General features: G+C 38.3%; 30 protein-coding genes and 1 pseudogene. 14 read left to right on the top strand and 17 right to left on the bottom strand.

The genetic code is table 11. The features are described from left to right. The 5 genes from XEN7305_RS14255 to XEN7305_RS14235 all read right to left on the bottom strand — a co-directional run. Positions 1-392 (bottom strand): sugar phosphate nucleotidyltransferase (locus tag XEN7305_RS14255; RefSeq protein ID WP_006510159.1); only part of this gene is annotated, 392 nt, incomplete at its 3' end. 189 nt (positions 393-581) lie between these two features. Then, positions 582-1,571, bottom strand: a complete 990-nt coding sequence (locus XEN7305_RS14250) for a hypothetical protein (protein WP_006510158.1) — start codon at positions 1,569-1,571, stop codon at positions 582-584. Positions 1,572-1,690: 119 nt separating this feature from the next. Further along, complete coding sequence (locus XEN7305_RS14245) at positions 1,691-3,118, bottom strand: Stf0 family sulfotransferase (protein WP_006510157.1); 1,428 nt, start codon at positions 3,116-3,118, stop codon at positions 1,691-1,693. A 113-nt stretch (positions 3,119-3,231) separates the two neighbouring features. Continuing rightward, positions 3,232-7,152: a glycosyltransferase gene (locus tag XEN7305_RS14240; protein WP_006510156.1), complete on the bottom strand. Its 3,921-nt coding sequence runs from the start codon at positions 7,150-7,152 to the stop codon at positions 3,232-3,234. Positions 7,153-7,195: 43 nt separating this feature from the next. Continuing rightward, the gene (locus tag XEN7305_RS14235) at positions 7,196-11,290 is read right to left on the bottom strand and encodes a tetratricopeptide repeat protein (protein WP_006510155.1); all 4,095 of its coding nucleotides are present in this window, start codon (positions 11,288-11,290) and stop codon (positions 7,196-7,198) included. A 646-nt stretch (positions 11,291-11,936) separates the two neighbouring features. Here XEN7305_RS14235 and XEN7305_RS14230 point away from each other — a divergent pair. Both XEN7305_RS14230 and XEN7305_RS14225 read left to right on the top strand, forming a co-directional pair. Beyond that, a complete protein-coding gene (locus XEN7305_RS14230) occupies positions 11,937-13,043 on the top strand; it encodes a substrate-binding domain-containing protein (protein ID WP_158500400.1) in 1,107 nt (368 codons plus the stop codon). A 78-nt stretch (positions 13,044-13,121) separates the two neighbouring features. Further along, positions 13,122-13,596: pseudogene (locus XEN7305_RS14225) on the top strand (DUF29 domain-containing protein). On the opposite strand, the gene XEN7305_RS14220 reads toward XEN7305_RS14225, so the two are convergent. Both XEN7305_RS14220 and XEN7305_RS14215 read right to left on the bottom strand, forming a co-directional pair. Further along, positions 13,582-14,454, bottom strand: a complete 873-nt coding sequence (locus XEN7305_RS14220; protein WP_006510152.1) for a metal ABC transporter permease — start codon at positions 14,452-14,454, stop codon at positions 13,582-13,584. The pseudogene XEN7305_RS14225 and the gene XEN7305_RS14220 sit on opposite strands and share 15 nt — an antisense overlap. Positions 14,455-14,473: 19 nt before the next feature. Further along, a complete protein-coding gene (locus XEN7305_RS14215) occupies positions 14,474-15,268 on the bottom strand; it encodes a biotin transporter BioY (protein WP_006510151.1) in 795 nt (264 codons plus the stop codon). A gap of 233 nt (positions 15,269-15,501) precedes the next feature. Between XEN7305_RS14215 and XEN7305_RS14210 the strand changes: the two genes are divergently transcribed. From XEN7305_RS14210 to XEN7305_RS14200, 3 genes are all read left to right on the top strand, one after another. Then, positions 15,502-17,673 (top strand): glutamine synthetase III, encoded by a 2,172-nt coding sequence (locus XEN7305_RS14210; protein WP_006510150.1) that lies wholly within the window; start codon positions 15,502-15,504, stop codon positions 17,671-17,673. A gap of 221 nt (positions 17,674-17,894) precedes the next feature. Then, positions 17,895-19,103, top strand: a complete 1,209-nt coding sequence (locus tag XEN7305_RS14205) for an HhoA/HhoB/HtrA family serine endopeptidase (RefSeq protein WP_006510149.1) — start codon at positions 17,895-17,897, stop codon at positions 19,101-19,103. A 116-nt stretch (positions 19,104-19,219) separates the two neighbouring features. Then, positions 19,220-20,749, top strand: coding sequence for a helicase C-terminal domain-containing protein (locus XEN7305_RS14200; protein ID WP_006510148.1), 1,530 nt, complete (start codon positions 19,220-19,222; stop codon positions 20,747-20,749). Positions 20,750-20,762: 13 nt separating this feature from the next. Here the strand turns inward: XEN7305_RS14200 and XEN7305_RS14195 are convergent, their stop codons facing one another. From XEN7305_RS14195 to XEN7305_RS26705, 4 genes are all read right to left on the bottom strand, one after another. Then, complete coding sequence (locus XEN7305_RS14195; RefSeq protein WP_006510147.1) at positions 20,763-21,068, bottom strand: DUF3007 family protein; 306 nt, start codon at positions 21,066-21,068, stop codon at positions 20,763-20,765. Positions 21,069-21,079: 11 nt separating this feature from the next. Next, a complete protein-coding gene (ndhL, locus tag XEN7305_RS14190; RefSeq protein WP_006510146.1) occupies positions 21,080-21,310 on the bottom strand; it encodes an NAD(P)H-quinone oxidoreductase subunit L in 231 nt (76 codons plus the stop codon). A gap of 432 nt (positions 21,311-21,742) precedes the next feature. Further along, the gene (locus tag XEN7305_RS14185; RefSeq protein WP_040897897.1) at positions 21,743-22,249 is read right to left on the bottom strand and encodes an SH3 domain-containing protein; all 507 of its coding nucleotides are present in this window, start codon (positions 22,247-22,249) and stop codon (positions 21,743-21,745) included. A gap of 154 nt (positions 22,250-22,403) precedes the next feature. Then, on the bottom strand, positions 22,404-24,920 hold the full coding sequence (locus XEN7305_RS26705; RefSeq protein ID WP_006510143.1) for a peroxidase family protein: 2,517 nt from the start codon (positions 24,918-24,920) through the stop codon (positions 22,404-22,406). A 426-nt stretch (positions 24,921-25,346) separates the two neighbouring features. Here XEN7305_RS26705 and tpiA point away from each other — a divergent pair, with 426 nt between their 5' ends. Continuing rightward, positions 25,347-26,093 (top strand): triose-phosphate isomerase, encoded by a 747-nt coding sequence (gene tpiA, locus XEN7305_RS14175; protein WP_006510142.1) that lies wholly within the window; start codon positions 25,347-25,349, stop codon positions 26,091-26,093. Positions 26,094-26,232: 139 nt separating this feature from the next. Here tpiA and XEN7305_RS14170 read toward each other — a convergent pair whose 3' ends face one another. From XEN7305_RS14170 to XEN7305_RS14160, 3 genes are all read right to left on the bottom strand, one after another. Beyond that, positions 26,233-26,583, bottom strand: coding sequence for a DUF1257 domain-containing protein (locus tag XEN7305_RS14170; protein WP_006510141.1), 351 nt, complete (start codon positions 26,581-26,583; stop codon positions 26,233-26,235). A 150-nt stretch (positions 26,584-26,733) separates the two neighbouring features. Continuing rightward, positions 26,734-28,245: an AAA family ATPase gene (locus XEN7305_RS14165; protein WP_006510140.1), complete on the bottom strand. Its 1,512-nt coding sequence runs from the start codon at positions 28,243-28,245 to the stop codon at positions 26,734-26,736. Between the two features lie 63 nt (positions 28,246-28,308). Beyond that, positions 28,309-28,653: a hypothetical protein gene (locus XEN7305_RS14160; RefSeq protein ID WP_006510139.1), complete on the bottom strand. Its 345-nt coding sequence runs from the start codon at positions 28,651-28,653 to the stop codon at positions 28,309-28,311. 226 nt (positions 28,654-28,879) lie between these two features. Between XEN7305_RS14160 and XEN7305_RS14155 the strand changes: the two genes are divergently transcribed. Further along, a complete protein-coding gene (locus XEN7305_RS14155; RefSeq protein ID WP_006510138.1) occupies positions 28,880-30,073 on the top strand; it encodes a glycosyltransferase in 1,194 nt (397 codons plus the stop codon). An 87-nt stretch (positions 30,074-30,160) separates the two neighbouring features. Here XEN7305_RS14155 and accD read toward each other — a convergent pair whose 3' ends face one another. Next, the gene (gene accD, locus XEN7305_RS14150; RefSeq protein WP_006510137.1) at positions 30,161-31,114 is read right to left on the bottom strand and encodes an acetyl-CoA carboxylase, carboxyltransferase subunit beta; all 954 of its coding nucleotides are present in this window, start codon (positions 31,112-31,114) and stop codon (positions 30,161-30,163) included. A 265-nt stretch (positions 31,115-31,379) separates the two neighbouring features. On the opposite strand from accD, the gene XEN7305_RS27685 reads away from it, so the two are divergent. The 7 genes from XEN7305_RS27685 (at position 31,380) to XEN7305_RS26700 (ending at position 40,919) form a co-directional block, all read left to right on the top strand. Continuing rightward, on the top strand, positions 31,380-32,546 hold the full coding sequence (locus XEN7305_RS27685) for a response regulator (RefSeq protein WP_006510135.1): 1,167 nt from the start codon (positions 31,380-31,382) through the stop codon (positions 32,544-32,546). 36 nt (positions 32,547-32,582) lie between these two features. Beyond that, positions 32,583-33,665, top strand: a complete 1,083-nt coding sequence (locus XEN7305_RS14140; protein ID WP_006510134.1) for a chemotaxis protein CheW — start codon at positions 32,583-32,585, stop codon at positions 33,663-33,665. Positions 33,666-33,740: 75 nt separating this feature from the next. Beyond that, entirely contained in the window at positions 33,741-35,192 is a 1,452-nt protein-coding gene (locus XEN7305_RS14135) for a methyl-accepting chemotaxis protein (protein WP_006510133.1), read from the top strand. A gap of 67 nt (positions 35,193-35,259) precedes the next feature. Beyond that, positions 35,260-37,602, top strand: a complete 2,343-nt coding sequence (locus XEN7305_RS14130; RefSeq protein ID WP_006510132.1) for a hybrid sensor histidine kinase/response regulator — start codon at positions 35,260-35,262, stop codon at positions 37,600-37,602. Positions 37,603-37,604: 2 nt separating this feature from the next. Then, a complete protein-coding gene (locus XEN7305_RS14125; RefSeq protein ID WP_006510131.1) occupies positions 37,605-38,021 on the top strand; it encodes a response regulator in 417 nt (138 codons plus the stop codon). Positions 38,022-38,147: 126 nt separating this feature from the next. Beyond that, complete coding sequence (gene cheB / locus XEN7305_RS14120) at positions 38,148-39,269, top strand: chemotaxis-specific protein-glutamate methyltransferase CheB (RefSeq protein ID WP_006510130.1); 1,122 nt, start codon at positions 38,148-38,150, stop codon at positions 39,267-39,269. A 30-nt stretch (positions 39,270-39,299) separates the two neighbouring features. Then, on the top strand, positions 39,300-40,919 hold the full coding sequence (locus XEN7305_RS26700; RefSeq protein WP_006510129.1) for a protein-glutamate O-methyltransferase CheR: 1,620 nt from the start codon (positions 39,300-39,302) through the stop codon (positions 40,917-40,919). A gap of 60 nt (positions 40,920-40,979) precedes the next feature. On the opposite strand, the gene XEN7305_RS14110 is transcribed toward XEN7305_RS26700, so the two are convergent. Further along, positions 40,980-42,143 carry a response regulator gene (locus XEN7305_RS14110; RefSeq protein WP_006510128.1) on the bottom strand — a complete coding sequence of 388 codons (1,164 nt, stop codon included), beginning with the start codon at positions 42,141-42,143 and terminating at the stop codon, positions 40,980-40,982. 141 nt (positions 42,144-42,284) lie between these two features. Continuing rightward, the gene (gene dnaA, locus XEN7305_RS14105) at positions 42,285-43,658 is read right to left on the bottom strand and encodes a chromosomal replication initiator protein DnaA (RefSeq protein ID WP_006510127.1); all 1,374 of its coding nucleotides are present in this window, start codon (positions 43,656-43,658) and stop codon (positions 42,285-42,287) included. Positions 43,659-43,941: the final 283 nt, after the last annotated feature.

Raw genomic sequence — 43,941 nt, 5'->3', positions numbered from 1 at the left:
GTTAAAGCGTCGAGCTGCTGAGTTTTAAATTTATCAATGAATAAATCTAACTGACTTTCAACCAAGTTATCTCCCAAATACATCACAAAGGTCGCATCACCAAGAAAAGGCTGGGCGATTTTGACAGCATGGGCAAGACCTAAGGGCTCTTCTTGCAAAATGTAGGTGATATTAGCGCCAAATCTGCTTCCATCTCCAGTTTTGGCCTTAACTTCTCCTCCTGTTTCTGGACTAATAATAATTCCAATATCAACAATACCTGCTGCAACAATAGATTCGATCCCATACCAAAGAATTGGTTTATTCGCGACGGGAACCAGTTGTTTGGCTCCTGTATAAGTTAACGGTCGTAAACGAGTTCCTTTTCCGCCAGAGAGAATTAATGCTTTCATTTTGGGCAATAGTTAATGGATATTGATTTAACCTTAAAATAGCAACTGCTTACTTCCTAACTTTTGATAGGTAGTGTTTGCCATTTTTTTAGCATTTTTTAAAGATATTCATAACAAATGTACTAAACTATCGATAACTTCCCGTTCTATCCAATGAAGCACCTACATAGTTCAAATGTTCTTACAAAACTAACTTGCTCCCCGTTCAGTACCGATAATCACCTGAATCAAACCTAATAATTCCTCTTGACTCAAATCTTTAACATCAAAATTATAATTTTTATAGGATTCTAATTGTTCATAGAATAAAACACCATCTTTTCTCTCAAGATATTCTTGTGCAACAGCTAGATTAGATTGTTTATACCAATTCAGTATTTTAGATGCGTCTAAATAAGAAAGTAATCGATAGCTAATTTTTTTTTCTTCAGACCAATACTTTTCAGCTAAGTTAACAATTATTCTCAAACATTCTTTTTTTTTCTGTGGTTGACTTTCATAGATTTTACTGATGATCTTTAATGCTGATAATGCTTTTATTCCTGGTTTGACATTTTTATTTTCAACATTATTAAAATGACTAAAATCATTTACTCCAACTATTTTCAATAGATCATAATGAGTGCTTGGTATTTGAAATTTTTCCAATGGTCTAACAATAATATTACTAATTCCAAATTCTTGTTTCCACGGCTCTAGTAATTTATAGTAATCATATTTAACTTTATTTTTTTTTATAAAAAACAAGATGTCATCTAAATCACTTTTCGGGAGTATTCCCATTTTAAGATGCTGGATATATTGAGATTCCAATATTCTATCTTGTCTTCTAAGATATACTATGATTTTTACATCATAAAATTTCAATTCTGATTTTAGAATCTTTATTGCTTTACGATTTGCCAATCCAAAGGATTCTGCACTGATAATGATATTATCGAGACTTGAATTGTCTATTTCTTCATGAACTTCTTTCCAAGTTCCAAAAGCAGGATTAGCTTTTTTTGAATTTATCGTTAGCCAACCTAAGTTATGCTGAGCTGCTAATTTACCTGGAATTCCTATTTGAGGATATAAATAACCCGAATTACGAAGATTACTTCTATTTCTGAGTAAAAATCTTTGAAGCGTTGTAGTACCTGTTTTATGGAGTCCAATATGAAGAAATAATTTTTTCATGGTTTCCAAAATAAATCGTAAATTTATAATATTTTGGCTGCTTATAGATTGATCACAAAGCTAACAAAATACTTATTTCGTTACTTTCTTCTGCTTAGCAATACCTAGCAGAAAATATTTTAAATATATTTAATTTCTAAAATATTTTTTGTGTTTCTAAATTGCTTACAAGATTCAATAAAATCCTTATTTTCTCGTTGAAATTGTTCATACATTTCCTCGCTTTTGTTGTTAGAGAGCTTTTGGTGTTCAGTTTGAACGGGAAGATTGAATTCAGCTTGCTTTACTTCAATATGAGATAAAATGTTTTTCACCCATAATTCAGAATTTTTAACCAGTTTTTCGTATGTAATTCTTAGTGGCTTAATTCTATTTTCTTTAAACAATTGTTCCCAGAAAAATTCCTGATGCAATATATGCAAAATCCAGTATTTTATTTTACTACTATCATAGTCAACATTTTTGACTTTTTCTATGTTTTGACTGGTATGGTAATAAGTAGAAGCAACCGCTTTATATAGCGATATGCCCTGCTTAATGAAATCATCTCTAGTTAGATAAATAGACTTAAAATTAGGACAAAATATTTGTTCCAAAGACATTGTTTCTAACACTGGCTTCAGTTGAAAAAAACTAGCTTCTAACCCAAAAACATTATTACTTGTAGAGTGGGATATCTTAATACATTTTAGATAATCATGAATGCTTTTACATGGATACAGATCTAAAATGCCATCTAAATTTTCTTGATTAAACCATTCTTCAGGATTACCAGCTAATTGTGTCTTATAAATTAATTCTGTTAACCAAGAACTACCAGATCTAGGAGTAATAGCAATTAAATAAGAGTTAAGCTTATGCTTTTTCTCAGCATATTGATACCTATAGTTATTCACCATTGTCTTGTCTTCTAAAACCAAGGAAAATTTTTCGTAAAATGGATTCATTTTAACACCTGCTTGATTATCAAGGGGATTGATCGGCTTATAAGTATATTTATCAGCAGAAATGAGCCTCCCACTTTCTGCCAATAATCTCTTTAAAAGCATTGCTCTACTATACTTAGAAATATAATCAAAGAAATAGCTTGCATTTCTTAGACAATACTCTTCTTTTATGCTCAAATTAGTTTTATTTTTGACAGTTATAGCAATTAAATAATCGTAAATATTAATGATTTCGTCTATTAAAATATGGCGTTTTTTATTTAATTCCGAAGCTTTATTGTTATAAACATATTTGCTGTATATATTAGCAATATGAAGATTTGCCCAGTAATTTCTTGGATCAATATCTAAAGCTTTTTTATAATAGAGAATTGCTTTTTGATAATATTGATTCCCGTTACAAAAGTCTCCTAGAATATTAAAGAATTTAGGGTTTTTGACAAAATTGGTAAAATCAGCATATTCCTGATTCAACCCCTGTTTCTCAAATAAAGACTGAAGATAAATCTTCAATTTACCTGTGTCCTCTTGAGAAAACTCATTTATTATTGATAGGCGATCTGAAAAACAAGTTTCGTAGTTTTTTTTCTCTGTTTTCATTTTTAGTACCAAAAGTTTACTAATAGTTGACTAATAGCTTTTGCTTACGAAGCACAATGATTAATTAAATTGGACATTCTTGTTATTAATAAATCAATCAAGACTAAATAGGATTATTCATTGGTAATAACTGATAATTTAGTTTTATTTAGTTGATAGTAATCATCTATTATACTTTTATAATTGTAGCTTTCTTTGGAATTGCAAATTAATCTATTCTTTCGAGCAAACTGGCACAATTCAATCATCTTAATGACAATTTTTTTAGGTGGTAAATATGGTTGCAAAACAACTCCGCCAGGTATATTCTTGATTCTTTCCCCAATAGCTCCTATATTCAATCCCATAGGAATTAAACTTAGTGATAAAGCTTCACTTAGAGTATAAGAATAAGTTTCTGGCCAAATACTCAGAAAAGCTACGATATCACAAGGATAAGTGCTCAATTTTTCTTTTAAATCATCTAAATTTTTAAAGATCCCCATAATATGGATATTTGGGTATTCTTCAAGTAGTAAAGCATCATCCTTTGTATAACCAAAAACTACAAATTCAAGAGGAATATTGAAATTTATTGCATAGGACGCACATTCTTGTAAAATCTGATACCCTTTGATATCGGAAATTGCTCCAATCAATGCTACACGAAAAGGCAAAGAACTTTTACTTTGCGAATTATAACTTTGCAATGTAAATTCTGTATCCAACTCTGGATGGTATTTCACGTCAATTTTTACCTCAGGAAAATAGCGAATAATTCTCTCTTTTACGTCATAAGTAGGAGCAAAAACTTTACGAGCTTTTTTGATTTTCTCTAGATAATAATTGCGCCATTGAGCTACTGAACCCAGTTCACGATAAAGATTACTTAAACTTGGATCATTGTATGTATTGTTTTTAGTAATGCATAGATCACAAGCTTCTGCTGATGGTTCCCCACAGTATTTATTTAGAACAGTTGTTAGATTAATTCTGGGACAAATAAATTGATAGTCATGAATGGTAACATCAAAAGCTAAACTGAGTTTTTCTGGTATTTGCCATAGGATACTTTCCTGATTAAAACCAATAGTGCTGTTGATATGTACGTGAACTACGTTTATAGATTTGAGGTCTTTAATTAAAGCATTAAAATCAGATTGATCTCTTAACTTATACCTAGAGTGAAATTGAATTCCTTTTAGTGAAAATAGCTTAGTCCAATTACGTTGATCTGGTGCCAAGCAAATAGTTTGATAACCTTCTTCTGCTAGACGACTACTCAAGTCAGCGAGATATTTTTTAGTTCCGCCACCAAAGTCATGCGAGATAAACAAGAAGTATTTAGGAGCTCTTTTTTTAAGCCTTGCCATATCAATTCTTCTCCGATATGGAGCTAAAGAATCATTAGTAACAAAGTCTTGAATCTCTGCATCATATTCTGGATAGTCGGAAGAAAGGATTTTTTGGGCCCTGGCGATCGCGTTATGTTTACGTTCGGTAAAAGATTGACTACCGACATGATGGACAAATATTCCTGGCGCAGCTACATGCTTCCAACCAAGCAACATAGCTCTTCGAGACCAATCAACCTCCTCTCCATAACCCTTCTCCCATTTTTGTTCATCAAACAAGCCAACCTCACTCAATGCGCGTTGCTTCAAATAACAGCAAAAACCATGAACAGAAGGAACCTCCACTTGTACTCCCTGATTAATGGCTTTACAAAATCCGTCTAGCTCCTCTAAAGATGTATCATTGGGCAATTCTCCTATTTCTCTCGCAAAAAATGGATAACTAAAAATGGAAGCATGATTGCTAATTGGAGTAACTGAAGCAATGTTTTCTTGAGAATAAGACAAGTCCCTAAGTCTATCTATCCAGTTTCCGTTAACAATCGCATCAGAATTGAGGAGTATCACGTCACGATCTGAATTCATTTTCATCCCCTTGTTGACACTACGGACAAAACCTAGATTATCTTGATTAATTAACAATTGAATTAAGCCTTGTTGAGCAATGTCTTTCAGGTAAATGCTAATTTGCGGATCTGGACTGCAATCATCTATGACATGAATGTTAAAGGGTATTTTGTTTTCTTTTCTAGATTTAATGATACTTTCTAGGCAGAGCTTAGTAACTTGATAGTTTTTGTATACAGGCACAACTACATTTACTATCTTGTCTGTTTTAACTAACTGTTGATAAATTGAAAAAACTTGATTTAGGGGATAGTTGACGATAGCCTGATCACTGGATTTAGATGCAACCCTAAACTGCGCAATAAGTTTTGGGATCAGTTGATAGTTTACCCATTGTTTTTCTTGTTCACTGAAATTAATTAAATTATTTTTAGTGGCTTGATTAAGCTTGTGTAATATATTTATGCTACCAATAGCAGTAATTACCTGCTTGGGAGTATCTAAGATAGGGATTTTAGAATTCTTAAGAGTCAACTCTACCTGCTGTCCGGAATAAATGGCACTCGGAAAATGAATGTCAAATCCACAACGCAGTCCAAAATTAACATCGTTACGTTCTATGTCTGCAAAAAAAGATTGTTTTTTTGTTCCATCTATATATAAATCCAATTCTAGTGAATAATCTTGATTGTCATCAGTAATCCAGCCAGCAATTCGATCATTGCTTAGTAAGTCAATATTTCCTTGTGCCGATAAAAAATAATTATCTATATCAGCTAATATGGTATTGTCAGGGCAGAGTATTTGAATATGATGTAATCCGTCATTATTTAAAATAATATCGGGAATTTGCAGGCAAAAAAAGCAATGTTTATTGGAATTTATTTTTATATTTTTAATATATTTTTCTTTGAAGTGCTTTTTAGATAAATTAGCTTGACAACTATTGATCTCTAGGCCATTAATCAGCAGTTTAACAGTAATATTTTTTTTGGCAAAATTTTCATCAGCAATCCAGCCTATAATTTGATTTCCAGATATACAAAGTATTTCCCCAAAAAATGTATCACTCACATCATTATAATCGCCAAAATTATTTTCAGTATATCCGCATAATAAGTTTTCTTGTTCGTCTAATTCTTTATCTATTTCTTCTGTCTGGTCTAAATTAATAACTTGAGCTAAATTATCACTTGACTGAATCGAATGATAGCTTTTCAATGAAACGACCTCATTTAACTTATTTTTTACATCATCTGAATCTGGGTTTAAACAACGAGTATCCTTGAATACCTTAAGCGCTTGATCCAGATCTCCCTGTTTGATAAAAGCTTCACCTAAGCAATAATACAAAATATAACTTTTAGGATGTTGATGTATTCCAGCTTGAATTACTTTGAGAGCTTGGCTAACTTTAGAACATTCCATCAATTGATTAGCTAAATTACAATATAGCCAATCAGGTTGCTGAGGATTCAAGCGAATAGCTGTTTGATAATGTTCAACAGATTTAGATTCATTATCTTGACCTTTATAAACTAATCCTAGAGATCTATGTATTTCATCAGAATCAGGATACATCTTTAAAGCTTTGCCTCCTAATTCCAAGCCTTTATCTATAAGCTTAAGTTGGCAGAGTAAGGTAATCGCATTGCTATATATCCAAGAAAATTGATTCTCATCTAATTCAATTAATTTCAAATAAATCTCGATCGCTTCTTCTATTTTTCCTGCTTTATGTTTTACTACTGCTTGAGTATGTAAATCATCTATTTTTTCTTTATTTTCTTGACCATTAATGTTTGCAGACAAATTCTGTTGTTTCTCATAAATAACTTCGATAGTTTGATGAATCCGATCAGATTTAGGGTGGATTATTAATGCTTGCTCCCCCAAGTGCAAACCTTTATCTATCTCATTAACCTTTTCTAGTAAAATAATAGCGTTTTCATAAACCAAAGCAGGTTGATTTTTATCTAATTCAATAGCTTCTAAGTAAAATGCGATCGCCTCTTCTATTTTACCCTCTTTTTCTTGAATATTTGCCTGACTTATCAACCAATCTGTACGATAAAGATTGTCTTTTTCCCCAGATTTGGTAATTGCAATTTTCTTTCTTTCTGATGATATCATTGTTTTATAATAGTTAGTAAGCTGTATAAAATACTAGATACTTTTACTTTCCAATCAATCGTTTGAGAATGTCATTTAACTTCTGCTTAATTACTTGCGGGTCATAAGGCTTGATCGCTTGTTTACTATTAATAGCCAATTGATGCCATAACTCTTCTTCCTGATAAAGCCGAATAATTTGTGTTGCAAACTCTGCTGCTTGATTCGCCTCTAAAACATGGGTTTCATGGTTTAAATTCATGCCTTCGATACCAATACTAGTAGCCACAATCGGCAATCCATATTCCAAACTATGTCCAATTTTGCCTTTCATCCCTGCACCATATCTAAGAGGTGCCACAAACACCCGATGGGTTAGAAAATAAGGTGTCACATCCACGAGATGACCAGGTACGGTCACTCTAGGGTCACGAGCTAAAGCAGTGACTTCTTCCGTGGGATTAGTGCCTAGTAGAGTTACAGTTAATTCTGGTAATTTTTCCCAGACTAAAGGCATAATCTCTTGAGATAACCAGACTACAGCATCAATGTTTGGCGGATGATTATAACTGCCGATAAAGAGCAAACCTTTCCTTTCTGGGAAACCAGGTATTTCACCAGTATAGGGAAGATGCACATTAGGAATAACTGCTAAATCACCCACCTGTTGTTGTTGCAAAATGTCTTGTTCTACTGTGGAAATAGTGACTGTCAAATCAGCTTCATGAGCGGCTTGCAATTCCCGCGACTGCATTCTGATCCATTGCCTGATATCCTCAATACTGGGCGAGTCGGATAACAGTTTTTGAGCTCGTTTTAGTCTTAGGTAATGTAAGTCAATAGTGTCGTAGACAAGTTTAATCTGGTCATGCTGGCGAATCAGAGATGCGTATTTTTCGTAATTCTCAGGATGAGCGATCCAGGCAATATCGACAAAGGATAATCTTTCTGCTATTTGTTCCTCAATGGGAGTACCATAACCTTCCTGGGTATAGATCAGCTCAATCTGTAAATTTTGCAATAAGCTTACATAGGGCTCTTCTTTGAACCCATTCTCCGCAGCAAAAATCACGTGATAATTTAACTCTTTGAAGATTTTTAGCAATCCGAATAGTCTACGAGAGCCAGAGTCCTTGTCATAGCATGGCACATAGCTATCTATTACTAAAATTGTTTTTTGTCCTTGATATTTTCTGGCTGCCCCAGGGATATTGGCAATTCCCCGATTGGGTAAATATTGTTTAGTTTCGAGAACCGACTGCCATTTTAGATGGAATTTTTTGGAGTTAACTATTTGATATTGCTTAACCCCACTATCGGTAGAATTTCCTGAGCTAATACCTTCGTGGTGAATAACTTCCGACTTGGGTTGGTAAAGAACTTTTAAGCCTAAATTATGGCGAATCCTAAAGCAAAGATCGGTGTCTTCATAGTAGGCAGGGGCAAATTCGGAATCAAACCCACCTAAGGACTCAAAAATTTCTTTTTTAACCATTAGGCTAGCTCCCGAGCAGTAATCTACTTCTCGCAGATAATTATATTGAGGGTCAAAAGGATTTTGCTTTCTGCCATAATTCCAGCCCGCAGCATCCTGCCAAATAATCCCGCCTGCTTCTTGGAGCGAACCTTTAGGATAAATGAGTTTGGAGCCGACGGCTCCCACTTTTGGATCCGCTTGAAGCACTTCTAGCAAACTTTCGAGCGCTTTGGGTCGAATTTCCGTATCATTATTCAGGAAGTAGAGATATTCTCCCTTAGCAATCTTGGCTGCTTTGTTACAAGAATGGATAAAACCGAGGTTTTGAGCGTTGTTGATTAAAGTTAGACCTGTTAACTGCTCTAGGGTTGCTTGAGTATGGTCCCCAGAGCAATCGTTGATGGCAATCACTTCAACTAGAGTATCTTGGTGAATATGCTTTACTAACGAAGAGAGACATTGCAGAGTATAGTCTAGTTTATTGTAGACAGGGATAATAATTGATATTGTAGGGCGATCACTATGAGGAAGATTTAAAATCGCAGAAATCTTTGGGCGATCGGCAATTGTTGTGGTGGTCACTTTTGCTGTAGGCTCTTTTTCCGTAGTAACGGTGGCTATTCCTGGAGAAGTGAGGAAACGTTCCACTATTTTGTTAACATCCGTCTCTGGATATTTCGCCATTAGAGCATTAGTTAAGCGAATTGTGGCTTCGACATTTTTCGGCTCTAGTTGCACTGCTTTTTGATAAGCTGCGATCGCCTCATCGGGTTTTTCCGCCGCCATCAGAGCATTTGCTAATCCTAAGTAAAGTTCTGGATTGTTCTTATCAATCTCTAAAGCCTGATAATAATTGGTAATATTTTTGGGCGATCTCTTGATTTCTTGAAGAATATTATCCAAAGCTGTCTGTCTATATTCTTCACTTTGGCGGAACAAAGCATGGGCTATTTTCTTTGACAAACCAGGTAAATTAGGTTTTATTTTTGCCGCCGACTGATATGCTGTGATCGCTTTTCGCCATTGACCAATTTGCACACAAGCATCCCCAAAATTACAATATGCTTCAGGAAAATCAGACCTGAGGGCAATGGCTTTTTTGAACATAGATATCGCTTCTTCTGGCTTGTCGCTTCGCAGCAACATGATACCCAAATCATTGTAGGATAAGGGATGATCCGGTTTTAGTCTGATCGCTTGGCGATAGACAGTAATCGCTTCCGACCAAAGTTCTTGATAACCCAAAACACTTCCTAAATTATGCAGAGCTTCCCAGTAACCAGGGTTGAGCTGAAGCGCTTGTCGATAACAGTCAGTTGCTTGTTGCCAATTACTCTGTTGGGTAAAGCTAATTCCTAGGTTGAAATATAATTCGTAACTTCGGGGATTATGCTGAATTCCGTCTTGGTAGCAACGCAAAGCCTGTTGTCGTTCTCCTGCGTTCTTTAAAACCTTTCCTAATTTCAGATAAACAACTTCTGATTTGGGATTTAGATCCAAGGCCTTTTGATAGTAAACAATCGCTTCTTGCCATTGCTGGTTTTTGGCACAAGAATCACCTTGAGTTACTTGCTCCTCGGCCCCATTAGTTACCGGCGCCGCTTCTGGAGTCGCGATTTTCTCAGAACTATTTATTTCCGAATTTATGTTCGAATCAGCAGCAGATTTTGCAGAATGTCCTCTGAGAAATAATTGCTTTCTCGCTGGTAGGAGGGGGGTGTTTATTGACGAGTCTTCAAGCTGGAGTAGTTTTCGATAGTAAGTGGTGGATTCCTGCCATAGCCCCATTGATTCGGTAATTGTGGCGAGTCTTTGATAAGCCTGACGAGAGTTGGGATTAATTTGAACTACCTGTTGATAATATTGCAAAGCCTGAGGAAATTTTCCTTGTTGATAAGCTTGCTCTCCTAAAATTAACAATTGCTGAGAAGAGGTTTGAGGCGCAAGTTGTTCCAACCTTGGGGAGTCTGTTGATTCTTGGCGCAAGTTTTGGCGTACTAAAGATAATTGTTTATATACCCAAGGAGAATCGGGCTTGAGCGCGATCGCTTGTTGATAATAGTTATGGGCTTGTTGCCAATTACTTTGTTGAGCATAAAGATCTGCGAGATTGGCATAGGCTTCAGAAAAATCTGGCTTCATGGCGATCGCCTGTTCATAATAACTAACCGCGATCGCAAACTTCTCTAGTTTTTGACAAATATCACCTAATACTTTGTAGACCTCAACTAGTTTCGGATCAATCCTCAGCGCCGCGTCACAAGCTTGAACAGCTTCTGGATATTTTTGCTCTTCCCGATAAATTATTGCCTGTTCGAGATAAATTCTCGCAACATTAGCCCCAGTTTTCTGAGAGGATAATTTCTTGGTAACTCGATCTGCAGAGGCCAATATTCCCGACATTACAATATTGGAAAATCTACCGAAACGCCCCAAAATCTCTTGCCAAGAAACATTCGGCTTGATGTTCTCTGAGTCAATCTGAAGTTCTGCTTCCCCTACCTGTAAGGCATTTATCCATTTTAAATTTTTTTTGTAAGCAAATGCTTGCTCAAAATGAACTTCTTCTGCTTCCACCTCCTCTGCATCAGAAGAAGACAAGTCTTCTGAGCCTGTTAATTTCTGTCTATCGCTCTTCTTCTGGCCTGATACTTCTCGATAATAAATATTGGATTCTGTCATTTGTATAACTTTTTTGTAAGAGTTATAGGATTAAATACTTGTCTAAGCGAAAAAGATTGATATATTTATGTGGAAAAAATTGTTAAATATTCTACATTTTGAATATGGTTTAGATAACGACTATTTGTTGTAATTGTTGTGCAGTAACCTTATATAATATAAACAATTCTCTGTCCTTTTATTAATTTCCTAACTTGTTCTTTATATTTTAAATACGGGTAAATAGCAATGGGGAAAATACTTACGTATTTTCTCTTAAGGAACCATGTAAATACTCTTAAGGTCTGAGTGTATATGCTAGCGCCTTACTTAGGTAGATACCCCGAAAAAACGCTTCTGTAATTAAAAACACTAATGATAAATAGTGAGAAAATAGTGTCTATTAATACCATTTAGGATTGAATCTCACTTGATGCTTATGTCAGAAAAAGATTGAGATTCTATATGTGTAAGATTAAATTTTGAAGAGGATAGTCTAAATATTCTTTTATTTACTTGTTGGAGAAATAAAGATCGTGTATAACAAAATAATATATAACTATTACATTTTAAATTAATAGCTATAATATTAAAAATAAAAACTGAGGAAAAATTTAGGATGAATAGTCTGCGACTGAAATTTCATACAAAAATCTTATTTTTATTAATGTCTCTGATTTCTCTGCCGGTACAAGCTCAATCGGTGACTGTCCCCGAAATTACCACGAAACCTATTGTTTTAGGGCAAAAAACTCTTCAATGGCCTCGAGAAGGTGGTATGGATGAGATACCAGAACGTCCCTTTGACTATCCAGACCTGACTGGTCAAGCAAACATCCTGGAAGATTGGCATATGCAAACAAGTTCTGATGATTGGGACTTACTCTTTTCCACCTCAGGCAATTTTTATCGGTTTCTCAATGTTTTCTTTCGTCAAACCTATCTCCCAAATAATCCCGTTGTTGAGCAGGGTCAATGGGGTTATTCTACGTCCCCACCAGTTTCTCTTCCCCAACTAAAAAATGGTGGTCGCCTCAGCATTGGCAACATGGAAATTCTTGGTATGCCGATGGTTGTCATGGGCCCAAAATCAATCATGAATGGGGTAGTAAAAGGTGGTTATAATGATGGAGAACCAGCGAAGATCCTCAGTAATTTTGGTAATGTGTTGCTAGTTCCCTCGGGCAATCCGCAGAAGATTAATAATATTTGGGATCTCGGGCGAGAAAATATTCGCGTTGCGACTTCCAACCCAGAAACGGAAGCTGGCAGTTTCGACAACTATAGCTCTAGCGTTTTTCATATGGCTTTTCGTGAGGTTGAAGCCGACACAGGTGATATAAACATCGCCAATAGAAAAGCTACCAACTTATTTAACCAAATCTTCAATCCCAAGAACAATGAGCGAAGGAGAAAATGGGTAGTTGGCGATCGCATTCACCATCGGGATGTTCCTCAGGCATTAGCTGACGGTGAAGCCGATGTGGGATTAATGTTTTATCATTTAGCCCAAACTGCGGTTAATGCCCATCCTGGATTATTTGAGATTGTTCCCTTGGGTGGAACCGTAGAAAATCCCGAACCATTACTAGGTAACCGAGTCGCGACGATGCAGGCCATTAGAATTGCTGGGAATTGGACTCCTCAACAAACAGTTAATCGTGATAACTTCTTCTCGGCAATTACAGATCCGGTTGCCAACTCTGCTCTTTTGACTCAATATTGGGTCAGAGAACCAGTTACAACCGGAAATAATCAGCCACCGTTGCCTTAGCTCCTAGCTATTAGGTAGTGAAAAAAGCGCAATTTGTTAGAAATCACGCTTTTTTTGATTGTATAATGAAAAATAAAAATGGTTTCTAAAATAAGACAATCCCAAAAGACCTTGTATGACATTGACTATAATCTTTGGCTAGAAGAGACTGTGGCACAATTACAGGCAAAAAACTTTAGTTCTCTTGATTGGGAAAGTTTAATTGAGGAGATAGCCAGTTTGGGAAGGAGTGAAAAAAGAAGAATAGAAAGTTTACTAACAAGGTTATTCGAGCATTTACTCAAATTAGCATATTGGGAACAAGAAAGAGATTATAATCAAAATCATTGGAAAAGAGAAATTCGCAATTTTCGTAAGCAAATCAAGAAGGAATTAAAAACTAGTCCTAGTCTAAAATGTTACCTAATAAAAGTATTCGACGAATGTTATTCAGGATTCTCGGGAGTTGGTGGCTGATATTTCTGAATTGCCCCTCGATACATTTCCGATATCTCCTATTGGGAATTTAGAGCAGCTATTGGATGAAAATTGGCTTCCTTTAATTTTTTCTTAACTTCAAAAGACTTGTCAATCTTTGGCGATTGTCAGGGGTATTAATAATTCCTTGAGTCGGACTAAATAAGAAAGATAAACTAAAAAAAACAAAGACCAGCATCACGATCGCAGCTCCCGAAGGCAAATCAAAATAATAACTAACATACATCCCGCCAATAGTCGAAACTACGCCGATTATTGCCCCGAAAAACATCATTTGGGCTAAGGATTCAATCCATAAATAAGCAGTGATTGCAGGCCCTACGAGCAAAGACATTACTAGTAAAACCCCTACTGTCTGCATACTGGCGACAATATTGAGGGTGATAGCACAGAGCAGACCAAAGTATAATAAATTGACTGGTAAGCCACAGGCTTTAGCTCCAATAGGGTCAAAAGTGTAAAATTCTAACTCTTTATAAAATAATTTTGTTAAAAGAATAATAACTACTGTAATGGTTGCTGTTTGCCAAACATCTTGTTTTGTGACGCCTAAAATATCTCCAAACAACAAACTACTTAAATCTATTTGATTAGTTTCTAAGACATTAATTAAAATAATGCCTAAAGCCAAAAAGCTTGTCAGAGCAAGAGTCATAGCCGCATCCACCTTCACCCGCGATCGCGTATTAATAACCATCACGACAAGGGCACTCAGTATACCTGCGATAAAGGCCCCAATAGCTAAATTAATTTCTAAAAAAAACGCGATCGAAATCCCTGGTAACACAGCATGGGAAATGACACCACTCATCATGCCCATTTGTTGCAAAATCAAATAACTGCCCACTACTGCACTGAGAATCCCCAAGAAAAAACCCACCGCGATCGCCTGACGCATAAATACAAAATTTAGGGGTTCAATTAACCACAGCATATATTCTATTAAAAATCAATTAGCAAAACATTAGCTTGCGCAACATATAAGAAATAGTCACCGTGGCACAAATTACCGCCAATTGTCCTGGCAACAGAGCTAGAGAATAGAGAGAGATCCCTTCGATGAGGGAATTAATCCCTGTTCCTAAACCTTGAATATAATAGAGAATCGTTAAATACAATATCCCTGTAGCATGAATTACCAATAGACCAGCACCACAACTTACAATCAAACCATCCAAGTAAACTAATCTTTTAAATGCCAAATGGCCACATAACCAAGCCCCAAAAACAAATCCGACCAAGTAACCAAAATTAGGTTCGGACAGATAATGCCAACCACCACCACTCTCAAAAATTGGCACTCCGCAAAGACCCAAAATTACATAGGTTAGTTGAGACAACAAAGCAGCATGTCTTCCTGCAACACAACCAATGAATAAAACAGCCCCAATTTGATAACTAACTCCTAAAGTGGGAATTGCCAACTCCTGATTATTCCACAACCAAGGAAAATTGACAGTATGAGCCTCAATAAAAGTACAACCCACCGTCAAAATCAAACCGATAATTGCCCAAAGTATAATCTCTGGTAATGAAGGGAGTATGGGATTGTAGGTGCGTTCAATACGGGAATCTAATTGTTTACGCAGCCACTGATTTTCATCGTCTATGTAGTCTAAATTCTCTTGTTTTTGACTAAGAAGTTGCTGCAAACTATCAAATAATATCTTGACCCGATAGGGAGTAACATCCCATTCGTAATCAGTTATTTCAGGATTAGGCTTCGGAAGCGGTCTGGCGTTGGACATGGAAAACGATCAGCTCATGACATAATGGCATCTATCAGTTTAGCTGTCGATATTTAATTCGGCATGGGTTCAGCGGAAAATTTTTGGGGAAAATTTTAATTTATGAAGATTATATAAACGATGTCAGGCTAAGCATCTTTACATATTCAACTCGGTTACATATGCTACATTTGTCCCGATCGCATCCTTGTAAGATTCGTAAGATCTAGATGTATAACAAGGAAGTAATTATTATGGGATATGAGCCACGGACTCAAGCTATCTATCAAATTACACATCGCAAACCCATTCCAGTTCCACCTCCAGAGTCATTAGAAGACATCTGGGCAGCCGATGTGTTTAGTTTGAGCAAGATGCAAGCTTGTCTTCCTAAAGGTGTATTTAAATCTCTAAAGAAAACTATAGTATCTGATGCTAAGCTAGATCCTTCAGTGGCGGATATCGTAGCTTCAGCGATGAAAGACTGGGCGATCTCCAAAGGGGCACTTTACTATGCCCATGTATTTTACCCAATGACCAATGCTACAGCAGAAAAGCATGATGGTTTTATTTCAGTGCAAAATGATGGCACAGTGATTTCCGAGTTTTCCGGGAAAACTTTAATTAAAGGTGAACCTGATGGCTCTTCTTTCCCCAATGGCGGCATTCGCTCCACCTTTGAAGCCAGGGGTTATACCGCTTGGGATGTCACCAGCCCAGCCTATGTTATGGAAACTGACAATGGTGTAACGCTTTGCATTCCCACAGTCTTTGTTTCTTGGACAGGAGAAGCCCTCGACAAGAAAATTCCTCTCTTGCGCTCTATTGGAGCGATGAATGAGTCTGCCACGAAAGTTCTCAAGCTTTTAGGAAATGAAGATGTAGCTCGGGTTAATTCCAGCTGTGGTGCAGAACAAGAATATTTTTTGGTAGATGCGGCCTTTGCCAACAGTCGTCCTGATTTATTGTTGGCGGGCAGAACCTTATTTGGCAAGACTCCAGCTAAAGGTCAGCAATTTGATGACCATTACTTTGGTGCAATTCCTGAAAGAGTTCAAGTTTTTATGCAGGAAGTAGAAAGAAGAATGTATCGTTTGGGGATTCCTGCGAAAACCCGACATAATGAAGTGGCTCCTGGTCAGTTTGAAATTGCACCTTATTTTGAATCGGCAGATGCGGCCACAGATCACCAACAATTGACGATGACTATTCTGCGGAATACTGCCAAAAAACACGGTTTCGCTTGCTTGCTTCATGAAAAACCCTTCGCTGGTATTAATGGTTCTGGTAAGCATGTAAATTGGTCTGTTAGTAATGCTACTCAGGGGAACTTGCTCGATCCTGGCGATACACCCCATGATAATATCCAGTTTTTGACCTTCTGCGGTGCGGTAATTCGTGGAGTTCATAAGTACGGGCCATTATTGCGCGCTGTGATTGCCACGGCCAGCAATGATCATAGATTGGGTGCTAATGAAGCTCCTCCGGCCATAATGTCTGTTTATTTGGGCAGTCAGTTAGAAGATGTCTATGAGCAAATTCAAAAAGGCGCGATTATTGGCAGTCAACCTGGCGGCATTATGGATCTAGGGGTAGAAACCTTGCCCACATTTATGAAGGATTCTGGCGATCGCAACAGAACTTCACCCTTCGCTTTTACTGGTAACCGTTTTGAATTCAGAGCTGTGGGCTCTCACCAATCTGTTGCGGGGCCTTTAATTGCTATGAATACAATTTTGGCGGATTCTTTGGATTGGATAGCCAATAAGTTGGAAAGTGAGTTGTCAGCAGGAACCGAACTCAACACAGCGATTTTTGCCATCCTTAAAGAGATTATGGATGAACATGGTGCAGTCGTCTTTGGTGGAGATGGTTATTCTGCGGACTGGCACAAAACGGCTGTGGAAGAGCGGGGTTTGCCTAATCTACCTACAACAGCTGATGCCCTACCAGTTTTGACAGAAGGTTATATTGAGGAATTGTTTGATAAAACTGGAGTTCTTTCTCCTAGAGAACTAGAAAGTCGCTTTGAAGTCTATTCAGAACAATATATACTTTCGATCGAAGTTGAAGCCAAGCTAGTTATCGATATTGCCAAAACTAAGATCTATCCCGCAGCAGTAGCATATTTATCTAACCTCTCAACAACTATTGCTAGTCTTAAAGAATCAGGCATTGACTTCGATACTGAAATTTTGAACAAAGTTGCGAGTTTAACCAGTAGTATGATGGGCGCAACCAGCAAATTAGGAATAGCTTTAGAGAAAGAAGATTTTTCTTCTATGAAGGAACATATGCAGTATTCCGCAAAAACTATTCGTCCCCTAATGGATGAGGTGCGGGAATATGCCGATGGTTTAGAAGGTGAAATCGCAGACGATCTATGGCCTTTACCTAAGTACCAAGAAATGTTGTTTATCAAATAAACAATTTCCTAAAAGTTTAAATATTATTTATTTAAAAGGTCGTTACATTAAAACGACCTTTCTTTTTTGTCTTTATTTTGCTGCTACATAGATCGAAACAGCATCTATTGAATGGGCAAGGAGACTATGATTGCAAAAAGGATAAGAATCGTAAAAAACAGGAAAGTGGATTCTCTGTAATAATTGGAACAAGGGCAGACCTGAAACATGGGCAATGAATCATGAATTTATTTTTTCGAAAACTGAGTGTTTATGTGGGAATATTAGCGGTGGGTTGTGGCGCTGGGTTTTGGGGGAGCCGCTATCTTGGCGACTCAAAGACTGTGATTGAAAGTCAAAAAGTTTACCCCACAGTAGTCCCGACCTTGTCGAAGAATTTACCTAGTTTAAACGCCGCCGCAAATCAGAACTTTAACTTCATAGCCCAAGCTGTACAAAAAGTGGGGCCCGCTGTGGTTCGGATTGATGCTGCCCGGCAAGTAGAAACCTCTGGGGGAGATAATAGATTTTCGCAACCTTTTTTCCGCCGCTTTTTTGGCGACGAGAGTTCCCCAATCCCAGATCAAGTAGAAAGAGGTACAGGTTCAGGTTTTATTTTGAGTTCTGATGGTCGCCTAATTACCAATGCCCATGTTGTTGAAGGTTCTAAAACGGTTCAGGTAACCTTGAAAGATGGTCAAGTTTATGAAGGTGAAGTTTTAGGTGTTGATCCGATTACTGATGTTGCAGTCTTGAAGATTGAGGCGACAGATCTGCCCACCGTAACTTTAGGAAATGCCGAACAATTGAATCCTGGAGAATGGGCGATCGCGATCGGGAATCCTTTAGGCTTTGATAATACGGTCACTGTTGGTATTATTAGCGCTATAGATCGTTCTAGTTCTCAAGTAGGAGTGCCTGATAAACGGGTACGATTTATTCAAACTGATGCCGCGATTAATCCTGGAAATTCCGGGGGACCCTTACTCAACGCGCAGGGGGAGGTCATTGGAATCAATACCGCGATTCGTGCTGATGCCCAAGGATTAGGTTTTGCCATCCCCATCGAAACAGCACGAAGGATTGCTAATCAATTATTCGATCAAGGAAAGGCTGATCACCCCTATTTGGGGATTCATATGGTTAATCTGACCCCTGAAACTAAAGAACAAATTAATCAACAACAAGATTTGGATGTCAATATCACAGCGGATCAAGGAGTTTTAATTGTTAAAGTCGTGCCAAATTCTCCCGCCGCCAAAGCTGGATTGCAAGCAGGAGATACAATTCTCAAGGTTGGCGATCGCGATATTCAAAACTCTTTACAAGTACAAGATAGAGTGGAAAATAGCGAAATTGGCGAATCTTTGCCCCTAGAAATCCTGAGAAACGGTAAACTAAGAACAATTGCCGTTAAACCTGGAGTTTTTCCCCAAGAAGAATCTAGCTAGTCTCTAATATTATCAACTATTCTCAACATCTCACTCCGAAACCACTAAACCTAAAACCTAAAACCTAAAACCTAAAACCTAAAACCTAAAACCTAAAACCTAATTAAACCCTTGAAGTGATAGAAGTAGAAGTCCATTCTTCCCTCAAAGATTTTTTGCGAGAACAAGGAAATAGAGATTGGCCTCATCATTTGACTATGGCGCGCTTGGTTGCGAGAACCCTACGTTTGGGTCGTTCTGCTTTAATGCAAACAGGGAGTAGTAGCAAGCGATATTGCACTAGTTATTTAATGCCAGTGCTCTTGGGGGACTGGTCGGTAATCATTGTGATTCCTGAACTCAAACAAGCCCATCTAATCAACCAAGAAATCCCTAATCTGCAAAAATGGTTAGGTATCAATAAACAAGTCAGAATTGGTACGAAATGGCAAACAGGGGACCAATTGCTCATAACAAGTCCTCAAAACTGGATTCGCGATCGCGTATATCAAGAAAATAAATTTCCTAAGCAAATTCCTACTATTATCGATCGCGCGGATCATCTTGAAGAATGGGCAATCCAGCAATTAACCATCTCTCTTGAAGTGTCTGATTGGGATAATTTATTGCAAACTAATCCTCAAGATGCTGAATTGATTCGCAATAGCCGAGTCAAATTGACGAAAGCCATTTTTAATCATCCTGTCAATCCCTATCAATGCTATGTATTAGAACAACCAGAACGGGATATTTTGGTTTACATCCTGCAAATTTTGGCCAAGAAGCAAGCTTTAACTCCTAAGTTTGCCCAATTTTGGCATCTATTTAATTCTCCTCATCATCCTTTTCGCCTCAACTCTCAGCCCAGTCCCTTGCTATGGGTATCTCGGGAAACCAGTACCGGATTTTTCTCTTTGCATATTGCGCCTGCGGAAGTGGCGATCGCTTTAAATCCCATTTGGCGTCAACAACCTGTAGTTTTTATTGGCAGCTTTTTAGACCGCGAGTCCCAAGCTCCTGTATATCGCGAAAAGTTTGGCTTACCAGAAATGCTCTGTTTACAATATTCTCCCAATCGGCAACAAGAATGTCTCAGATTATATTTGCCTGATCGCTTTCCTCTTCCAAATAATCCTCAGTTTCGGTCGGCCTTTATCGAGCAAGCTCGTATTTTAGTGGGTTTTAGTCGAAATAATCAGCAACCAGCCGTGATTTTAATCGAAGATGTGCCCCTGAGAGCTCAAGTAGCAGCAGCTCTAGCGGCTCAAATAGGCTCACAAGTACAAGTAGACAGCACCGAAGTTACCGACACAGGAATTTTAGTCACTGGTTGGCAGTTCTGGAAACAACATCAAGACCAATTACCTACTCCCAAATTATTAATTATTGCGACTTTGCCTTTGCCATCATTGGAAAATCCTTTGGTTGCTAGTCGAGTTGCCCATCTTAAACGCGGACGCAAAGATTGGTTTCGCCTTTACCTATTGCCAACGGCTTTAAATATAATTCAACAGACCATAATTCCCGTGAGAGAATCCCAAGGTATTATTGCTCTGCTAGATAATAGAGTTAATTCTCGAAGTTATGGCAAGGCCATCTTATCGGCTCTAGAGCCTTGTGCCCGGATTAATTATATTGATCCAACTTGGTTTTTCAATGATGATTAAAGTTATTTGGCAATTAAGACTGTTTTTCTTGGCCAACTTCTTCTTGTAATTTTGCTAGTTCTTCGGGGGACATTTCTTCAAAGCGCTTTTGGATTACTGCTTCTTCGTAGTCTTTCAACTGCTGATTATAGGTCATATTCTTGGTTAAGACCCGAAACAAATAGGTCATAGACCAGCCAATCACCCCGGCAATTAAGACAACTTGACTCCAAATTCCCGCAGAGATACTGTCTAACCCGACAAAATTAAAAAACAAAAAAATGATTCCCCCGGCGACAAAAACACCAAAAGAAATCGCGATCGCATCTATTCTACGCATATCTAACCAACTCAAGCCTTAATTTTACTGGGTTTGGGACGAAAGTTCAGAAATGGACTCAGCAGTAACATTCCAGGGAAAGACAAGAAGACAAATAAATACATCAATAATCTTTCTACTGAGCTAGCAGTATACCAACGATTTTTGAGGTAAAAATAGACTAATGCAGGCAAAACTACGAGATAGGTTCCACTGAGTACTAAATACAATAAGGCAACTAATTGAGTTTCCGTTACTGGCATAACTTCCTTTGAGCTTTTGTAATAAAGATATCTTGTCTTAATATAGCAAGTCTTCTACTCGCGAGTCGCACTAAGTTACACTTCATAGCGCAACTTTTAATCAAGTCGATTGGGGAGATGGGAAATTTTAGGGATTTGGGGATATAACGGAAAACTTGGGCTGATATATTGAAGACCCAAAGCCTATTAGCCGCCTTTGGCAAAGGTAGACATAATCAAAACCGAAAGCAACATTCCAGGACTAAGTAAGATAGCTAAAGTAAGTAATTCGTGAGAGGTCATAGAATTTTATAAAATCGGAAAACATCTTAACCTTTATAACTTAACGTCCAAAATTCAAACCTAGAGGAAAAATACATAATTTATTTATCTATTTTTTTCTAACAATTGTCATTTGAGTCACAAATATTTTAAACATGTGACCTACATACTCTATTCTTTCTCCACATTCCCAGCCTTAACCCAAGCTTCTCTCTGGCTCTCAGGAATGCGAATTCTCTGCCATTTCTTATCCGAACTATCTTCGAGAATGATAATCCGAGCATTGTAACCAATTCCCCCTACCCGCTCAGCATCCAAGGATGGTTCAGCTCGCAAACTTAAGCCTTGAGGCCAAGTAACTCTGGCAAAATAAGCATTTGCTGGTAATTCAGGTTCCGGTTCTGGAATGGGTTCCGGTTCTGGAGTTGGTTCAGGTTGGGCTGCCGTTTCTGATGTGGGAGCTGAATCGGATTTTGCGATCGCGTCTTGTTCTGGCAAGGGTAGCGGTTCAGCTTCTTCAAATGCAGGCTTAGTCGGAGTGTGAGAAGACATTTTTGTAAAATAAAAATAGGCCGCACCAGCACCAATACCAGCGATCAGGGCCACTCCCAGTACAAAACCTAGAATAAATTGAAAAATACTGGAGATCGTACTAACCCAAGTTTGTTGTTTTGTCATCGGAGGAAATTTCGTAGGTCTTAAGCTCATGAGCTAATGATCAGTCGATTATTTGGTGAATCTCAAATCATAATATTCGATTGCTGACGATCTTAGCTTCAGCGAAAAATCTATTAAGGTTTTCAACTTGTTTTATTAATCTTCTAAGCTTACCTTAGGACACTATAAAATCACTGCTGTCTAATATGTTGATTTCAATCCCAATGACAGTTGCTAATAATTGGTTAGTATCTTCGACCCTAATTTGACTAGCATTTTGTCCAGACGTAAATTTTAGATCGGGAAAAGTTAAACCATCTACTAACATAAATCGATCAATTCCATCCTGGTAGTCTTGGATTGCATCAGTTCCATTATTCTCTCGCAGGACAAAGAAATCGCTACCATTGCCCCCAATAAGAACGTCAAAGCCCAAACCTCCATCAAGCAGATCATTATTGCGATCGCCCGATAATTGGTCATTCCCACTTCCACCAAACAAAGTATCATCGCCATTATTGCCAAAAAGAGTATCAAAACCATGATCGCCATGCAATAAATCCTGGTCAGCTTGTCCTTTTAGAAGATCATTACCGCTATTTCCTCTTAGCTGATCGTTACCATAACCGCCATTCAAGGTATCAAATCCATTATCTCCAAATAAATTATCAGCACCAAAATTCCCGAATAACAGATCATTGCCGTTTTGACCTCGAAGAAGATCGTTATCATGACCACCATTCAAGGTATCTGAATCATTCCCGCCAAACAACCGATCAGCACCGGCATTGCCAATCAATTTATCGTTGCCAAAATTCCCTTGTAGGAGATCATCTCCATCGCCACCTTGTAGGACATCATCTCCCAATCCTCCAAATAAATTATCAGCATTAGCATTCCCCAACAACAAATCATTCCCCTGTTGCCCTCGGAGAATATCGCGATCATTGCCGCCAAAGAGGGTATCATCTCCGTTGCCTCCTAACAATTGATCTGCTCCGATATTTCCGAATAACAGATCGTTGTCGGCATAGCCTTGAATAAAGTCATTTCCTCCATGGCCATAGATCGTATCACTACCCAAACCGCCATTAAGCAATTCACTTTTAATTGTTCCTTGGTTTACCAGAGAAAAAGCATTATCTTGAATAATACTAGTATCGGTGTTACGACGAATAATATCGGCAAAAGTAGTTTGTTCAATCAAGGAAATTTCCTGGGGAGAAAAGCTGTTTTGATAGAAAAAGCGATCGCCATCTCTTAAAGCAACAAACTGTTCTACTAAAACTGCCTTTAAGGTTTCTCCCACCACAGCCCCAGCAAGATGATCTTCTGCCAGTAACCCAACAAATCCATCTATATTATCGACTGTGCCATAAAGACTTGCTAATTGAGTTTGCAATTGAGGATCGGAAGTGATTGCATCAAAACTCGTAACCTTAATCAAACCATAGGCTTCCCGAAGGCTGTTGTAATCGGTTAATCCATTGATTCTGCCTCGATTAATGTTAATAGCAAATAAATCTCTCCCGGCAACATTCTCGCCAAAACCAAATAAAAGGTTGCGCACATCATCAATTGTTTTAGGATCAATCTTTTGACTCAAGGAAGAACTAACACCTCGCAGAATAGGCGCTATTCCCGACTCTTGGACCACAGAGGCCGAGCGAAAAAAAACATCTGCTAATTTTAAATTTCCCTGAGCAATTTCTTCTCCTTGAGGATCAAGACGCAAAATATCGGAACTTAATTGAGTATGACCAAAACGAAAAGCGGCATTGGCAAATACACGATCAATACTTGGATCAATAGTTGCATCGTAGCCAATATAGTCTGGTAAAGCATCTTCCCCTAAGAGAGCAGGTAGATATTCGTTGTAAATGATTGCTTGATATTGAGCAATATTAAGCTCTCTGGCTCTTTGGTAAATTTGTTCGTCGCTCCAGTTAACATGAGCATTTTGTAGCTCTGTGGCGATACGATTATGCTCTCTGACAAAGACTGTATGTATAGATGCTAATACCGAATTTTCATTGGCCCGAACATCTCCGCCAACAAATAAGCGAGTGGGGTCTCCACCTCTGGGATCATCATTTGCCTGAGTTCCATCATTGAAAGGAAGTAACTCCCCAGCACTTACCTTAAGTTTTCCTCCTTTTTGGCTACGTAAAAAATTAGCTCTTGTCTCATCAGAGCCATAAATGTTGGAGCCGTCAATCCAAGAGGTAATATGGTTGGCTAATTGGCGAGGATTATCTGGATTAGTACCGGTTCCTTCAATAAAGGAACTTTCATGCATTAATATTTCTACGGTACCTGTATTGAGCGGATCGAGAAATGGATCGCCATTGGGAACTTCAATATTAGCTGAAACAGCACTATCTGCAACTAAAGTTAGATCATGGTCCAAAAATTGGCCAAACGCCCAAATGGTGTTGGTTAACCCCGCTTTGCTTTCAATATCTTGCTGCTGCTGTGCGATCGCATTGCTAATATTTCGAGGATTAGGACGTTCTAATCCTGATGCTGTACTAAAACCATCACCATAATCAAGAGGTGATTTATTTACTAAGGCTGTATTTGTTGCTCCATAATTAGTCTGATTGAAGTTATTGTTAGTTCCATCAAAAGAGCGAAATTTTGGGTCTTTGTCTTGATAAATATCATTAAAAATAAGAATATTAGTTGTCATTATATTTAGTTTAATAATTAGAATATTCGTCTACAAATACCAAAGATATTGTAGATATAGTAGTGACATTTAAAAAAAATCTCCAAGTTTAGAATTAGATTGATTCAAAAAAAAATATTAAAGTATTCATGGTTAGCATATCAGTACTATAAAAGTAACTTAGTGTTTTTTACAATTATTCTTAGTTTTATAAATTATGTATCTAGATATTTATTGCTTTACAAAAAAGATATACAGCAATTCCTAATGGATTTGGACACTGAAAAAATGAGGACTTAGGGTCTTAGGGTTTTGCCGTGCGTGCTCCCTACTTCCCTACTTCCCTATTTCCCTAAACGATCTAACCTCTCCTCCCCTGTCAAAATCATTTTGAGGAACTACTAGCCTTAACCTCACCTTTGGTCGTAAACTAAAGTTTGCAATAAAATGTCAATAGAAGAAAAAGCTGTGCGAAAAGTAGTAATTGCTGGAAACTGGAAAATGCATAAGACTCAAGCAGAGTCTTTAGAGTTTGTACAAGGATTTAAGGCCGCGGTCGAAAACGCTGATGAAACTAGAGATATTATCCTCTGCACTCCCTTTACTTCTCTAGCTATCATGTCCAAAAATCTTCACGGCAGTAGGATTAAACTAGGCGCACAAAATATTCACTGGGAGGATCAAGGTGCTTATACAGGAGAAATTTCTGGTGGCATGTTAACTGAAATTGGCATCAACTATGTAATTATTGGCCATAGTGAACGTCGCCAGTATTTTGGAGAGACCGACGAAACTGTCAACTTACGTCTTAGAGCTGCTCAAAACCATGGGATCACTCCGATTCTTTGCGTTGGAGAAACGAAAGCACAGAGAGACGCTGGGGAAACCGAAAATATCATCATTAATCAACTAAAAAAAGATTTGGTTGGTGTAGACCAAAATGATTTAATTATTGCCTATGAACCAATTTGGGCAATCGGGACAGGCGACACTTGTGAATCTATAGAAGCCAATCGAGTTATTGGTGTTATTCGCCAGCAGTTAGACAACAAAGACGTATCAATTCAATATGGGGGTTCTGTGAAGCCTGGAAATATTGATGAGATTATGGCTCAACCTGAAATTGATGGAGCATTAGTAGGTGGTGCCAGTCTTGAACCTGATAGTTTTGCTCGTATAGTTAATTACAATTAAAAACTTTAGTTTTCTTAAAACAGAAAAAGGGTTGACTTTAAGATAGCCAACCCTCTGTGCTTGGGAACGCACTTTAAATTAATTTTGAATAATTTCACTTTGTCCAAGAAAGCAACTTGTTCGGTGTAAATTATCTTTCTTACTGAAGAACTAATTTAACGTTAGCGTTTTGCAAACCGCGTTGCTTAACTTCGGATAGAGTTTTGTTAACAGCGTATTTTTGATTAATAGAATTGATCAACTCAGTTTGATTGTGCTTTTTCGCAACACCCCAAAGGTCAGCAATCAAATCAAAAGTACCATCACTGTTCTCAGACCAACCAAGATCATATTCCCCTTCAAGAACAGCTACAATGTCAGCACGAATTTGTTGGCCATTGTAGCCGCGAACCTCAGCATTGTTTTTTACGTTAATGCCAAGATCGCGAAGAGAATTGGTTAGGATTACAGAATCAGTAATCTTAGTGCGTAGAGTGCTAAAGTGAGACATGAGATTTCCTCCAGTGGAAAATAAGTAAACAACAACTTTCTTTGATTTTGAACCTTAATGCTGTCTTATTGGGATTTAAGACAGATTATCTTAAGAAACTACTAGCTTGCGCTAGTCTTAGCTTCCGCATTAATTGCGGAAGAAAGCCTGTTAGAACTCCAATCGCTGATATTCAGCAACTGAAGCTGATGCAGTGCGAGCCCTTTGTCTAGCCCAGTCCCTCAGGGCTGTGACCTGCTCGAGCATAGTCCGAGACAATGGCAGAGTAGCCTTGATTGCAGCTATGATGTCTAGCTGCGTGAACTCCCTGTCTTGGGCAAAGGCATCGTACATAGCGGCAATAATTGCCTGTTCGATTTCTGCACCGGAAAAGCCTTCGGATATCTTGGCTAATTGTTCTAGATCGAAGCGAGCAATCTCAGAACGCCTTTTGCTAAGATGAATCCGGAAAATATCTTGTTTTTCTTGGGGGGTGGGTAAATCAACAAAGAAGATTTCGTCAAATCTACCCTTACGGAGAAACTCCCCTGGTAGTCTTTCAACCCGATTGGCTGTTGCCATCACAAATACAGGAGAAGTTTTCTCTTGCATCCAAGTTAAAAATGAACCGAAAATTCGACTCGAAGTTCCGCCATCAGAATCCCCTGAACCAGCACCCCCAGCAAAAGCTTTGTCAAGTTCATCAATAAACAGAATCGCCGGAGAGATCGACTCTGCTGTTTTGAGTGCACTACGGAGGTTGGCTTCAGAACGCCCAACCATTGAGCCGTCATAGACTCTTCCCATGTCCAATCTCAATAGGGGCAGGCCCCAAAGTCGGGATGTGGTTTTAGCGATGAGGGATTTTCCACAACCGGGAACTCCCAAAATCAACATGCCTTTTGGCTGCGGTAATCCATACTCCCTAGCCCTTTCAGTAAAAGCATTAGAACGTTGTCTGAGCCAGATTTTTAGTTCTTCTAAACCGCCAACGGAGTCGATAGTTTCGTCTTCCTCGATATACTCCAAGATTCCGTTGCGGCGAATCAGTTGTTTTTTCTCAGAAAGAACGATTTCTACTTCTTCTTTGGTGAGACGACCAGATTTAACTCTTGCCTTGCGATATACCTTCTCCGCCTCATCTTTGGTCAAACCCAAGGCAGCTTTGAGGAGTTTTTCCCTTGCCTCGGTGTCAATTCGTGAATTTTTGGTGTTTTGTAGTTGGGCAGATAGAACCTGATTTAACTCAGCCATGTTGGGCAAGGGGTAATCTAGCACCACCACTTCCTTTTCCAGTTCTATTGGAACCTGCTGGACTGGAGACATCAGGATGATTGTCTTCTGGCTATTTTTAAAGCTCGCGATCGCATCCCTTAACCATCTTGTGACCACAGCTCCATCTATAAAAGGATGTAAATCTTTAAAAATATAAATTCCCGATTCTGTTTGACGCACCACCCATTCCAATGCTGCCTCAGGAGAAACAGTATTATGTAAAGTCATTTGACGGGGTTGCCCATATTCAATGATGCCGTGGGTTACTGTCCAAACAAAGATGCGTCGGCGTTCCGCATAGTCTTCAGATAGGCGATATACCGCTTGCTCTGCTCTCTCTTCTTCTGGCGTAACCAAATATATCAGAGGATATTGAGCTTGTATTAAGATATTGAGCTCTTCTTGCATAATATATCGACCTTAGTATCAGGGTTTACAGTAACAGATGATGTCTATTACAACGAGTCGGCTTCAACAAGTAACAAGTTCTTCCTGAGCTTGAGACCTGCCATTATTCTGTATAACCTTCTCTAGAGGAGAATCCTCTAATATAGTGACCGATTGACCTTTCAGAGAAACCATCTCACCACCCTGCATGACCATTGCAGCATCACATTCCGGGCAAACATGAACCTGATGTTTTCTTCCTTGAATCTTGGCATCTAAATGCTCCACCACTTCTGGATTCTGAAGATAAAAATCTACGGCTTTTGACACCAAAGCAGACATCGACTCAGCATCTATAGCCGCTCTAATTTTAAGTTTGCGGTGAAGTTCAGGAGGTATGTATAAGGTTACTTTTTGCTTGTCTTGCATGTCACTATCATTAATATTTACCCGGGTATGAAAATCAATTTACCGCTTTAGACTTAAGATGTCAAGATGGTAAGCTGTCTTGCCGTCATTATCTTTACAATAGTTAACATAACGTTTGGCTACTAAGACCTTGTCACGCTGATTTTGATAGGTTACACTTAACGAGAAAAATCCTATTATTTAGTTTTTTGGGCAATACACGTTATTACTTCGGAACATTTGATCTATGATTTTGCTGTTCAGCATAATTCTAGCGGTTTTCACTGTGGTGATTGCAATTCCTATCATCGTATTTGTGGTGGAGTGCGCAGCCGCAACTAGAGATCACGGTCAATCTTCGCAAACATTTCAAGGAAAAGAGCGCCCTAGGATAGCAGTTTTAATTCCCGCTCACAATGAAGCATTAGAAATTGAGGCAACTCTTCAAGGAATACTGTCGCAGATTCAACCATTAGATAAAGTGATAGTGATTGCAGATAATTGTCATGATGAGACAGCAAAAATTGCCGCTAAAACTGGAGTGAAAGTTATAGAACGCAAGAATACAAGGCAAAAGGGAAAGGGCTATGCTCTAGATTACGGATGTCAGTTTTTAGCCCAAGACCCTCCCCAGGTTGTCATTATGCTAGACGCTGATTGTAGTATTGAATCGAAAATGCTTGAGCGAATTTCCCATCAAGCACAAAGGACACAAAAACCTGTGCAAGCTTTGTATCTAATGGAGCCCCCAATCCAAAGAACTCCTGAAGATTTAATTTCTGCCTTTGCTTTTTTGATCAAAAATCAAGTGAGACCACAAGGTCTTGCTAACCTAGGAAAACCCTGTTTGCTAACAGGTTCTGGGATGGCGATTCCTTGGTTTGTCATTCAAGAAGCTCAATTGGCTAATGGGAATATCACAGAAGATATGCAACTCGGGATTGACTTAGCGATCGCAGGATACTCACCTCAGTTCTGCGGCGAAGCAAAAGTCCTTAGTCGTTTACCTCAAAAAACTAGCGCCAAAAAAAGTCAACGTATTCGCTGGGAACATGGTTACTTACAAATTATGATTGCACAAATCCCGCGATTGTTGAAAAGTTCTTGGCAAAAAAAACGCAGTGATTTACTATTCTTGGCTCTAGAGATTTCTGTACCGCCCCTATCTTTATTAGTAATACTTTGGATGCTGGTTCTCTCTCTAAGTTTGTTTGGTGGATTTTTGCTTAACATCTGGCTACCAGCCCAGTTTATCTTAATTCTTGGTACCATCTTAGCTCTATCTATTTTGATCTCGTGGAGAAAATTTGCCTCTGATCTAATTCCTTTGAGCAAACTGCTGTATGTTCCTTTTTACTTATTGTGGAAAATTCCTTTGTATCTTAAATTTCTAGTATCACCTCAACAGGAATGGATTAGAACAGAAAGAGAAGAGGAATAAAAGAAGGGATGAGGGATGAGGGATGAGGGATAAGGAAAAATGGTCAAGAAAGTTTGAGGAATTACTATCTCATCAAACAAGATGACATCAGTTGCTTTGAATATTTTGTTCTTCTATTACTGATACTGAATGTTCTTGGCGGATTGCTGAATCGGTTTCTACAATATGGGAATTGAGAGGATAAAAGGGTTGATGTAGACTAATCAATTGAGCTAGAGTTTTTTTCAACTGAGTCCGAGGCACAATCTGATCAACAAAGCCATGCTGCAATAAATATTCAGAAGTTTGAAACCCTTCAGGGAGTTTTTCCCGCAAGGTCTGTTCAATAACTCTTCTGCCAGCAAATCCGATAGTAGCTTTGGGTTCAGCTAAAATAAGATCCCCCAACATGGCAAAACTGGCAGTGACGCCCCCAGTGGTGGGATGAGTTAAAACTGGAATGTAAAGTAGCTTAGAACTTTGGTGACGATGTAGAGCACCAGAAATTTTTGCCATTTGCATCAAGCTCAACATTCCCTCCTGCATTCTCGCCCCACCGGAAGCGCAAATGATCACAACGGGAAAGCGTTCTTCGGTAGCTCGCTCGATCAACAGACAAAGTCTTTCCCCCACAACAGAACCCATACTGCCGCCCATAAAGCGAAAATCCATTACCCCCAAAGCTAGAGGTAAACCGTCTATGAGACCGATACCTGTTTTGACAGCATCAGTTAAGCCAGTTTTTGCTTGATAATCTTTTATGCGATCGCGATAAGCTTTGCGGTCATTAAACTCTAAAGGATCAGTGGGGCGAATTTCCTCTCCTAAAGGTTGCCAAGTTTGAGCATCGATCAACTGATTGATTCGTTCGTCACTATCAACTCGAGAATGATGACCACATTCGAGGCATACTAGCTGATTTGCCTTTAAATCCTTTGTATAAGCGACGGCACCGCAAACCTGACATTTTGACCATAATCCATCAGCAATTTCCCTTTCCCCTTGTTTTTGGATAGCAGGTTCAGTTTTTCGGCGGTTAGCAAACCAATCAATTAAAGACATATTTATCGAGATTTTGTTATGGACTTATCGCTCGGCACCGCTATTGTTTGGTGCACAATCCCTGATTATAAAGCTTGGAGAGGTAAAAATTATAACAATTTGACACTTCATGAACTAACAAAAGTTCATGAACGAACATTCATGAGCGAACATTAGAGATCTTGAGTAATAATTTGGGAACCATAGATTCATCGAGCTTATTAATGCTTTTACCTACTTGCGTAGGTATTTCAATTAAATATAACAAAGACGGAATTTTTATAACGTGTTAAACTTAAAAACCCATAAGCCTATTGAACAAATTGAAGAATTATCACAAGCAAAGTACACCGGCGCAATCAAAATAACCAGATCTCAATCTGAAGTTATGGGAACAATCAATGTTGTCCCAAAGGCTTCTTTTTTGGTATTTGATCAAGGCAGAATTACTTATGCTGATTCTGTTAAGCATAATCCTCAATCATTGGCAAAAAAGATTGGCAAAAAACTTAAGATAAATCTTATAGATAAAGCTCTTGTAACAGTAAGAAATAAAATTAAAAATGAGAATTCCTTCCAAGAAATATTTGATTTGTTGGCAAGATTTGGCATCGTAAAATGGGAAGAATTAGCTAAATATATCCAAGATAATATTATAATTACGATAGAAAAAATTTATGATAAGTCAGTGACTTTAGAGCAATATCCCGATTTTAATTTTGATTTAGATCAAGAACATATAGGGCTAAACTGGCAAGAAATCAAGGTAAAAATTGACTTGAGACAACTAAAATGGCGTGAATTATCAGTCAAAATTCCTCATAGAGAGGTCATTCCTCAGTTAGTACTCAAAAATGCGCAACAAAATTATTTAAATGTTGGAGTTCAGAAGCATTGTCAGCAATGGATAGACGGAAAGCGATCACTTTTAGATATTGCTGAACAAATCGATCAAGATCCTTTAACGCTAGCTATTCAATATTATGATTGGGTGCAAAGAGGCTGGATTTCTTTTGTTGGAACGGAACTAAAATCAAGTTCTCCACTAAATAACTCAGGCTCAGATAAATCGAATTTACCAATTATTCTTAGTGTTGATGATAGTACGGTAGTGCAAACCATGATTAAACGCGCAATCGGGGAACATTATCAGGTGATACTAGCAGATAATGGCTTGGATGCATTGAAAATACTTACTGGTTCGCCAAAAATAAAATTAGTCTTGCTAGATGTCACGATGCCCGATGTCGACGGCTTAGAAGTTTGTCAAACGATTCGCTGTTTTAAGCAATTTAAAGACTTGCCAATCATTATGCTGACAGCGAAAGATCGGATGCTAGACAAATTCAAAGGAAAATTTGCCGGATCAAATGAATATTTAACAAAGCCAGTAGATAAAGCAAAATTGCTGGAAACAATTGAAAAATATGTTCCGGCAAGCATATCTATATAGTAACTAAATAGTAGCCAACTCATAAGAGAAAAGATCATGGAAAGCCAATCCTATCTAAGATTTCGCTTGCGCGATTTGGATTATGCCATCGAAGCCGCTCAAGTAAAGGAAATCTTTCAATTACCAGAAATAAATCCCATTGCTGATGCTCCTGGCGATATTATCGGCATCTTAAATTTAAGAGATAAAATTTTGCCGATTATGCATCTTGATCGTCGTCTTGGGCATCCGGTGCAAGAGTGTCGGGCTACAGACAGTGTCATCGTTATTGAATGGGAGAGAATTCAAATTGGCATTATCGTCAATGAAGTCTTAGAAGTTCAAGTGATTGAATCGAGCAAGATCGAAACTGAACCTGACTATGGCAGAGATAATTATATAGGTTCTGCTTTAGTGATGGCGGTAGCTAAAGTCGCAGATCGCCTAATCATGATACTTCAGGCTGAAAGTTTGATTCGACAGGCTGATGAAGTCGCCATGATGGTTTGGGAAGAAGAAAGCAAAGTCTTAGAACAAGCAGAAGTAGATGAAGGCGATGCAGAAATAGATCCAGGACAACTTCTTACCAACTTCTACGATCTATACTGTCCCAATGCTCAGGAATCTGAGAAAAAGATTTTTCGTAAGCGAGCTAGTGAGCTGAGAAAGCCGCTAGAAACTTTCGAAGTTTTAAACACCATGCCCTTAGCAATTTTTAGTTTAGGGGATGAATATTTTGCTTTTGATTTGGAGGTGGTCAAAGAATTCATTGATATCGATAACATAACGCCAATTCCTTGTTGTCCTGAACATATTTTGGGCAACATAAATTTACGAGGGGAAATCATTACCCTAATCGATGTTGCTAAACAATTCAATTTGCCTCAAACTAAGCAGACAGAAAACTCTCAAGCGATCATTATTCAAACTGAAGATATTAGCGTTGGCATTTTAGTTGACCAAATATTTGATGTTATATATCTCGCTCCGGAGTTAGTATCAGTAGCTCCTTCGGCAATTCATCCAGAGCGTAGACAATTTATTCGCGGGACTGCCGCCTATGGGGAGTATATGTTTAGCGCAATCGATTTGCCAAAAATTTTTGCTCAAAGCAATTTGGTAGTTGACAGTGCTATTTAAAATTTCGTATTTCACTTTTTTCTTTCACACAAAGCCAATTATCTGTTAATTTAATCTATCTTGGAGAATCTTCAAATGTTAGAAAATATGAAACTCAAAAATCGTATTTTACTTGGTTATAGTATTCCGATCGCGATTTCTAGTCTAGTGACAGGAATTATTATCTGGAATGTTAATGCAGCTCAAAAGCAATTTAAGGAAGTGGAAAAACTAACTAAAATTGAGGTTAAAACGCAGGAAACAGCCTATCATTTGTCTCAGATCGAGAAAACTTCCTTGGACTATGTCATAGTAAAAAATGCGGCAGCGAAAGACAAATATGACAAGATGGTTGAAAAGTTTAACACTGAAATCACTGAACTAGAAGAGCTAGTTTCGGATGCTGAGCAAAAAGATTTGTTCCTTCAAATTGACGATCAAGGTAATAAGGTAATTGACTATACTACTAATCTGATGAATTTAGTAGATCGCGGCCAGGCTGATCAGGCACAAGAAATCTGGAATCGGGGAGAAGGCCGAACCATGGAGGCAGAGCTAGAAAAGCTTTTAGAGGAGGCAACTGCAATAGAAATAGAGCTATTGAAAGAAAGTGAAGAAAAAGAAAAACAAATTCTGACCACCTTATTTTGGCTCTCTTTGTTTGGAAGTTTGTTAGCTAGTGGAATCTCTGTGGCTATAGCTTTCTTCTTAGCAGACACAATTACAAAAACAATCGATCAAAGTATTACCAAGCTAACAACTAGTTCTGCCCAAATTGCCACTACCACTGCTCAGCAAGAACGCTCGATGACTGAGCAGGCAACTTCAGTCAATGAAACTACTACTACCATTGAGGAATTAGGGGCTACTTCTCGTCAAACAGCAGAACAGGCAATGAGTTCGACTAATGGAGCCCAACAGGCTATTGACTTGACAGAAAAAGGTAATCAGGCAGTTTCCCAGACAATGTCAGGGATTAATGAACTGCAAGATCAAGTGAGTGCGATCGCCGATCAAATTATGCGTTTGAGCGAACAAACTGGACAAATTGGAATGGTTTCTGACTTGGTAGCCGATGTTTCCAATCAGACCAATATGTTAGCTCTGAACGCTGCTGTAGAAGCTGCTAGAGCAGGAGAACAAGGTAAAGGATTTACAGTAGTTGCTGGAGAAATTCGGAAGCTGGCGGATCAAAGTAAAAAATCGGCAGAGAAGATTAATACTCTAGTTGGCGATATCCAAGCCTCGATTAATAGTACTGTAATGGTTACAGATCAAGGACAGAAGACAGCGATTCAAGGATTGAAATTAGCTGAAGAGACTTCTTATTCCTTTAACTCGATCGCCGAATCGGTAAATAATGTCTTCCTGAATAGTCAGCAAATTACGATGAGTGCTAAACAGCAAGCTGTCGCTGTACAACAGGTAGTTTCAGCAATGAATGCCATTAACTTAGGAGCCCAAGAAACCGTAAGTGGGATTAGTCAGATCAAAGCGGCGACTGGAGATTTGAATAAAACTGCTGAAACCTTGAAAGCCACTGTTTAATCAGTTATCAGTTTTGAATCATAAGTAAACAGTTATTAGTTGTCAGCCAACAGATATCCTAAAGGTTATGTTCATTGAAGACACCGAACTGCGAGAGCTATACAAAATAGCCAGTGCCGATCATCTTGAAAAAATTGAAAATGGATTAATCCATCTAGAGAAAAACCCTAATGATCAAGACAAATTAGAAGAATTACTCCGAGCAACTCATTCCCTCAAGGGTGATTCGCGGATGTTGGGAGTAGAAGAAGCAGAAATGCTGGTTCACCAGATGGAAGATCTGCTGAGCGATATTAAAGAAAACAATAGTGTTTTTACTTCTAATCTTTGCGATCGCCTCTATCATGGATTAGATGCAGTTAGAAAAATTGCCCGAGAAGCAGTTACTGGTGAGTCATCGGGGATTAGTACGTTCCATGTTATGGCTCAATTAATGGGCGCAGAAGATGGGGCAGATCCAGATTCAGTTGCGGCTTCCCAATCTGCTCCAGAAACTCCTGAGGTTAATCCTGAGTTGCTATTAGCTAATGAGCAGGAAGCAGAATTTCCTGCCGAATTACTAGCAGAGCTAGCCAAAGAACAAGAAGCTATGGCTGCTGCGGCCCAGGAAAAAGCTCAACAAGAATTGGCAAAAGCTGCTCAAATCGAAGATCATCAGATCGAAACAGTCAGAATTGGCTTTCCTAAATTAGATGCTTTGATGACTCAAGCAGGGGAGCTATCCGTTACTAAATTACGTTTAGCAAGACGAACTGAAGATCTTAGAGAGATTATCAATCTTTGGGAAGATTGGAGTCGAGCAGTCTTCGCAACTCAGCTATCAATTAAGGAATTAGAGCAACATTTAACATCAGAAACTCTAGAACCAATTCAAAAGTTTGAGCAACTAAACCAAGAATATCTAGAGCAATTAGGAGAGCGAGTTACCCAACTTAAAAATGTCACGGTTGAAGATAACGCTCGCTTAGAAATAGTTGCTCATAGTTTAGAAACAGGCATTCGTGATCTGCGATTGTTGCCTCTAGCAAATGTTTTTAATCTCTTTCCCCGGATGATCCGTGATTTAGCAAAACAATTAGGAAAAGAGATTAACCTCAAAATCGAAGGCGGAGACATTGCTGTTGATAAGAGAATTTTAGAGGAAATTAAAGATCCTTTAACTCACTTAATCCGTAATGCGATCGATCACGGTATTGAAACTACTGAAGAGCGAATTGCTCAAGGTAAGTCAGCTACAGCTAATCTTTCGATTCGAGGTTATCAAAATTCTAATAGCATTTGTATTGAAGTAATTGATGATGGTCGGGGGCTCGACACAGAAAATATTAAATCAACAGCTTTACGCCGTGGTCTCCATACAGAGTCAGAATTAGCAGCCATGACCACAGAACAGGCCCAATCACTAATTTTTGCTTCCGGATTTTCTACCCGTATAGAAGTTAGTGAAATTTCGGGGCGTGGTGTGGGCTTAGATGTGGTACGCGCTAATATAGAAAGACTCAAAGGGTCAATTCAAGTTTCTTCAACCTATGGCAAAGGCTGTCAATTTCAACTGACACTCAAGACTAGTTTAAGTACAACTCATATTCTAATTGTTGAGGTTAACCGGAGTATTTATGCTATTCCTGTAGATTTTATCGACTCAATGTTATTTGTTGAGCGCGATGATATTTTCCAAGTTGAAGGCACTCCGACAATTACAGTTGAAGGCGAGCCTTTATCTATTAGTTGGCTATCTAGTTTGTTAAAACTGCCAAAATCTTCTGATAATAACTCAATGACTAAAATGTCTTGTGTAATTCTTAAGTCGGGCAACGAACGCTTAGGGGTAATTGTTGATCGCTTGGTAGATCAGCAGCATATTATCCTAAAACCCCAGAGCAAGTTACTCAGACGTATTCCCAATATTTCTGGGGCCACGATCTTAGGAACTGGGGAAATCTGTATGGTACTGAACCCCAAAGATTTACTACAAACAGCATTGCAGGGAACTGCAATTAATGATGAGCTGAGTGGCATTTTAACTCAAATTAGAACCAAACCCAAAGTTTTATTAGTTGAAGATTCACTGCCAATTCGTACTCAGGTCAGACGAATTCTCGATAGTTCTGGCTACGATGTTACAGTTGCCGTCGATGGATTAGATGGATTCCAAAAACTACAGGCAGCGGATTACAAAAATTTTCAAGCAATCGTCTCCGATGTGGAAATGCCCAATCTTAGTGGCCTAGAAATGACAGCTCGCATTCGTCAGGACAAAGAATACAACGAGCTACCAATTATTTTAGTTACCACATTGGCAAAAGAATCAGATAAGCGTAGAGGTGCTGATGCCGGCGCTAATGCTTATCTAACTAAAGGCGATTTTGACCAAACAGTTTTATTAGATACCTTAAGGAGGTTAATTTAATCATGGCTAATTCACCAATTAAAGTAGTGTTAATTGAGGATTCTCCCGTTGCTTTACAAATTTTGCAACGACTTTTAAATACTGCTCCCGAAACAGAAGTTGTCGGGACAGCTAACGATGGTTCAGAAGGCTTAAATGTCATTGCCAGAACGCAACCCGATGTGATTTGTACTGATCTACAAATGCCTGGGATGGATGGTCTGGAATTTACCAAGCAACTAATGCAAACTAATCCTTTACCAGTATTAGTTGTCAGTAATGCAGTACATCCATCGGATGTTGATAATATCTTCGAACTTATGCAAGCTGGGGCTTTAGACTTTTTCCCTAAACCTACAACAGGTTCGCCGACAGATTATGACAAATTACAATCTTCTTTAGTCGGCAAAATTAAAGTTCTAGCGACTAAAAAACGGTAAATATTTTCGGGAACAATATTAATAGCTAATAGTTAAATAGGAGATCAGGAATTATTCTTGATCTCCTTATTTCCTAGTAAGTTCCTAGGCAGAATTAATTATAAAAGTTACTCATGATTATTTAATATGTCTAAATCCCCAATCAAAGTTTTTCTGGCGGAAGATTCTCCTGTAGCTTTAAATATTTTGCAACGCATTTTAGATGCTGCGCCTGAAATCGAAGTTGTTGGGGTAGCTCGTAATGGCAAAATTGCTTTGGAACAAATTCCTCAATTGCAACCAGATGTAATTTGTACTGATCTATTGATGGGGAAAATGGATGGCTTAGAATTGACAAAACAATTAATGGCTAAATATCCCAGACCGATTTTAGTTATTAGTCAGGCAGTTCAATCTACAGATACCAATAATATTGGACAGTTGCTAGCCGCAGGAGCAGTAGATGTTTTTCCGAAACCAAACACTGGCTTACTAGAAGATTATCAAAAACAAAGACAAGCTCTCATTGAAAAAATTAGAATTCTGGCGGGAGTCAAGGTATTTACGAAAAGACTGCGCCCTTCTGCTCAAATGAATCAGGGAATAACTAGGTCAAAAGATAAAATAGATTTTAGTAATTTTGACGCTCTTAATTCTGTGGCGCGCGAAGCGGAGCTCTCTGAGATCGCAAATCCCAGAAGTCAACATAATTACAAAATTATTGGTATTGGAGTGTCTACTGGCGGACCGAACGCTACGCAAGAAATTTTTGCCGCTTTACCAGTCAATTTCCCCTTGCCGATTGTCTGTGTTCAGCATATTAGCGAAGGATTTTTAGGCAATTTAATTAATTGGCTCGATACAGTTTCGACCCTTAAAGTTAAAATTGCCGAGTCTGGCGAACTACCTATTGCACACCATATTTATTTTGCCCCGGAGCGATACCATCTAGAACTTGATCGCCAGGGAAGATTTATCTATTCTGAAGCTCCACCATTAAATAGCCATCGCCCTTCAATTACGATTACGTTGGAGTCTTTGGCGAGATTCTATGGCAAATCGGCTCTGGGAATTTTGTTAACAGGCATGGGTAGAGATGGGGTGGGCGGAATGAAGCGAATTCAACAATTAGGGGGAAAGACAATCGCGCAAGATGAAGCGACAAGCACAATCTTTGGTATGCCCAAAGCGGCGATCGAGTCTGGAGCTGCTCAACATATTCTTCCCTTAAATGAAATCGCCCCTTTTCTAATTAGGACAGTGTGTTAGATAAATCAAAATTATTAAAATTGCAATACAATGAATCAGATTTTGTTAGAACAATTAATCAAATTAATTGCCCAACAATCAGGCTTGATAATTCGGCCTCAAAGTCGAGTTGATTTCAACAAAAAAGTTCAAACCAGAATCAAAAGTCTCAAGTTATCTGGTCTTCATGATTATTACTCTCTTTTGCATCAGGCGATCTCGAAGAGATCCGCTTCGCGGGCCGCTTCGACGGGCGAAGATTATGATTATGCTCTCAATCTTAAGTCTGAAACTGAATGGAAAATTCTCATGAGCATGATTACCAATGGCGAGAGTTTCTTCTTTCGTGATGACGGACAGTTTAAATTATTACAAGAACGCCTTTTGCCACAGCTAATCGAGCAGAAAAGAAAAGCTAATGATTTAAGTCTCAAAATTTGGAGTGCGGGATGTTCTACAGGAGAAGAACCCTATTCGATCGCCATTTTGCTCAGAGAACTCATTTCTGATCTCGATTCTTGGCAAATACTTATTTTAGGGACAGATATTAATCAGCAATCTTTATCGCAAGCGCGCCAGGGAATCTATAAAAATTGGTCATTTCGTCGCATAACACCAGACCTTAAGACTAAATATTTTCAGACTTTACCTAAATCTCAAGGTTGGCAATTAAAACCACAAATTCGGCAGAGGGTAACTTTCAAGTTTTATAATTTGACCCAAGATGATTTTTGTGGCAATGCCATAATTCCCTTTGATTTAGATCTGGTTTTATGTCGTAATGTCTTTATTTACTTCGAACCAGAAGCGATTCAGCAAGCTGTTAACAAAATTTACTCTAGCTTAAAAATTGATGGTTTTTTTATTTCTGGACATGCTGAGCTTCAAGAGATTGATCTGAGTAAATTTATCACTTTAAGTTGTGCAGAATCAGTTTATTACCAACGTCATGATAATAGTCAGGGTCAAAGCATTAACCAGCAATCTGTGACATTAACTCTTCCAACAAAGTCGAGTGAGTTTATGCTTAATGATTTAAGCAATCCAATTGAAAAAATAGATTTTGGACTCCAACCGATTTCTAAAAATCCTGTTTTACCTCAAGTCAAAAAAATTACGCTTCCTCAAAAAAATGATTTAGAAGGGAAAAATATCGTTAAAACAGAATTATCAACTCCCACAGAATCCAGCAAAATTACACTAGAAGCGATTAAGACTTCATTCTCAACTGGCCAATATAAAGAATCTATTCAGCTGGCGCAAGAATTAATTGCACAACAACCGCAATGCGAGCAAGCAGCTTATTTATTGGCTCAAGCTTATGCTAATCAAGGGGAGCTGGAACTAGCGACTGAATATTGCCAGCGAGCCTTGACTATTAATGAAATTTCTTTACCTGTGTTATATCTGTTGGCTCAAATCGCTGAAGAACAAAATCGCATTGATCAGGCCAAAGATTTACTTAGAAAAATTATTTATCTCGAACCAGATTCTATTCCTGCATATTTGGAATTGGGCTCTCTTTATAGTCGTGAAGGGAATCTTACGAAAGCCAAGAAAACCTATGATGTAGCTTATGAGTTATTAAAGAAACTTTCTTGGGACACAGAAATTGAATATCAGGGAACAGTAACTGTAAGTAAACTGATGAACTATATCCAAGATTTATAGATCCTAAAAGTGATTGTTGACTATAATTGCTAACTTCGGAGCGATTCACTTTGGTCTAGATTAGAGTCGCTTACTTGATTTAATGTATTTACTGATGACTTCTAATAATTCTTCTTTCTTGAAGGGTTTGGTAAGGTATTTATTCGTTCCGGAGATTTGACCTTTCATTTTATCGAGCAAGCCATCTCGTGCTGTCACCATAATGATTGGTAATTCTTCAAATTTAGGCATTTTACGAATCATTCGGCAAAATTCCCAACCATTGACATCTGGCATCGTCACATCAAGTAACAATAAGTCTATTGAATTGCGATTGATATACATTAATGCTTCTGCGGCATTGCTAGCAAGAACAACATTGTAATCTCCTTGGAGTGCTCGCTTAATCGAAACCTGTACAATCCGACTATCATCTAAAGATAAAATCGTAGGCAAATTTTTCTGAGGAGATCCTGTTGTGATAGTTTGATTAATGTTAGCCTGATTGTGATTTGCTGGATGGGAATCGAAGCTTATAACTCCAGATTTGACTAAATTACTATAGTGATTAGCCAACACTAAAGGATCTTTGTCCATTTCTGTGGCAATATCACTTAGGGTTTTGCGACCATCAATATAGATTTTTAACTGCTCTCTAATTTTAGTATATTGAACTGTTGATAATTGTCTTTCAATAACATTAGGTATCGCATCCATCGCAGGGATAATTGATTCTAAGTTCGCCCATTGTTGTCGGCGATCGCTAAGATCCTGTTTTACTCTAATCCAATTCAAACCGTGACGATCTGCGCCAAAGGAAAGGTCAAAATTATCATCATCTTCCCATTGGGCCTGTCCAGGATGGGAATTGAATTTTTCCAAAAGCAAAACTATTTGTTTGTAGATATGAGTTTCTATATTTTCCCAACTGAAGACTCTTAGTTTAACTAATAATTCGATTAACTCTCGCACCGATTGTGAATTATTTAATTTTTTACTTGCGAAAGAAAGAGCTGCGTCAATCAAATCAGGCTTTAATTTATCTCCTAAATATTTGGCAAATTGTTGACCATTAGGAATCTTTGAGCCCCCATAAACCAAACATCCATTATTGATTACTAATACTGCTGTTTGCTGGCTTTGCCAAGAATTAACTTGTGTTTCCAACTTCAAGACCCCATTAATGCCTGATTCAAGTTGTAATTCTAATAAACTTTTTAGCTGATTCTTTTGATACTGTTCCATGGGTTTTTGAGTCAACAAATGGCACAAGATACTAAAAGTATTTGTTGGTTAAATTATTCCCTAAAATTGAAATATTGAATCATGGATCACAATTGCTAATTCCCCAGTCACCTAAGGAAAGTAGATCGCAATCTCTAATCCCTATAAACGTCTGGTTTTACTCATAAAGTTAATGCGATCGCTGAGTTGGGAAACGGTTTCTCTAAGTTCGCGATCCTTCTCTATTTTCTTGGCTATCTTATCGCAACTATACATCACCGTGGTGTGATCTTTGCCGCCAAATTCTTCCCCAATACGGGGCAAACTAAGATCGGTATGTTGTCGCATTAAATACATCCCAATTTGTCTGGTTGTGCTGATTTCGCGGCGACGAGAACTACTTTTAAGATCTTCAATTGAAATCTTAAGTTCTTCTGAAATCACCTGAAGAATAATCTCTGGAGAAGTTGCCACAGTCTCTACTGGAGGATTGAGCACAGGGGCAATATGTTCTACTGTCATTGGTAGTCCCGAAATCGACATATAGGCGATCGCTCTGATGAGAGCTCCTTCTAGTTCTCGAATATTGGAAGTGCAACGGGTCGCAATATATTCAATAGTTTCTCTGGGTAACCGAATATTTTCGTATTCAGCTTTTTTTTGGAGAATTGCCATGCGAGTTTCGAGATCTGGAGTTTGAACATCGGCAATTAAACCCATAGAAAACCGGGAAATAAGTCTTTCCTGTAATTTAGAAATTTGGTTTGGTGGGCGATCGCTAGCCAAAACAACTTGTTTGCCAGCCTCGTAAAGAGTATTAAAAGTATGGAAAAATTCCTCTTGGGTATATTCTTTATCCTCAATAAATTGAATATCATCAATCAGTAAAATATCGGCAGTGCGATAATGTTCTCGAAAACTCTGCATATTATCGTTACGAATCGCAGAGATCAAATCGTTGGTAAACTGTTCAGTTGACACATAGAATACCCGAGCTTGACGACTAATTTCCAGGTGATAATGACCAATGGCTTGCATCAGATGAGTCTTTCCTAAACCAACTCCCCCGGAAAGAAACAAAGGGTTAAAATCTCGTCCTGGTGATTCGGCAACGGCTAAAGCAGCTGCATGAGCCATTCTATTTGTGGGCCCCACGACAAAGCGATAGAAGGTATATTTAGAGTTTAATTCTGTTGGTTTTAGAGAGCCAGAAGCAATATTTTGTTCTTGAATCTTCTGAGCAACTGGATTCTCAACATCTATCCAAGCGGTATTATCCCCTTGAGCCACAGTAAACCGAATTTCGAGACGGCTACCCACAATTTCTTTGACCGTGTCACTCACAATTTGCAGATAATGTTTTTGTAGATGATTGAGAATAAAGGGGTTGGGAGTACAGATAGTCAAACAGTCATCTTGCAAACTTAGGACAGTTGCGGTTTTAATCCAAGTTTCAAAGGTCGGGCGACTTAATTGCTTATCTAATCGCTCTAAAACTTGATTCCAAATTTGCTGTGGGGCTAAATTTTCAGACATTGACTGGGGTAAATACCGTGCTACAAAAAAGGTGGGCGTTCGAGTTATTATATCAATCCTAAATTGGGACTAGCGTTTTTGCTTTGACTGCCAAGAGAATAACTAAAGTTGATAGTTTAAGAGAAACAGATAGAGAGTTAAATGAAATTAAAGACTGATGTGGAATCTGCGTTTTCAGCATTAAGTTAGTTGCCAGTAAAAGGTGTTAGGTGTTAGGTGTTAGGTGTTAGGTGTTAGGGAAATCCCGAAAAACGGTGAATCTAGCAATGATAGACATAAAAAC

Source organism: Xenococcus sp. PCC 7305 (assembly GCF_000332055.1).
GTDB lineage: Bacteria > Cyanobacteriota > Cyanobacteriia > Cyanobacteriales > Xenococcaceae > Xenococcus.
The sequence above is the reverse complement of the archived record's forward strand: the minus strand, read 5'-3'. Positions and strand labels throughout refer to the sequence as shown.

What these genes read in the sequence shown, in the direction of transcription:
- XEN7305_RS14220 (WP_006510152.1), bottom strand. Translation starts at nt 14,454, where the DNA reads ATGCTGTGGTTAATTGAACCCCTAAATTTTGTATTTATGCGTCAGGCG.
- XEN7305_RS26700 (WP_006510129.1), top strand. Translation starts at nt 39,300, where the DNA reads ATGAATCAGATTTTGTTAGAACAATTAATCAAATTAATTGCCCAACAA.
- XEN7305_RS14110 (WP_006510128.1), bottom strand. Translation starts at nt 42,143, where the DNA reads ATGGAACAGTATCAAAAGAATCAGCTAAAAAGTTTATTAGAATTACAA.
- XEN7305_RS14215 (WP_006510151.1), bottom strand. Translation starts at nt 15,268, where the DNA reads ATGTCCAACGCCAGACCGCTTCCGAAGCCTAATCCTGAAATAACTGAT.
- XEN7305_RS14140 (WP_006510134.1), top strand. Translation starts at nt 32,583, where the DNA reads ATGGAAAGCCAATCCTATCTAAGATTTCGCTTGCGCGATTTGGATTAT.
- accD (WP_006510137.1), bottom strand. Translation starts at nt 31,114, where the DNA reads ATGTCTTTAATTGATTGGTTTGCTAACCGCCGAAAAACTGAACCTGCT.
- tpiA (WP_006510142.1), top strand. Translation starts at nt 25,347, where the DNA reads ATGTCAATAGAAGAAAAAGCTGTGCGAAAAGTAGTAATTGCTGGAAAC.
- XEN7305_RS14165 (WP_006510140.1), bottom strand. Translation starts at nt 28,245, where the DNA reads ATGCAAGAAGAGCTCAATATCTTAATACAAGCTCAATATCCTCTGATA.
- XEN7305_RS14170 (WP_006510141.1), bottom strand. Translation starts at nt 26,583, where the DNA reads ATGTCTCACTTTAGCACTCTACGCACTAAGATTACTGATTCTGTAATC.
- XEN7305_RS14125 (WP_006510131.1), top strand. Translation starts at nt 37,605, where the DNA reads ATGGCTAATTCACCAATTAAAGTAGTGTTAATTGAGGATTCTCCCGTT.
- dnaA (WP_006510127.1), bottom strand. Translation starts at nt 43,658, where the DNA reads ATGTCTGAAAATTTAGCCCCACAGCAAATTTGGAATCAAGTTTTAGAG.
- XEN7305_RS14240 (WP_006510156.1), bottom strand. Translation starts at nt 7,152, where the DNA reads ATGATATCATCAGAAAGAAAGAAAATTGCAATTACCAAATCTGGGGAA.
- XEN7305_RS14250 (WP_006510158.1), bottom strand. Translation starts at nt 1,571, where the DNA reads ATGAAAAAATTATTTCTTCATATTGGACTCCATAAAACAGGTACTACA.
- XEN7305_RS14245 (WP_006510157.1), bottom strand. Translation starts at nt 3,118, where the DNA reads ATGAAAACAGAGAAAAAAAACTACGAAACTTGTTTTTCAGATCGCCTA.
- XEN7305_RS14205 (WP_006510149.1), top strand. Translation starts at nt 17,895, where the DNA reads ATGAATTTATTTTTTCGAAAACTGAGTGTTTATGTGGGAATATTAGCG.
- XEN7305_RS14210 (WP_006510150.1), top strand. Translation starts at nt 15,502, where the DNA reads ATGGGATATGAGCCACGGACTCAAGCTATCTATCAAATTACACATCGC.
- XEN7305_RS14130 (WP_006510132.1), top strand. Translation starts at nt 35,260, where the DNA reads ATGTTCATTGAAGACACCGAACTGCGAGAGCTATACAAAATAGCCAGT.
- XEN7305_RS14195 (WP_006510147.1), bottom strand. Translation starts at nt 21,068, where the DNA reads ATGCGTAGAATAGATGCGATCGCGATTTCTTTTGGTGTTTTTGTCGCC.
- XEN7305_RS14155 (WP_006510138.1), top strand. Translation starts at nt 28,880, where the DNA reads ATGATTTTGCTGTTCAGCATAATTCTAGCGGTTTTCACTGTGGTGATT.
- XEN7305_RS26705 (WP_006510143.1), bottom strand. Translation starts at nt 24,920, where the DNA reads ATGACAACTAATATTCTTATTTTTAATGATATTTATCAAGACAAAGAC.
- XEN7305_RS14230 (WP_158500400.1), top strand. Translation starts at nt 11,937, where the DNA reads ATGTCTCTGATTTCTCTGCCGGTACAAGCTCAATCGGTGACTGTCCCC.
- XEN7305_RS14160 (WP_006510139.1), bottom strand. Translation starts at nt 28,653, where the DNA reads ATGCAAGACAAGCAAAAAGTAACCTTATACATACCTCCTGAACTTCAC.
- XEN7305_RS14135 (WP_006510133.1), top strand. Translation starts at nt 33,741, where the DNA reads ATGTTAGAAAATATGAAACTCAAAAATCGTATTTTACTTGGTTATAGT.
- ndhL (WP_006510146.1), bottom strand. Translation starts at nt 21,310, where the DNA reads ATGCCAGTAACGGAAACTCAATTAGTTGCCTTATTGTATTTAGTACTC.
- XEN7305_RS14235 (WP_006510155.1), bottom strand. Translation starts at nt 11,290, where the DNA reads ATGACAGAATCCAATATTTATTATCGAGAAGTATCAGGCCAGAAGAAG.
- XEN7305_RS14185 (WP_040897897.1), bottom strand. Translation starts at nt 22,249, where the DNA reads ATGACAAAACAACAAACTTGGGTTAGTACGATCTCCAGTATTTTTCAA.
- cheB (WP_006510130.1), top strand. Translation starts at nt 38,148, where the DNA reads ATGTCTAAATCCCCAATCAAAGTTTTTCTGGCGGAAGATTCTCCTGTA.